The 57671-nt window shown below is 40.2% G+C and carries 49 protein-coding genes and 2 tRNA genes (1 of these 51 running past the window's edge); 19 read left to right on the forward strand and 32 right to left on the reverse strand.

Annotation, left to right across the window (positions count from 1 at the left end):
- Positions 1-86: 86 nt before the first annotated feature.
- From C7Y70_RS05430 to C7Y70_RS05440, 3 genes are all read right to left on the reverse strand, one after another.
- Complete coding sequence (locus tag C7Y70_RS05430; RefSeq protein ID WP_135473676.1) at positions 87-806, reverse strand: Fic family protein; 720 nt, start codon at positions 804-806, stop codon at positions 87-89.
- Positions 807-918: 112 nt separating this feature from the next.
- Positions 919-1401, reverse strand: coding sequence for a molecular chaperone DnaJ (locus C7Y70_RS05435; protein WP_245321371.1), 483 nt, complete (start codon positions 1399-1401; stop codon positions 919-921).
- 36 nt (positions 1402-1437) lie between these two features.
- Positions 1438-1782 (reverse strand): hypothetical protein, encoded by a 345-nt coding sequence (locus C7Y70_RS05440; protein WP_135473677.1) that lies wholly within the window; start codon positions 1780-1782, stop codon positions 1438-1440.
- A gap of 271 nt (positions 1783-2053) precedes the next feature.
- Between C7Y70_RS05440 and C7Y70_RS05445 the strand changes: the two genes are divergently transcribed.
- Positions 2054-2179 (forward strand): phage integrase N-terminal SAM-like domain-containing protein, encoded by a 126-nt coding sequence (locus tag C7Y70_RS05445; RefSeq protein WP_280953823.1) that lies wholly within the window; start codon positions 2054-2056, stop codon positions 2177-2179.
- Between the two features lie 333 nt (positions 2180-2512).
- On the opposite strand, the gene serS is transcribed toward C7Y70_RS05445, so the two are convergent.
- From serS to lrp, 6 genes are all read right to left on the reverse strand, one after another.
- Entirely contained in the window at positions 2513-3811 is a 1299-nt protein-coding gene (gene serS, locus C7Y70_RS05450; RefSeq protein ID WP_135473679.1) for a serine--tRNA ligase, read from the reverse strand.
- 9 nt (positions 3812-3820) lie between these two features.
- Positions 3821-4207 (reverse strand): fluoride efflux transporter CrcB, encoded by a 387-nt coding sequence (gene crcB, locus C7Y70_RS05455; RefSeq protein WP_135473680.1) that lies wholly within the window; start codon positions 4205-4207, stop codon positions 3821-3823.
- On the reverse strand, positions 4194-5537 hold the full coding sequence (locus C7Y70_RS05460) for a replication-associated recombination protein A (RefSeq protein WP_099294099.1): 1344 nt from the start codon (positions 5535-5537) through the stop codon (positions 4194-4196). The genes crcB and C7Y70_RS05460 overlap by 14 nt, the downstream gene beginning before the upstream one ends.
- 5 nt (positions 5538-5542) lie before the next feature.
- The gene (gene lolA / locus C7Y70_RS05465; RefSeq protein ID WP_099294101.1) at positions 5543-6169 is read right to left on the reverse strand and encodes an outer membrane lipoprotein chaperone LolA; all 627 of its coding nucleotides are present in this window, start codon (positions 6167-6169) and stop codon (positions 5543-5545) included.
- Complete coding sequence (locus C7Y70_RS05470) at positions 6170-8650, reverse strand: DNA translocase FtsK 4TM domain-containing protein (protein WP_135473681.1); 2481 nt, start codon at positions 8648-8650, stop codon at positions 6170-6172.
- Positions 8651-8784: 134 nt separating this feature from the next.
- Positions 8785-9264: a leucine-responsive transcriptional regulator Lrp gene (lrp, locus tag C7Y70_RS05475; protein WP_099294105.1), complete on the reverse strand. Its 480-nt coding sequence runs from the start codon at positions 9262-9264 to the stop codon at positions 8785-8787.
- Positions 9265-9405: 141 nt separating this feature from the next.
- Between lrp and ald the strand changes: the two genes are divergently transcribed.
- The gene (gene ald, locus C7Y70_RS05480) at positions 9406-10527 is read left to right on the forward strand and encodes an alanine dehydrogenase (RefSeq protein ID WP_135473682.1); all 1122 of its coding nucleotides are present in this window, start codon (positions 9406-9408) and stop codon (positions 10525-10527) included.
- 100 nt (positions 10528-10627) lie between these two features.
- On the opposite strand, the gene pssA is transcribed toward ald, so the two are convergent.
- Positions 10628-11953 (reverse strand): CDP-diacylglycerol--serine O-phosphatidyltransferase, encoded by a 1326-nt coding sequence (gene pssA, locus C7Y70_RS05485; RefSeq protein WP_135473683.1) that lies wholly within the window; start codon positions 11951-11953, stop codon positions 10628-10630.
- A 288-nt stretch (positions 11954-12241) separates the two neighbouring features.
- Between pssA and trxB the strand changes: the two genes are divergently transcribed.
- From trxB to infA, 5 genes are all read left to right on the forward strand, one after another.
- A complete protein-coding gene (gene trxB, locus C7Y70_RS05490; protein ID WP_087533738.1) occupies positions 12242-13192 on the forward strand; it encodes a thioredoxin-disulfide reductase in 951 nt (316 codons plus the stop codon).
- A 343-nt stretch (positions 13193-13535) separates the two neighbouring features.
- Positions 13536-16349, forward strand: a complete 2814-nt coding sequence (locus tag C7Y70_RS05495) for a bifunctional aconitate hydratase 2/2-methylisocitrate dehydratase (protein ID WP_135473684.1) — start codon at positions 13536-13538, stop codon at positions 16347-16349.
- A gap of 123 nt (positions 16350-16472) precedes the next feature.
- Positions 16473-17189 carry a leucyl/phenylalanyl-tRNA--protein transferase gene (aat, locus tag C7Y70_RS05500; protein ID WP_135473685.1) on the forward strand — a complete coding sequence of 239 codons (717 nt, stop codon included), beginning with the start codon at positions 16473-16475 and terminating at the stop codon, positions 17187-17189.
- Positions 17182-17886 (forward strand): arginyltransferase, encoded by a 705-nt coding sequence (locus C7Y70_RS05505; RefSeq protein ID WP_135473686.1) that lies wholly within the window; start codon positions 17182-17184, stop codon positions 17884-17886. The genes aat and C7Y70_RS05505 overlap by 8 nt, the downstream gene beginning before the upstream one ends.
- Positions 17887-17976: 90 nt before the next feature.
- Positions 17977-18195 carry a translation initiation factor IF-1 gene (infA, locus tag C7Y70_RS05510; protein ID WP_002962494.1) on the forward strand — a complete coding sequence of 73 codons (219 nt, stop codon included), beginning with the start codon at positions 17977-17979 and terminating at the stop codon, positions 18193-18195.
- A gap of 179 nt (positions 18196-18374) precedes the next feature.
- On the opposite strand, the gene clpA is transcribed toward infA, so the two are convergent.
- Both clpA and clpS read right to left on the reverse strand, forming a co-directional pair.
- A complete protein-coding gene (clpA, locus tag C7Y70_RS05515) occupies positions 18375-20639 on the reverse strand; it encodes an ATP-dependent Clp protease ATP-binding subunit ClpA (RefSeq protein WP_099294117.1) in 2265 nt (754 codons plus the stop codon).
- 69 nt (positions 20640-20708) lie between these two features.
- A complete protein-coding gene (gene clpS / locus C7Y70_RS05520; protein ID WP_180270382.1) occupies positions 20709-21017 on the reverse strand; it encodes an ATP-dependent Clp protease adapter ClpS in 309 nt (102 codons plus the stop codon).
- Positions 21018-21226: 209 nt separating this feature from the next.
- Between clpS and cspD the strand changes: the two genes are divergently transcribed.
- Positions 21227-21442: a cold shock domain-containing protein CspD gene (gene cspD / locus C7Y70_RS05525; RefSeq protein WP_099294119.1), complete on the forward strand. Its 216-nt coding sequence runs from the start codon at positions 21227-21229 to the stop codon at positions 21440-21442.
- Positions 21443-21910: 468 nt separating this feature from the next.
- Entirely contained in the window at positions 21911-24133 is a 2223-nt protein-coding gene (locus tag C7Y70_RS05530; protein ID WP_135473687.1) for an NADP-dependent isocitrate dehydrogenase, read from the forward strand.
- Positions 24134-24250: 117 nt separating this feature from the next.
- On the opposite strand, the gene C7Y70_RS05535 is transcribed toward C7Y70_RS05530, so the two are convergent.
- The 3 genes from C7Y70_RS05535 to C7Y70_RS05545 all read right to left on the reverse strand — a co-directional run bounded on the left by C7Y70_RS05535 (position 24251) and on the right by C7Y70_RS05545 (position 27823).
- Complete coding sequence (locus tag C7Y70_RS05535) at positions 24251-25492, reverse strand: amidohydrolase family protein (protein WP_135473688.1); 1242 nt, start codon at positions 25490-25492, stop codon at positions 24251-24253.
- Between the two features lie 12 nt (positions 25493-25504).
- On the reverse strand, positions 25505-26887 hold the full coding sequence (locus C7Y70_RS05540) for an amidohydrolase (RefSeq protein WP_135473718.1): 1383 nt from the start codon (positions 26885-26887) through the stop codon (positions 25505-25507).
- Between the two features lie 150 nt (positions 26888-27037).
- Positions 27038-27823, reverse strand: a complete 786-nt coding sequence (locus tag C7Y70_RS05545; protein WP_135473689.1) for a hypothetical protein — start codon at positions 27821-27823, stop codon at positions 27038-27040.
- Between the two features lie 341 nt (positions 27824-28164).
- Here C7Y70_RS05545 and C7Y70_RS05550 point away from each other — a divergent pair, with 341 nt between their 5' ends.
- Positions 28165-28530 (forward strand): DUF3718 domain-containing protein, encoded by a 366-nt coding sequence (locus tag C7Y70_RS05550; protein WP_135473690.1) that lies wholly within the window; start codon positions 28165-28167, stop codon positions 28528-28530.
- Positions 28531-28591: 61 nt separating this feature from the next.
- Here C7Y70_RS05550 and C7Y70_RS05555 read toward each other — a convergent pair whose 3' ends face one another.
- Complete coding sequence (locus tag C7Y70_RS05555) at positions 28592-29287, reverse strand: DUF445 domain-containing protein (protein WP_135473691.1); 696 nt, start codon at positions 29285-29287, stop codon at positions 28592-28594.
- A 123-nt stretch (positions 29288-29410) separates the two neighbouring features.
- Here C7Y70_RS05555 and C7Y70_RS05560 point away from each other — a divergent pair, with 123 nt between their 5' ends.
- A complete protein-coding gene (locus tag C7Y70_RS05560; RefSeq protein ID WP_135473692.1) occupies positions 29411-30271 on the forward strand; it encodes a fructosamine kinase family protein in 861 nt (286 codons plus the stop codon).
- A 149-nt stretch (positions 30272-30420) separates the two neighbouring features.
- Positions 30421-30624 (forward strand): CPXCG motif-containing cysteine-rich protein, encoded by a 204-nt coding sequence (locus C7Y70_RS05565; protein ID WP_099294145.1) that lies wholly within the window; start codon positions 30421-30423, stop codon positions 30622-30624.
- Here the strand turns inward: C7Y70_RS05565 and C7Y70_RS05570 are convergent.
- On the reverse strand, positions 30621-31247 hold the full coding sequence (locus C7Y70_RS05570; RefSeq protein WP_135473693.1) for a riboflavin synthase subunit alpha: 627 nt from the start codon (positions 31245-31247) through the stop codon (positions 30621-30623). The two genes, C7Y70_RS05565 and C7Y70_RS05570, sit on opposite strands and share 4 nt — an antisense overlap.
- A 146-nt stretch (positions 31248-31393) precedes the next feature.
- On the opposite strand from C7Y70_RS05570, the gene C7Y70_RS05575 reads away from it, so the two are divergent.
- The 5 genes from C7Y70_RS05575 to C7Y70_RS05595 all read left to right on the forward strand — a co-directional run bounded on the left by C7Y70_RS05575 (position 31394) and on the right by C7Y70_RS05595 (position 35525).
- A complete protein-coding gene (locus tag C7Y70_RS05575; protein WP_135473694.1) occupies positions 31394-32746 on the forward strand; it encodes an MATE family efflux transporter in 1353 nt (450 codons plus the stop codon).
- A gap of 70 nt (positions 32747-32816) precedes the next feature.
- On the forward strand, positions 32817-33791 hold the full coding sequence (locus C7Y70_RS05580) for a DUF3080 family protein (protein WP_135473695.1): 975 nt from the start codon (positions 32817-32819) through the stop codon (positions 33789-33791).
- A 118-nt stretch (positions 33792-33909) separates the two neighbouring features.
- Positions 33910-33986 (forward strand) — tRNA-Val (locus tag C7Y70_RS05585).
- Between the two features lie 46 nt (positions 33987-34032).
- A tRNA-Val gene (locus C7Y70_RS05590) sits at positions 34033-34109 on the forward strand.
- 525 nt (positions 34110-34634) lie between these two features.
- Complete coding sequence (locus C7Y70_RS05595) at positions 34635-35525, forward strand: transporter substrate-binding domain-containing protein (RefSeq protein ID WP_245321374.1); 891 nt, start codon at positions 34635-34637, stop codon at positions 35523-35525.
- 34 nt (positions 35526-35559) lie between these two features.
- On the opposite strand, the gene C7Y70_RS05600 is transcribed toward C7Y70_RS05595, so the two are convergent.
- The 8 genes from C7Y70_RS05600 to C7Y70_RS05635 all read right to left on the reverse strand — a co-directional run bounded on the left by C7Y70_RS05600 (position 35560) and on the right by C7Y70_RS05635 (position 48848).
- Positions 35560-37431, reverse strand: a complete 1872-nt coding sequence (locus tag C7Y70_RS05600) for a hypothetical protein (RefSeq protein WP_135473696.1) — start codon at positions 37429-37431, stop codon at positions 35560-35562.
- A gap of 9 nt (positions 37432-37440) precedes the next feature.
- Positions 37441-38532: a hypothetical protein gene (locus C7Y70_RS05605; RefSeq protein ID WP_135473697.1), complete on the reverse strand. Its 1092-nt coding sequence runs from the start codon at positions 38530-38532 to the stop codon at positions 37441-37443.
- Between the two features lie 61 nt (positions 38533-38593).
- Entirely contained in the window at positions 38594-41731 is a 3138-nt protein-coding gene (locus C7Y70_RS05610) for a hypothetical protein (RefSeq protein WP_135473698.1), read from the reverse strand.
- A gap of 398 nt (positions 41732-42129) precedes the next feature.
- Positions 42130-43299 carry a 2-methylaconitate cis-trans isomerase PrpF gene (prpF, locus tag C7Y70_RS05615; RefSeq protein ID WP_135473699.1) on the reverse strand — a complete coding sequence of 390 codons (1170 nt, stop codon included), beginning with the start codon at positions 43297-43299 and terminating at the stop codon, positions 42130-42132.
- 12 nt (positions 43300-43311) lie between these two features.
- Positions 43312-45921, reverse strand: a complete 2610-nt coding sequence (gene acnD, locus C7Y70_RS05620) for a Fe/S-dependent 2-methylisocitrate dehydratase AcnD (RefSeq protein WP_135473700.1) — start codon at positions 45919-45921, stop codon at positions 43312-43314.
- A 94-nt stretch (positions 45922-46015) separates the two neighbouring features.
- A complete protein-coding gene (gene prpC, locus C7Y70_RS05625; RefSeq protein ID WP_135473701.1) occupies positions 46016-47143 on the reverse strand; it encodes a 2-methylcitrate synthase in 1128 nt (375 codons plus the stop codon).
- Positions 47144-47168: 25 nt separating this feature from the next.
- On the reverse strand, positions 47169-48047 hold the full coding sequence (prpB, locus tag C7Y70_RS05630) for a methylisocitrate lyase (protein ID WP_135473702.1): 879 nt from the start codon (positions 48045-48047) through the stop codon (positions 47169-47171).
- A gap of 114 nt (positions 48048-48161) precedes the next feature.
- Positions 48162-48848, reverse strand: coding sequence for a GntR family transcriptional regulator (locus tag C7Y70_RS05635; RefSeq protein WP_135473703.1), 687 nt, complete (start codon positions 48846-48848; stop codon positions 48162-48164).
- A 255-nt stretch (positions 48849-49103) separates the two neighbouring features.
- On the opposite strand from C7Y70_RS05635, the gene rsmF reads away from it, so the two are divergent.
- Together rsmF and C7Y70_RS05645 are read left to right on the forward strand one after the other, a co-directional pair.
- Positions 49104-50540 carry a 16S rRNA (cytosine(1407)-C(5))-methyltransferase RsmF gene (gene rsmF, locus C7Y70_RS05640; RefSeq protein WP_135473704.1) on the forward strand — a complete coding sequence of 479 codons (1437 nt, stop codon included), beginning with the start codon at positions 49104-49106 and terminating at the stop codon, positions 50538-50540.
- A gap of 327 nt (positions 50541-50867) precedes the next feature.
- A complete protein-coding gene (locus tag C7Y70_RS05645; RefSeq protein ID WP_135473705.1) occupies positions 50868-51680 on the forward strand; it encodes a polysaccharide deacetylase family protein in 813 nt (270 codons plus the stop codon).
- Here C7Y70_RS05645 and C7Y70_RS05650 read toward each other — a convergent pair.
- The 7 genes in view from C7Y70_RS05650 to pabC are tightly spaced (at most 33 nt apart) and all read right to left on the reverse strand, a layout consistent with a single transcriptional unit that may run on beyond the window.
- Complete coding sequence (locus C7Y70_RS05650) at positions 51677-53527, reverse strand: metallophosphatase (protein WP_135473706.1); 1851 nt, start codon at positions 53525-53527, stop codon at positions 51677-51679. The genes C7Y70_RS05645 and C7Y70_RS05650 overlap by 4 nt on opposite strands.
- A 6-nt stretch (positions 53528-53533) precedes the next feature.
- Complete coding sequence (locus tag C7Y70_RS05655; protein ID WP_135473707.1) at positions 53534-54313, reverse strand: YchF/TatD family DNA exonuclease; 780 nt, start codon at positions 54311-54313, stop codon at positions 53534-53536.
- Positions 54314-54325: 12 nt separating this feature from the next.
- Entirely contained in the window at positions 54326-54652 is a 327-nt protein-coding gene (locus C7Y70_RS05660; RefSeq protein ID WP_099294174.1) for a PilZ domain-containing protein, read from the reverse strand.
- A gap of 18 nt (positions 54653-54670) precedes the next feature.
- The gene (gene holB, locus C7Y70_RS05665; protein WP_099294176.1) at positions 54671-55558 is read right to left on the reverse strand and encodes a DNA polymerase III subunit delta'; all 888 of its coding nucleotides are present in this window, start codon (positions 55556-55558) and stop codon (positions 54671-54673) included.
- 1 nt (position 55559) lies between these two features.
- Positions 55560-56186 (reverse strand): dTMP kinase, encoded by a 627-nt coding sequence (gene tmk, locus C7Y70_RS05670; RefSeq protein WP_135473708.1) that lies wholly within the window; start codon positions 56184-56186, stop codon positions 55560-55562.
- A 33-nt stretch (positions 56187-56219) separates the two neighbouring features.
- Positions 56220-57215, reverse strand: a complete 996-nt coding sequence (gene mltG / locus C7Y70_RS05675; RefSeq protein WP_135473709.1) for an endolytic transglycosylase MltG — start codon at positions 57213-57215, stop codon at positions 56220-56222.
- Positions 57209-57671: the 3' portion of an aminodeoxychorismate lyase gene (gene pabC / locus C7Y70_RS05680; protein WP_135473710.1), read on the reverse strand. It continues 359 nt past the right edge of the window; 463 of the gene's 822 nt are visible here — the last part of the coding sequence; the start codon falls outside the window, past its right edge; its stop codon occupies positions 57209-57211. Before pabC ends, mltG begins: the two co-directional genes overlap by 7 nt.

Here is a 57671-nt window from a genome sequence, read left to right on the forward strand (position 1 = left end):
TTCATGGAGAAACCTAACGCCGCAATGTGCGGATTTTAAAAGTGGAGGCGAAGCCGGAGCTTTTAAAATTCCGAACCATTGCCTTGTTATGCCTGTTCCTCAGTTCCTGAGATAGACTCAGAAATAAGTTTTTTAAGTGATTTTTCATCACCACATGAAGCTTTATATATAGCCTCATAGTAAAGCTTAGATTCAGGTTCAAACTCGATATTCTTCTCTAACAGAAATGATAGCTGTTCGCTTAATAAGCGACGCCCCAATCTACCATTCCCATCAGTGAAAGGATGTATAATCATAAAATATGTATGGAAGCGTGATGCTAGATCAATTTTTGACCCTCCACCTAACCCCTTTCGTTTAGTGATCCATTTATTCCACATTTTTACACTTCTCTCCAAAGCAACCGAAACCTCCTTTTTGTAAAGAGTTTTGGATCCTTTAGTGAGGCCACTAATTTGACTGCTTACATGAACGGTTCCATATTCCATATGAGGCTGCGTCTCAACAGGCATCAGTATTTCAACATCAGAATCCCGATATACGCCTGACTTAAAGCTTTCTTTACGAAAAATGACTTCATGTGCATGCCTGATTCTTTTCGTCGTGAGCTTTCCGTCTTTCTTTAGTATGTTAGACACATCCAGCTGGTCATTTAGATCAACAAAAGCTTTATCAAACTCCTCAAAGAAAATAGAAGGCCTATTTTCAATATATTTAAGATATAGATGCCTAAAAAATGGAATCGCTATCGCCGTAAGGATAAGACCGCCAATTTTTATTAGGTCGCTAGTGCTCATTATTTCCATTTACTCGACTTCACTTGAGGCATAACGCCCGCAGAAACGGACGGTTTTAAGTTGGTGAAGCGCAGCGAAACCGGCTTAAAACCGTTCCGATTTACTGCGTTTGTTATGCAAATTACTTGGAGTTTACTGCATTCTTAATGTGACTATTTAGCTCAATAAAGTCTTTAACGAGTTTGTCACATTCTACTTTTTCAGCTCCGCATCTAACACTAGTTTCCATATATACCGAACCATCTTTTTCAATCACCTCTCTCTTAACAAAAGAAGGATAGGCTGGATGCTGCTCTGGAGGGAAGCTCCAAATGACCCGAAGTTTATTTGAAGTGGCGACAGTCCAGTCACGTTCCATCCTGATTAGTGTTTCGCCATCAGATTTTAGCTGTGACAAAAGATCTTCAGGGCTTAAACCATCGTTGTTTTTACCTTGGTAGCCCAGATCCCCATCAGCATTTGAAAATGGTACAAAAACAAACATAAGTGTAAGGAACGTTAATATTCTAATTTTCACAGGTGCCTCGATTGATTGCATAACGCCCGCATAAAATGCGGATAATGCTTGGCTAAAATTAGCGAAGAATGAGCGCCAGCCAAGCATTTGACGTCATTTTTGATGCGTTTGTTATATGCACAATTACATATTAGGCTCGCAATATTTAAGCCTTGGTTTCGGGTTAAAGTAAATTAAGAAATTATTAAAGTCATCGACTAAATATACTCTTAACACCTGTTCTCCATCCCAAGCCTGAAAAGTAATGTCAGTAACTTCTTCTTTGTATATATGAAATACTAATTCTGTACCCTGAAATAGTCTTACATTTACTGAGTTATTACCAAACGGTGAATGTGTAAATATTAATTTTTCACCAGTATCATAATCCATCAGGAATGAAAACTGCCCTTCATCATGATCATATTCACTAGAATAACCAAAGCCTCTTTCAAAAAACTCTAGTTCCTCTGGAAATTCATAGGTCAATTTTAACTCCTGACTTCAAGTGCATATAACAACTTATTGAACACCATTTTGGTGGTTTATAACACCCCAAAACGGCGTATATTACATTGCTCCATAATTCCACTAAACTAATCCAATGTAAACAGACTATTACGTATGTTATAAAATTACCGCTGCTAAAATACACCAAAACGACTTTTAATAATGTTATTGGACAAAACACAAACAACTGTCTATACATACAGTGCCATTTAAAAATTAAATATTATTTATGAAATCTCTTTTTTTAAGCATGATTAAGGATCATATGTATAGCAAGCGGTATGCAAAGAGCACTATTGAAGCTTATCTGTTTTGGATAGCTGCCTATACCCGTTTTAATAATATGCAACACCCAAGCACTATGGAAGACACTTAAGTGGAATTATATTTAAACCATTTAGTAAACTCGCAAAATGTAGCGCAAGGCACACAATTTAAAGCATAAGTTTCCTATATAAATTTAAGCACTAAAGCACGCCTACAGATGAGCTTGATCCATCATGGCAAACATAATCTCCATATCAGCGTCGGCAAATCATGGCTAAAGCCGATTCCTACGCGGTGAGTTTCAGACCGAGTTAATCTCACAGCTCGCTAACTTTACTCTTACTAAATTACTAACGACCCCCCCAAAAAAAAAGCCGCTGTTTGTAACAAACAGCGGCTTATCTTAAAGCTTACGACTTACAGCTCTATAGCTTAAATAAACTTATTTAATCACTTCCAGTCCACCCATGTACGGGCGAAGTACTTCTGGAACAACAACTGAACCGTCGGCTTGTTGGTAGTTTTCAAGTATTGCTACTAGCGTACGGCCAACCGCTAAACCTGAGCCATTTAGTGTATGTAATAACTCTGGCTTTTTCTCACCTTCGCGGCGAAAACGTGCTTGCATACGGCGCGCTTGGAAATCATGCATGTTTGAACATGATGAGATTTCGCGGTACGTATCTTGTGCCGGTAACCATACCTCTAAATCGTAGGTTTTTGCTGAACCAAAGCCCATATCACCCATACATAAAATCACTTTACGGTATGGCAGCTCTAACGCTTGTAAGATTTGCTCAGCGTGACCTGTTAGCTCCTCGAGTGCTTGCATTGAATCTTCTGGTTTTACAAGTTGTACAAGCTCTACTTTATCAAACTGATGCTGACGGATAAGGCCTCGGGTATCACGGCCGTAACTGCCCGCTTCACTTCTAAAACACGGCGTGTGAGCAGTTAAACGAATTGGTAAGTCTTTTTCGTCATAGATTTCATCACGGGCACTATTAGTCAGGGGTACTTCTGCTGTAGGAATTAAGCTAAAGCCTTCTTGCTCTTCGCCGTCATCGTTTACTAAACCTTTGGTATGGAATAAGTCTTCAGCGAATTTAGGTAACTGACCTGTGCCGTATAGGCTGTCGCGGTTAACTAAATACGGCACATACAATTCTGTGTAGCCGTTTTTATCCGTGTGGGTGTCTAGCATAAATTGTACTAGCGCACGGTGCATGCGTGCCGTTGCGCCGCGCATAACAGTAAAACGAGAGCCGGTGATTTTAACACCCATTTCAAAATCAAGGCCGTTTAAATCTTGGCCTAAATCAACGTGATCTTTAACTTCGAAATCGTACTTTTTAGGCTCGCCCCATGTTGAAATTTCAACATTTTCAGACTCGTCTGCACCCGCTGGTACTGACTCGTCGGGTAAATTAGGAATAGCTAAAGAAATTTGTTTTAGCTCTTCTAAAATAGCGTCTTGCTCAGCTTTAACGCTATCGAGCTCAGCACCTAGGCTGCTTACTGCATCAAGCAATGGTTGTGCGTCTTCGCCTTTGGCTTTTGCTTGGCCAATCGCTTTGGAGCGGCTGTTACGCTCACTTTGTAGTTCTTGTGTTTTTACTTGCAGTGTTTTGCGTTTTTCTTCAAGTGCGCTGACAGTCGCTGTATCAAGCTCGTAGCCACGTGCTGCTAGGCGCGCTGCTGTTTGTTCGATATCTTGACGTAATAATTTAGAATCTAACATGTTAGTTTTTTAACCTTTTTGCATTACCAGCTGAAGGCCCAGCCAAGCCATAAAAATACACACCGTCACATTTAAGACGATATTGAGGACCATTTTTAAAAAGTGGCCTTGTTGCAAAAGCAACAACGAATCCATTGAGAATGTCGAAAAGGTGGTCAAAGCACCTAAAAAGCCAATTCCGATAAGGGATTTGGCGGGGCTGACGGTGATAATTTCGCGCTCTATCAAACCGTATAATACGCCCATCAACAATGAACCCAGAATATTAACCGCCAACGTGCCAAAAGGGAATCCCCTTCCTAGCAGTTTTAACATGGTTTCGCTAATAAAAAAGCGCAAACAGGCACCAGACGCCCCACCCGCTGCAATCATGAGGTAGAGCTTAAGTGTTGTCATAGCGCTTTATATCACTTTGCTGATCTCGCTCTTTGAGGTAATCAAGCTTTTGCTTAATTTTTTGCTCAAGTCCGCGCTCGGTTGGAAAATAATATTGGGTGTCGGCAATTTGCTCTGGAAAGTATTTCTCTCCGGCAGCAAACGCGCCTTCTTCATTATGCGCATAACGATACTCAGCGCCGTAGCCTAAGTCTTTCATTAAATTAGTAGGTGCATTACGTAAATGCTCAGGCACAGGGTAACTTGGTTCATTTTGCGCATCCGCTTTGGCTTTATTAAACGCCATGTAAACAGCATTACTTTTTGGTGCACTGGCTAAATATATCGTTGCTTGAGCAATTGCTCGTTCGCCTTCGCTTGGCCCGACACGCTGAAAAATATCCCACGCATTGAGGGCCACTTCCATAGCACGTGGATCGGCGTTACCTATGTCTTCTGTCGCGATGGCTAATAAACGTCTTGCCACATAAAGCGGGTCGCCACCACCGGCGAGTATCCTGCAATACCAATACAAAGCGCCATCAGGGGAGCTGCCACGCACTGATTTATGAAACGCCGAGATCAAATCGTAAAACTCATCGCCGCCTTTATCGTATTTGGCTAAATGTGTGGGCAATACTTGGCTCAATACGTGTTCATCCACTAAATATTGGCCGTTGCTCTGTGTAGTTAAATCAATCGCTTGTTCGAGTAAGTTAAGCACTTTACGGGCATCGCCATCACTGGCTTGGCACAGTGCTTTTTTAGCGTTATCGGCCAGGGTAATGGTTTTTGTGCTCAGCTCGTCATCGTTGGCAAGCGCGCGCTCAATAACTAAATGTAAATCGGCTTCTTGTAAGGATTTAAGCACATATACGCGGGCACGAGATAAAATCGCATTATTTAATGCAAACGACGGGTTCTCTGTGGTTGCGCCAACAAATATAAAGGTGCCATCTTCAATATGCGGTAAAAAAGCATCTTGCTGAGATTTATTAAAGCGGTGTACTTCATCAACAAACAACAATGTGCGTTGCCCACGACCTTCAAGGTTATTGCGCGCCTCACTAACTGCATCGCGAATATCTTTAATACCGGCCGTTACCGCCGACATTTGTATCAGCGCGGCATCTGCGTGGTTCGCTATAATTTGTGCAAGGGTGGTTTTACCCACGCCCGGTGGACCCCATAAAATAAGGCTATGGCAGCGCCCTGCTAAGATTGCTTGGTATAATGGTTTGTCTTGGCTTAATAGATGCTGCTGCCCTATATATTGCTCAAGATTTGTTGGCCGCATACGCGCCGCAAGCGGGCGCACATCAGGAGAAAAATTAAAGCCTAAATTACTCACTGTAATTATTCGCCTTGGCTTTGGTCGTCTATTTCAACGTTTTCAGGAATGGTAAATTCAAACGTTTCGTTGGCTAGTTGTTCATTCACTTTGGTATCACTAAAGGTAAAGGTAGATGATTGCCCTGAGCTGTCTTTAACCAGTAGTTTTTCAAGTCCTGTTTGGTCTTGTGCAAATACAATATCGAGCTGTTCAACTTGGCTTTCAATGCCTTTGTTTGGTGTCACGCTAAAGCCTGCTTCAGTTGCTTTAACTTGGTACTTTTGCCATTGTGCTGGGTCTTTTGAAGTTAACAACACAAACGGTGTTGAATCAATCAAGCTGTTTGTGTTCATGATAGTCACTTGCTCAGCAAAGCTGTCGAAGTAATAGGTTTTATCACCATTTGATATAAACAACGTATCGTCTGGGCTGGCTTGTTGCCAGCGGATCATCATAGGTTGTTGTAAGGCAATATTGCCCTTCCCTTGCATGATTGACTCACCTTGGTCGTCATTTACTTGCTGTACAAACTGCGCTTGAAAGCTTTTTAATTCGGCAAGTTTGTCTTGTAGTGCTTGGCTGTCACTGGCAATTGCTGTTGTAGATAAAACACAACTTATCGCAACTGCTAAATATTTAAGTTTCTTCATTTAATTTGCTCCACTATTGGGCACTAAAACATCGCGAGCGCCGTTATGTCCTGGTGCACTCACAATACCCGACGTTTCCATTTGCTCGACTAAACGCGCTGCGCGGTTATACCCTACACGCAACTTACGTTGTACACTCGAAACCGACACTTTGCCGGTTTCAATCACAAATGATACGGCTTCATCATAAAGCGGATCTGATTCTTCATCCGCGTTTTCGCTGGCTTCGCCCGGTAGTAAAATTTCTTCTGTGGCATCGCCGTTAAGTATTTCGTCTACGTAGTTTGGTTTACCACGTTTTTTCCAATCATCAACCACCGCATGTACTTCGTGGTCATCTACAAATGCACCGTGTACACGCACAGGTACGCTGGTGCCTGGCGGTAAGTACAGCATGTCACCCATACCGAGTAGGTTCTCTGCACCTTGTTGGTCTAATATGGTACGCGAGTCAATTTTACTTGATACCTGAAACGCCATACGCGTTGGTATATTCGCTTTTATTAAACCCGTTATTACATCAACCGATGGGCGCTGCGTTGCCAGTACTAAGTGAATACCCGCAGCACGCGCTTTTTGTGCAATACGTGCAATCAGCTCTTCCACTTTTTTACCAACAATCATCATCATGTCGGCAAACTCATCAATCACAACAACGATGCTTGGCAGCTTATCAAGCTCATCGGGGCCTTCTTTCATGCCGTCGGTGTCTTTAAATAATGGGTCAAGAATTGGGTAACCCGCTTCTTTGGCTTCCATTACCTTTTGGTTATAACCTTTTAAATTACGTACACCTAACGCTGACATTAATTTGTAACGACGTTCCATCTCGCCCACACACCACCGTAGCGCATTGGCTGCTTCTTTCATGTCTGTGACAACTTCACACAGTAAATGTGGGATACCTTCGTAGACTGAAAGTTCCAACATTTTCGGGTCAATCATGATCATGCGCACATCATCAGGGCCTGATTTATACAGTAAGCTTAATATCATCACATTAACGCCCACTGACTTACCTGAACCAGTTGTACCCGCTACAAGTAAGTGCGGCATTTTGCCTAGGTCGGCACAAATTGGCTCACCCGCTATGTCTTTACCAAGTACCATAGTTAGCGGTGATGGATTTTGTTCAAATTTAGGGGCGTCAATAACTTCAGATAAACGCACTATTTCACGGTGTTTGTTTGGCAGTTCAATCCCCACGTAGGTTTTACCTGGGATGACTTCAACAACACGCACGCTCACAGCTGATAATGAACGGGCTAAATCTTTAGCAAGGCCGGTGATTTTAGACACCTTAATACCAGGCGCTAAATCAAGCTCAAAACGAGTCACTACAGGGCCTGGGTATACCCCGACTACCGCTGCTTGTACATTAAAATCAAGTAATTTGGTTTCAACTAAACGCGATACAGCTTCAAGCTCTTCAGGCGAAATTGGGTTTTTCGCTTTGTCAGGTCTGTCGAGCAAATCAAGGGTTGGCAACGGCGCACTTGGTGGCTCTTCATCGAGTAATTGTTCAAACTTTTCTTTCGCTGTAGGTGGTGGCTGATACGTGCTTTTTGGCTTAGGCATAGGTCTTGCTGGTGAAACAACCGTTGTAACTGGTTTTTCAGGCTCAGCCACATGGCTTTGATCCAGTGCGTTTAATGCAGCAGCAGTATCCATTGGCTCATCATCTATGGCGCTAAAGTTAATTTCTTGGTCAAGAATATCATCGAGATCATCAAACGCATTATGCTGTGGCTGGCTCTGCATTTGATCTGCTGTAAAACGTTTTGGGGATTGCTCTGTTTTGGGAGCATCATTATATGTAATCGCGTTGGTTTGCGCTTGAGTTTCATCTGCAATTACTTCGTCATCTGCTTCAATGGCTTCACGCTCACGATTTAGCCAACCACTAATTTTAGCCACAATATACTTGTAAATTCGGACCACCCAATCGCCCAAAAAGTCAACGAACTGCACCCAGGATACACCCGTAAGCAATGTTAAACCTGCAAAAAAGAAGCACAATAACAGTATAGATGTACCGGTGAAGTTAAACGCTGGCATCATAGCGCCCGCAATTACATCTCCTACTACCCCACCCGATGAAAAGTTATAGATATCGTCAAAATTTATACTGCTAATTGCTGTGGCAGAGGTAATAAATAAAGCAAAGCCAATCACTCTTAACGCAAGCGTGGTGTAATCAAGCTGAAAAATTTTATGAGGTTGTTTGAACAATAAATAGCCAAATACTTGAATTGCAGCAGGCACTAAATAAGCCAACCAACCAAAGGTGAGTAATAAAATATCAGCTATCCAAGCACCTGCGGCGCCTGTTACATTATTTACTTGATGAAATTCACCTGTTTGCGACCATGAAGGATCCGCAGGATCAAAGCTAATTAATGCACATAATATGAATATTGCAGCAAAGCTGCTGATAATTAGCCCTGTTTCTAATAGCCTTTGTACACCGTTTAGGCGCATAATTCCCTATTCCTCATTTTTCTTATTTCAGTATCTTCATTGCCCAGCAATAGAATACCTTAGCAGGAAATACTTTTTGTTGCACTTTATCATATACACTAACTGCTTAGCCGATTATGAACGGCTTTTTCGATTTAAGCGATATAGGGGCGAATGATGACGCCCTGCTCACCTTTTACTTCTTCCATCACAACATATGTACGACTTTCACTGACATTAGGTAACTTCAAAAGTATATCACCAAGCACGCCACGGTATTCTGACATATCATTAACGCGTGTTTTAAGTAAAAAATCGAAATTACCTGATACCAAATGACATTCTATGATTTCATCGTGCTTTTTAACCGCCGCGCTAAATTCATCAAATACATCTGGCGATGTTTTAGTAATGGTCACTTCAACATACACCGATAACCCCTGTCCTAACTTAGCTGGGTCAACAACTGCTTTATATCCTACAATGTAACCTTCGCGTTCAAGTTTTTTTACGCGTTCTAGGCAGGGCGTGGCACTAAGACCAACTCGTCGGGCCAGTTCAACGTTAGAAATACGTCCATCAAGTTGTAATTCCATTAAAATTTTACGGTCAATTCGGTCTAATAATTCATGCATGGGGCTAACTAGTTTTTTACACTGTTTAAACTTTATATTTAGATTATATCACTAGATTGCACCTTAAAAAAGGTGAGACACACTGGCTTATGATGAATATAATAGTGAAAAATTTTATCCCGTTCCAACAAGGCAAAGATTATGATTATTGGTGTACCTAAAGAAATTAAAAACCATGAATACCGTGTAGGTATGGTTCCTGCGAGTGTTCGTGAATTAGTAAATCACGGCCACCAAGTGATTGTTGAAACTAATGCAGGTATGGGCATTGGTTTTACTAATGAAGACTACACCCTTGCTGGTGCTGAAATTCTACCAACAGCTGCTGATGTTTTCGCTAAAGCAGAAATGATTGTAAAAGTAAAAGAGCCACAAGCTGTTGAACGTGCAATGCTACGTGAAGACCAAATTCTTTTCACTTACCTTCACCTGGCACCGGATCTTCCACAAACTGAAGACCTTGTTAAGAGCAAATCAATCTGTATCGCTTATGAAACAGTCACTGATTCTCGAGGTGGTTTACCACTTCTTGCTCCTATGAGTGAAGTAGCTGGTCGTATGTCTATTCAAGCTGGCGCACAAGCACTTGAAAAATCAAACCACGGCCGCGGTATGTTATTAGGTGGCGTACCGGGTGTTGAGCCAGCTAAAGTTGTTGTTATCGGCGGCGGCATGGTTGGTCGTAGCGCAGCACAAATGGCTGTAGGCCTAGGTGCTGATGTTGTAGTACTTGATCGTAATATCGATGTACTACGTGCACTTGACGCACAGTTTGGTAATAAAGTTAAAGCTATTTACTCAACAGCTGATGCACTTGAAAAACACGTACTAGAAGCAGATCTTGTGATCGGTGGCGTTCTTATCCCAGGTGCAGCTGCACCTAAGCTTGTAACAGCAGAGCACATCAAAGCAATGAAGCCTGGCGCTGCTATTGTTGACGTTGCAATCGACCAAGGTGGTTGTATCGCTACTTCTAAAGCAACTACTCACGCTGATCCTACTTACATCGTTGATGAAGTTGTTCACTACTGTGTTGCTAACATGCCGGGTGCTGTTCCACGTACATCTACATTTGCACTTAACAATGCAACATTGCCTTTCATCATTAACCTTGCAAACAAAGGTTATAAGAAAGCATTGTTAGATGACGCTAACTTCCTTAAAGGTCTTAACGTAATTAAAGGCCAAGTGACTTACAAAGAAGTAGCTGAAGCATTCAACATGGAATATGTTGACCCACGCACTGCGGTAGAAAATGCGTAACTAGTATTTTACCGCTTATACCTGAGTCATTATTAAGGTATAAGCATTAAAAAAGCAGCTAATTTAGCTGCTTTTTTTATACCTCGCTACCTAAGCTAAGTTAGATAAAGCGCTTAATTATAAAGTCGACTTTTACCCGCTTAGCCTGCCCTAATAACTTTTTAACAGGTTGAGGGTAGTCTTCCATCGTTTCTAAATCTTCAGGCCCATTTAAACGACGACAATGTTTAAGTATTTCTGCTTTTTCATTATCAATAGCAGGCATTAAAGATTGCTGTGGGTCTTCTAAGAAAATGCCATTTTCAATATCTAAGCCCCACGCACGTGGGTTTAGGTTATGACCACTTAATAAATGATATTGGCGATCAGCACAAATCCCTTTCAGATGAAATGAGTTACTTTCATGCTTCCATAAATAGACGTTTAAGTTGCCATTTGTAATATGACGCTTCTGAGATTTTAAAAACTTAAGTAAAATAGTCTCATATAAATACGGTAATGCACCAATTTTACTAAAAGGTTCACTAGGGGGCAGATAAAAATCGTTTGCAGTTTTATCGCCCACCACAATTGTTACTTCCTTCCCCTGCTTTAATAAACGCCTTAGCGAACGCATTAATGGAGCAGGAAAATTAAAATATGGGGTATAAAGCACAAGCTCTCGCTCAGCCGTATCAAATAATGCTTTAATTACTCTATTAAGCTCATTGTTACGACGCCCTAGCCCCAAAAATAACCTCACACCCAGTGGTTGATCATTTTCTTTTTCGGCATGTTCATATTGCGTTTGCTTTAATGTACGCATAAGTTGCTTTTGCGCGAGTTTAATATCATTAAATTTAGTCAGTGGTCGCGTGTCAATACGCGGTACGGCTTCTGAACTAAGTAATTCCTGTTCAATAAAATCGACAACGGCATTACATAAAGGAGCTTGCTTCACTAAAAAATAACGATCTAACCTATATCGCTCGCTATGTTGCAAATACACATTATTTAAGCTTGCGCCGCTATAAAGCAATGTATCGTCAATAACAAAGCCTTTTAAGTGCAGCACACCGAACAATTCTTTGGCTTTTACTGGTACACCATAAACTTGCACATTCGATTGATACTTTTGTTGATAATCACAATATAAACTCGCATTCCCGTCAGACTTTGCAGCGCCAATTAATCCGCGTTGGGCACGATGAAAATCCACAAGTACTTTAACTTCTAGATCCGGATTGGCTAATGATGCTTGATGTAAAGCTTCAAGAACCTCGCGTCCTGCTTCATCGTCTTGCAAATAAAGCGCAGTAATATAAATACGTGTTTGTGCGCTCGCGATTAAAGCAAGTAATTGTGTTCGATATTGTTGTGCATTGGTTAAGACGTTAACGTCTTTTGAAGTCAACCCAAATGCGGGTTTTTCCTGCCAAAATAACATAGTTGCCTATTCATTTAGGTCACCCTACTTTAGGGTCACAAATCAAAATTAGCTAAAACATACCAAAAAAAATCAATTTGGTCATGAATTAACGATAGTAGTTAGATTATTAGTGGTTAAATAGTTTATATTTCATACAAAACCGTCATTTTGTACACACCTAGTACACAATATTTGACAGCTGTGTGATTTGCTCAAAAAAATAATCAGCGCTTTTATTTACTTCCCCCTTGTTTCTCTTAAAATCGGGCACATTAATACGCTATAAAAACGTTTAGGATATAAAACATGAGTGAAGCAAAACATTGTAAGTTATTAATTTTAGGCTCTGGCCCTGCAGGCTACACTGCAGCGGTTTATGCAGCACGTGCTAATTTAAACCCTGTACTTATTACAGGTATGCAGCAAGGTGGACAACTTACAACGACAACTGAAGTTGAAAATTGGCCTGGCGATGCTCATGGTTTAACGGGTCCTGCACTTATGGACCGTATGAAAGAGCATGCTGAACGTTTTGAAACTGAAATCGTGTTTGACCACATCAATAAAGTAGATGTGTCAAAACGTCCATTTACCTTAACAGGTGATCAAGGTACATATACCTGTGATGCGCTAATCATCGCAACCGGCGCGTCAGCTAAATACCTAGGTTTAGAGTCTGAAACAAACTTCCAAGGTCGTGGTGTGTCAGCCTGCGCTACTTGTGACGGCTTTTTCTATAAAGGCCAAAAAGTAGCGGTAGTTGGTGGTGGTAATACAGCCGTTGAAGAAGCGCTTTATTTATCAAATATTGCAGATGAAGTTCATGTTATCCACCGTCGTGACAGCTTCCGTAGTGAAAAAATACTAGCGGACCGTCTAGCTGAAAAAGCAGCAAACGGCAATGTGGTTCTGCATTACAACCGCACACTAGACGAAGTACTTGGCGACCAAATGGGCGTAACTGGTATTCGTATTAAAGATGCAAATTCAGATGCCACTGAGGAACTTGATTTAGCAGGTGTATTCATTGCAATCGGTCACAAACCAAATACCGACATGTTTGTTGACCAACTTGAAATGAAAGACGGCTATTTAGTTGTTGAATCAGGCTTAAACGGCAACGCAACTCAAACAAGCGTACCGGGTGTTTTTGCAGCTGGTGATGTGTCTGACCACATTTATCGCCAAGCAATTACCTCTGCTGGTACCGGCTGCATGGCAGCATTAGACGCAGAGCGCTTTTTAGATAATCTTTAATTTAGACTCTAAATTTACTAAAGGCTGATTTTTCAGCCTTTTTTATTTCTAAATAAAATTTTTAATTGCCACATTAATTTCACAATGGATATAGCCCAATATACATATTGTAACTTCGGCCATTCACGAGATTTATAGTGAAGATTCATTTTATATAATATAATTAATGGTGGAAGTGCGGTAGGATCTAAAGCCGTGCAATGATTACCGTCAAAGTAACGCAAGTAAAACGAACTATAATTATAGTTGGGCATAAAAGCTTTGTTCATTTGGGCATTACTCGTAACTGAAAATCAGTTAAAATGCTCAGCTTCATATCAAGTAAATATACCGAGAGTTTTCTATGAGTTTGTATACACAATATATGGAAGAAATCCAAACCCGTAAAACGGAACTTGGATTAAACCCAAAACCAATCGACAGCGCAGATTTATTATCTGAATTAATTGCTCAAATAAAAGATACCAATAATGAGCACCGTAAAGATTCTTTGCATTTCTTTATTTTCAATACATTACCAGGAACAACAAGTGCAGCGGGCGTTAAAGCACAGTTTTTAAAAGAAATCATCCTTGGTGAAGAAGTAGTAAAAGAAATCACTCCAGACTTTGCATTTGAGCTTCTTTCACACATGAAAGGCGGTCCTTCAATTGAAATGCTACTTGATTTAGCATTTGGTGATGACGCTAAAATCGCAGCTCAGGCTGCTGAAGTTCTTAAAACACAAGTATTTTTATACGATGCAGATATGGCGCGTATTAAAGCGGCATACGAAGCAGGCAATGCCATTGCTAAAGAATTATTAGAAAGCTTCGCAAAAGCTGAATTCTTTACAAAATTACCTGATATCGAAGAAAAAATTGAAATTGTTACGTACATCGCTGGTGAAGGTGACATCTCAACAGATTTACTATCTCCTGGTAACCAAGCGCACTCTCGTGCTGACCGTGAATTACATGGTAAATGCATGATCACACCTGAAGCACAACAAGAAATTGTTGAGCTGCAAAAGAAACACCCTAATGCTAAAGTAATGCTGATTGCTGAAAAAGGCACAATGGGTGTTGGTTCATCGCGTATGTCAGGTGTTAATAACGTAGCATTATGGGCTGGTAAACAAGCAAGTCCTTATGTTCCTTTCATCAACATCGCCCCTGTTGTTGCGGGTACTAACGGTATCGCACCCATATTTTTAACCACAGTTGATGTAACCGGTGGTATTGGTCTTGACCTTAAAAACTGGGTTAAAAAAATCGATGCTGATGGTAATACAGTGACTGATGCAAACGGTGATGCTGTTCTTGAAGAAGCATACTCAGTTGCAACAGGGACTGTTTTAACAATCGATACTAAAGAGAAAAAGCTTTATAACGGTGATAAAGAGCTTGTTGATGTATCATCAGCATTTACTCCACAAAAAGTTGAGTTTATGCGAGCGGGTGGTTCTTACGCAGTTGTATTCGGTAAGAAAATCCAAACATTTGCTGCTGAAACACTGGGCATTGATACTCCGCTTGTTTATGCACCTTCAAAAGAAATTTCACATGAAGGCCAAGGTTTAACTGCGGTTGAAAAAATCTTTAACCGTAACGCCGTAGGTGTACTATCAGATACACCTCTTCACGCAGGTTCAAATGTTCGCGTTAAAGTAAACATTGTTGGTTCGCAAGATACAACGGGCCCAATGACATCTCAAGAGCTTGAAGCGATGGCTGCTTCAACGATTTCACCTCTTGTTGATGGTGCATATCAGTCTGGTTGTCATACTGCGTCAGTATGGGATAGCAAAGCGCAAGCAAATATTCCAAAACTAATGGCGTTTATGAATAAGTTTGGTCTTATCACTGCACGTGACCCGAAAGGCGTTTACCATGCAATGACTGACGTTATCCATAAAGTACTAAACGACATTACCATTGACGATCGTGCAATCATCATTGGTGGTGATTCACATACTCGTATGTCAAAAGGTGTTGCGTTTGGTGCCGATTCTGGAACTGTTGCTGTTGCACTTGCAACGGGCGAATCAGCGATGCCAATTCCTGATTCAGTTAAAGTGACCTTTAAAGGCAAAATGGCTAAGCACATGGATTTCCGTGATGTGGTACATGCAACGCAAGCGCAAATGCTGAAGCAATTTGGTGGCGAGAACGTGTTCCAAGGTCGTATCATTGAAGTTCATATTGGTACTTTGATGGCTGACCAAGCGTTTACCTTCACTGACTGGACTGCAGAAATGAAAGCGAAAGCGTCAATCTGTATTTCAAACGACGAAACATTGATCAAGTCAATTGAACTTGCTAAAACACGCATTCAAATCATGATCAATAAAGGCATGGATAACGAAGCACAAACGCTGCAAGGTCTTATCGACTTAGCTGACAAGCGTATTGCGGGCATCCAATCTGGTGAAGAGCCGGCTCTATCTCCAGATGATAACGCTAAATACCACGCTGAAGTTGTGGTTGATTTAGACCAAATCGTTGAGCCAATGATTGCCGATCCAGACGTAAATAACGATGATGTATCTAAGCGTTATACGCACGATGTGATCCGCCCTGTTTCTTTCTACAATGACAAGCCTGTTGATTTAGGCTTTGTTGGTTCGTGCATGGTGCACAAAGGCGATATGAAAATTATTGCTCACATGCTACGTAACCTAGAAAAGAAAAACGGTTCAATTGAATTTAAAGCACCATTAGTTGTTGCGCCACCAACATATAACATTGTTGATGAGCTTAAAGCTGAAGGCGATTGGGATATCCTAGCTAAGTACGCTGGTTTTGAGTTTGACGATGCAAAACCTAAAACAGCGGCACGTACTAAGTATGAGAACATCTTATACCTAGAACGCCCAGGTTGTAACTTATGTATGGGTAACCAAGAGAAAGCAGAACCAGGCGATACCGTTATTGCAACGTCAACACGTCTTTTCCAAGGCCGTGTAGTAGCCGATACATCTGAGAAAAAAGGTGAATCATTGCTAGGTTCTACGCCACTGGTAGTACTTTCTACTGTGCTTGGTCGTTTCCCTACTATGGAAGAGTATCAGTCTTCAGTTGAAGGCATTGATCTAACATCATTCACACCAGTAGAAGAAGCAATGACAACTAAATATGATGCTGCGCAAGCAGTACCAGTTAAAGTTGTTAGCTAATTAGATTGATTAAAGTAAGCGCGTTTTTATAACGCGCTTTTTTTATGTCTAAAATTTGTTGTTTGTGATTTTAAAGCAACAAGTTACAATTTATTTGCTCATGTAATAATTAGAAACGATGATATGACAAAGCAACTCTATCAATTATCCCAAGACCAGTTTAATTTTCCTGATCCTCAGCATGCTCTCGATGATCCAGATGGCCTGCTAGCTGTAGGAGGCTGTTTATCTGTTGCGCGGTTAAAAAACGCTTATAGTCAGGGGATTTTTCCGTGGTTTGGTGACTACGAGCCAATTATGTGGTGGTCGCCGAGTGAGCGTGGCATTATCGAGCTTACTGATTTTCATGTCAGTAAGAGTTTGCGTAAGCATTTACGTAAAAACCCCGTTACGGTAACGGTTAACACCGCTTTTGATGAGGTGATTGAAGCATGCCAACAACAACGGATTGACGTTGAAGGTACGTGGATCACAGATGATATGCTCAATGCCTATAAACAAGCCCATTTAGACTCTCTAGCCCACAGTGTTGAGGTGTGGGATGACGGCAGCCTTGTTGGTGGTTTGTACGGCATAATGCAAACTGGGGTGTTCTGTGGCGAGTCTATGTTCCATCATCAGGCCAATTGTTCAAAGCTTGCAATGTGGGCGCTGGTGAATTGGCTAAAACGCCACGACGCTCATTTCATTGATTGCCAACTGGAAAATCCCTATTTATTGTCTTTAGGTGAAAAAGTTGTACCTAGATCTGATTTTTTAACTAAACTTGAACAAGCAGCAAGTTACAAAATTCCAACTACTATGTGGCAAGCCCAGGAGCTTACGGCAATTTATGACTGAACATCTTCCAGCACGTTTAGGCTTGAGCCAACAATTTGATTGCAGTTATTTAGGCGACCGCCAAGAGCAATTACTGGTTATTTTAGACCCAAGTTGTTACAGCAGTAGTAAATTTGAATCGTTACTTGGTTTAGGCTTTCGCCGCAGTGGTGACCAAATTTACCGCCCTCACTGCCCAGCATGCAGTGCTTGCAAGTCTGTACGTGTTTTAGCTCAGGACTTTTCGCCATCAAAATCGCAAAAACGTAAACTTAATAAAGCAAAAACACACTTTACAATAAAATATTCAGAGCAAGAGCGCCCCGAATATTATCCACTCTATAGCAAATACATCACCGAACGCCACCAGAATGGTTCGATGTTTCCACCTGAACAATCACAGTATCAAAGCTTTTTATTTTGTCATTGGCTGCCCATTACCTTTATTGAGCTTTGGGATGATGAGACACTGGTTGCGGTTGCGGTAACTGACTGTATGAACAAGGCTATATCTGCTATTTATACTTTTTTTGACCCTGACTATGAGCACTTCAGTGTAGGCACTTTAATGATCTTAGAACAAATAAAGTTCGCACAAACGTTTAATAAAGAATATGTCTATTTAGGTTACCAAATAGACGAATGCGCTAAAATGCGATACAAAACACAGTTTTTACCTGCCGAAAATAGAGTTGGAGACATCTGGCTGGCCATTTAATTTACAAAAATAGCCGCTGTAGCTTTACTTATTGGTGTATTTTGGGCAAAATCTGCATCGTTTAACTATTAAAGAGGTGTTACGCTAAACATGGCGAAAGAAGACGTAATCGAAATGCAAGGAACGGTCCTTGATACTTTACCAAATACAATGTTCCGAGTTGAGCTTGAAAATGGTCACGTAGTAGTGGCTCACATTTCAGGTAAAATGCGTAAAAATTATATTCGTATTTTAACCGGCGATAAAGTTACCGTAGAAATGACCCCATACGATTTATCGAAAGGTCGCATCGTATTCCGTGCTCGCTAAGTTAGTGCGTTAACGAAATATCAAGTTTTTAGCTAAGTTGATTAAGTAACTTAGTTACTTGCTACATTAGCTTTAAGCGTTTATTAAATGTAATAGAAAGCAATTCGCTGACTATTACATTTAATAAACAAAAAGCCCAGCATATGCTGGGCTTTTTGTTGTCTGCATAATTGCTGTGATTATGCTGGTGTTAAATCGGTTTCAAAATCAAAACGCAATTTTTTATCTTTCAGTGACACTTTAACAGTGCCCCCTTCAATTAACTCACCAAACAAAATCTCATTAGCCAATGGCTTTTTAAGCTGCTCTTGAATAACACGCCCCATTGGTCGTGCACCCATTGCTTTATCATAACCTTGGTCCGCTAACCATTCACGCGCTTTAGATGTAAGCTCAAGGTTAACCGATTTTTTATCAAGCTGAGCTTGCAGCTCAACAATAAACTTATCGACTACTAATAAGATCACATCACGCTCTAGGTGGTTAAACCAAATAATATTATCTAAGCGGTTTCTAAACTCAGGTGAGAATACTTTGTTGATCTCGCTCATTGCATCATGAGAATGGTCTTGCTCAGTAAAACCAATCGACTTACGCACAGTCTCTTGCACCCCAGCATTTGTTGTCATGACCACCACCACGTTTCTAAAGTCCGCTTTACGGCCATTATTATCAGTTAACGTACCGTGGTCCATTACCTGTAATAAAATGTTGTAGATATCAGAGTGGGCTTTTTCTATTTCATCAAGCAGCACAACTGAATGTGGGTTTTTAATAACCGCTTCAGTGAGCAGGCCACCTTGTTCAAAACCAACATAGCCAGGAGGTGCACCAATTAAACGGCTAACTGCATGACGCTCTACATACTCAGACATATCAAAACGAATAAACTCAACGCCCATGCATTTAGCAAGCTGTTTAGTGACCTCTGTTTTACCTACACCAGTTGGCCCTGCAAACAAGAACGAACCAACCGGTTTGTCTTCATTTGATAAACCTGAGCGGGATAAGCGAATAGCAGAAGTAAGCGCATCAATTGATTGATCTTGACCAAACACCAACATTTTGAGGTTACGATCAAGGTTTTTAAGCGTTTCTTTATCGCTCGATGACACACTTTGCTGCGGAATACGCGCCATTTTGGCGACAATGGATTCTATATCCGCTACACCAATGGTTTTTTTACGTTTAGAACTAGGCTGTAAACGTTGATTCGCACCAGCTTCATCAATCACATCAATGGCTTTATCCGGGAGATGGCGCTCATTAATGTATTTAGCACTAAGCTCAGCCGCCGCTTTTAACGCTTTTTGTGTATAACGAATACCATGATGTTCTTCGTAACGCTCTTTTAAGCCATTGAGAATTTTGGTGGTATCAGCCACGCTTGGCTCAAGGACATCAATCTTTTGGAAACGACGAACAAGAGCACGGTCTTTTTCAAAGATGTTTTTGTATTCGTTATAAGTTGTAGAACCCATACAACGCAGTTTACCACTTGATAATAACGGCTTAAGTAAGTTAGAAGCGTCCATAACGCCACCAGAGGCCGCTCCAGCACCAATTATGGTATGAATCTCATCGATAAATAAAATTGCACCTGGTTGCGCCTGAAGCTCTTTAAGCAAAGCTTTAAAACGCTTTTCAAAGTCGCCACGGTATTTTGTACCGGCAAGTAGCGCGCCCATATCTAACGAATAAACGACTGCATCAGCTATTACGTCGGGTACTTGTTCGTTTACAATGCGATACGCAAGGCCTTCGGCAATGGCGGTTTTACCCACCCCTGCTTCACCAACTAGTAACGGGTTATTCTTTTTACGACGACATAAAACTTGAACTGTACGCTCGACTTCGTTATCTCGACCAACAAGGGGGTCTATGTTTCCTTCCTTTGCTTGGACATTTAAATTAGTGGTGAAGTTATCAAGCTTTGAAGGTTCTTCCCCTTGCACTTCTTGCACTTCTTCGTGAATATCATCTGCCTCTTCACCACCAATGTCATCGTCTGACTTGCCGATACCATGTGAAATAAAATTCACAATATCTAAACGAGAAACATCTGATTTTTTCAGTAAATAAACAGCTTGGCTTTCTTGTTCGGAAAAAATAGCCACGAGCACGTTTACTCCAGTGACTTCGTTTTTTCCCGACGACTGCACATGGAATACTGCACGTTGTAACACTCGCTGAAAACCAAGAGTAGGCTGCGTTTCACGCTCCTCTTCTAAATCGGGAATTACTGGCGTTGTTTCGTCAATAAATTCTGATAGCTCTGTTTTTAGCGCTGCCATATCAATTGAACACGCATTTAGCGCCTCACTTGCAGACGGGTTATCTAGTAGCGCGAGCAAAAGGTGCTCTACGGTCATAAATTCATGACGGCGAGTGCGTGCTTCACGAAATGCCGCATTTAAAGTTAGTTCTAAATCTTTGTTTAGCATTGGCAACCCCTTAATGAGATATTAATTATATACCGTTGTGATGGGTATTTTGTTCACCCTACCTTGGTATTATTCCTGCTCACAACTACATAGCAGTGGATGCTCGTTATCACGTGCATAACGGTTTACTTGTTCAACTTTTGTTTGTGCTACATCTGCAGTGTAAACGCCACAAATTGCACGCCCGTTTTGATGAACTTGAAGCATCACATCTGTTGCTCTATCGCTATCCATATTAAAAAACGTCACAAGTACTTCTATTACGAAGTCCATTGGCGTGTAGTCATCATTATTTAAAATGACTTTATATTTTCGCGGTGGTTGTAGCTTTTGCTTTTCACTATCGCGAACTGTGTCTAAAACACCTGAATCTTTCATGCCACTCATAATTAAATATAGTCTTGTCTTTGGAACTCAAGCAAACTTGAATAAAAAAATAAATAAAATGTTAAAAAATAGTTTAAATCACTTGACTGATAGTATAAATAAACTACAGTCAGGTATAGATTGATTAAACCTTAGTCAGTCTATCAAATTATACGGTTTAGAATAACTAAATTAGTCAACTTATAGAAGGATGTAGAAGTATGGCTTGTGGTAAAGTCAAATGGTTCAATAACGCCAAAGGTTTTGGTTTCATCGTAGAAGACGGCTGCGAGAATGATATTTTCGCTCATTACTCAACGATTGTAATGGACGGATATAAAACACTTAAAGCTGGTCAAGATGTAACATTCGAATTACAGCAAGGTCCTAAGGGCCTGCACGCGACTAATATTGCTCCTAACGAAGAGTTAGCGTAGTTGTTACAGAAGTTCGACACTACAAGCGAGCGTTCTGAAAAGTTCCTCGCTTAACCCCCCTCTTTTTTAATATTCAATTTCGCATTAACCATTATTTTTTAACTAACAAAACGGTTAAAACCCTCTAAAACTCTTGAATTATTGCCCAATCGCCCCAATAGTGTATTTGTTATGATATTTCAGGCAATGTTGGCTCGCCCTTAACGACGAGTACTCTAGCCCTTTTACGCCAATCTTGGTACACTCTGACAGCTTAAAATTTGCATTTATATGCTATTAAAGCTCATAACACTATGCTAATGGCTAATTTATTTATCGCCAATAAAAGCATATAAATACGCATTCACAGTCCGTCAGGTGTGGTTATTGATTTGCAGTATTAACACCTAACAGACTGATCATTGCCAACAGGTGATGATATTCTTGCATTGTTGAATATGGCTTTATGCCTACTATCTAGGAATGATGATGACATCAAAAATTATCTATACTAAAACAGACGAAGCTCCGGCACTCGCAACATACTCTTTACTACCAATTATCCAAGCATACACGAATGCCGCTGGTGTTGAAGTTGAAACACGTGACATCTCACTTGCTGGTCGCGTAATTGCTAACTTCCCTGAGTATTTAACACAAGAGCAGCGCATTGGCGATGCACTTGCTGAGCTTGGTGAGCTTGCTAAGACACCTGAAGCTAACATCATCAAATTACCGAATATCAGTGCATCTGTTCCACAGTTACGTGCTGTTATCAAAGAATTACAAGAAAAAGGGTATGCGCTTCCAGAATACCCAGCTGAACCAAAAACAGACGAAGAAAAAGCAATTCAAGCGACTTACGATAAAATCAAAGGCAGTGCAGTAAACCCTGTATTGCGTGAAGGTAATTCAGATCGTCGTGCACCAGGCTCTGTTAAAGAGTATGCACGTAACAACCCACATTCAATGGGTGCATGGAGCAAAGAGTCTGCTTCTTATGTTGCAAGCATGAGCGAAGGCGATTTCTTTGGTTCTGAGCAATCAGTAACTGTTGATGAAGCAACAGATGTTCGCATTGAGCACGTTGCTAAAAATGGTGATGTGTCTGTACTTAAGGCAAGTACACCACTCCTTGCTGGCGAAGTCATTGATGCTTCTTCTATCAATGCAACTAAATTACAAGCTTTCTTAGAGGCTGAAATTCAAGCTGCAAAAGAAAAAGGCGTATTGTTTTCATTACACATGAAAGCAACCATGATGAAAGTATCTGATCCAATCATCTTTGGTCACGCTGTTAAAGTATTCTACAAAGACGTATTTGCAAAACACGGTGAGTTATTTGAAGAGCTAGGTGTTGATGTAAATAATGGCCTTGGCGATGTGTATTCTAAAATCCAATCTTTAGATGATGCAAAACGCGCTGAAATCGAAGCTGATATTCAAGCTGTATACTCAAACCGCCCTGCTATCGCGATGGTTGATTCAGACCGTGGTATCACTAACTTACACGTTCCAAGTGATGTGATCATCGATGCATCAATGCCAGCAGCTATCCGTTCAAGCGGTCAAATGTGGAATAACGATGGTAAATTACAAGATACCAGTTTTGTAATTCCAGATCGTTGTTATTCAAGTGTTTACCAAGCAACTATCGATTTCTGTAAAGAGCACGGTGCATTCGATCCAACGACTATGGGTAGCGTGCCAAATGTTGGCCTTATGGCGCAAAAAGCAGAAGAGTACGGCTCACACGACAAAACATTCGAAGCTAAAGCTGACGGTGTAATTCGTGTTGTTGATGCTAACGGTAATACGTTACTAGAGCACAGTGTAGAGCAAGGCGATATCTGGCGCATGTGTCAGGTTAAAGATGCACCAATCCAAGATTGGGTAAAACTTGCCGTAAACCGTGCTCGCGCAACAGGTAACCCTGCTATCTTCTGGCTTGATGAAAACCGTGCACATGATGCGCAAATCATCAAAAAAGTAAATGCATATTTACCAAACCACGACACTGATGGTCTTGATATCCAAATTTTAGCACCACTTGAAGCGACTCTGTTTTCACTAGCGCGTATTAAAGAAGGTAAAGACACTATCTCAGTTACGGGTAATGTATTACGTGATTACCTTACTGATTTATTCCCAATTCTTGAGCTTGGAACAAGTGCAAAAATGCTTTCAATCGTTCCACTTATGAATGGCGGTGGTTTATTTGAAACAGGCGCTGGCGGTTCTGCACCTAAGCACGTTCAACAGTTCGAAAAAGAAAATCACTTACGTTGGGATTCTTTAGGTGAATTCTTAGCCTTGTCTGCTTCACTAGAACATTTAGCCGTGAATGCTGGCAACAAGAAAGCACAAGTACTTGCTGATACGTTAGATAAAGCAACAGGTACTTTCCTTGCTGAAAACAAATCGCCTTCACGTAAAGTAAAAGAAATTGATAACCGTGGTTCTCACTTCTTCTTATCTTTATTCTGGGCTCAAGAGCTTGCTAAACAAGATGATGATTCAGAGCTTAAAGCTCAGTTCACTCAAATTGCTAGCGACTTAGAAGCACAAAAAGAGCAGATCGTATCTGAACTTAATGACGTACAAGGTGTATCTATGAACGTAGGTGGTTATTTCCAACCTAACGATTCATCGGCATTTGATGCAATGCGTCCAAGTGCAACATTTAACGATATTCTATCTAAACTAGTTTAATCGTTAAATAGTATAAAAGGCGCTCAATGAGCGCCTTTTTTGTGCCTAAAATAAATCAGGCACTTTGCAATACGCATAAAAAAAGCCGCTAAAGCGGCTTTTTAAACTAACTAAACACTATTTAGTGTATGCGCGTGGCATCTGTGAATCAGTCGTATAACGCTCACGTAGTTTATCTTGACGTGCTTCAGTTGACACTTCTTCACCATTAATAAACATTTTAGTCACGTGACTGTTCAGCTCAAACGGGTCACCATTCCAAATAACTAAATCAGCGGCTTTACCTACAGCAATGCTGCCTGCATTAATACCAAATACATCCGCCACATTAGCGGTAATTGCTTTTAACGCACCTTCTTGAGTCATGCCATATGATACGGCATTACCAGCATCAAAGCGTAACTGATACACGTTATGGCTGCCATCTCCGGCAATCGAAAGTAGTACTTTAACGCCTGCTTTTTCAAGTAAACCTGCATTCGCTAAATGGGCATTTAATGAATCAAAACTACCTGGTAAGTTGTCCATTGAACTCATTATCACAGGGACTTGCGCTTTTGCTAGCTGCTCTTTAACTACAACGGCATCTTGAGCCCCTGCAATCACTAGGTTAAGCGAAAACTGCTCCTTTACTTTTATAAGCTCGATGATGTCTGATGCACGTGATGCACTTACTAATAGTGGCATTTCACCAGCGAGTACTTTAGTTAAAACTTTCTCTTCTGTACTTGGCTTTGCATCATCTTTTTTGTCCTTTTTCTCAGACTTTTGCTGATGTCCACTCAACTTGTCAATTAACGACTTAAGTGACATTGCACGTGAGCCTTTGCGCTGCTCTCCTAAATGAACAACCAATGCAGCTTGTGTTTGTTTAACGCTGTCAAACTCACCACTTAAATCGACTACAGTAGCAAGACCTGCAAAAATGCTGTCACCACCGTGAGGAGTAACTACATCACGCGTAATTCCGCCTTTGCGTGCATATGGGATCAAGCTTGAACGAGGGTTAAACGCAAGGCTTGGATCAAAGTCGATGCCTGCTTTATCATCGCCAGCATCACGAGAACCTGAAACAGCGCCTACTTCAACTAAACCGAGTTGATTCATGCTGCCAATGAAACCAGCTGTGATGATTTGTCCTTTTGCATCAACAATATTATCAGCTTCAACTTTTTCAGGGTTTATTGCTGTAATTTTGCCTTCGTCAAATACAATGCTAGCGCCATTTAATACGCCCTGCTCTGTCGATGTATGCACCGTGGCATTAATAATTGCGAACGATTCAGCATTCGCAGCGGTACTCGCCAATAAACCAGCAGCAACTAGCGAGAGCGAAAATGAGTGTGTTAATTTTGTCATTCTAGTTACTCCTTATTTTTGACCTAACATGAAATCGCTTTGCGCTTGGAACGTGGCATCATCACGGTCATACACTTTGGCACCATCTATAAATACCTGTTCAGCTTTTGCGTAAACACTGAAAGGGCTTTGATTCCAAATAACAACATCACCTTGTTTACCTGCTTCAAGCGAGCCTGTTTTATCATCAATACCGAGCGATTTTGCTGCATTTACAGTGATCCACTTAATTGCATGCGCTTCAGAGATATCAAAACCGTTATCATTTGCGCGGAACATTACTTTGCCCGCTTCTTGGTTAAGGCGTTGAATTGTTGTATCTGAATCAGAGTGAACAACTGCACATGAGTTTTTAACTGCATCAACAATCGCAACGTTTTCTTGAACCATGTCGTAGGCTTCCATTTTAAAGCCCCACCAATCTGGCCACAGTGCAGCGCAAGAACCATTTTCTGCTAGTAAATCAGCAATTTTATATGCTTCAATACCATGATGGAATGTACCTGCGTGGTAACCAAACTCTTTAGATAGGTCGATCATCATGGCCATTTCTTCTGCTTTATAGCAGTGGTTATGGATCATCACTTCGCCTTCTAGTACGCCGCGCAATGTGTCGTATTTAATGTCACGATGTGGTACTTCAGGGTTCTTTCCTGCGGCGTAGTCTGAATCGTATTTATCCCACTCACGCTTGTACTCTGCTGCTCCAATCCACGCAGTACGATATCCCGCCATGTTACCCATACGCGTTGATGGTAATACTCCTTTACGACCATAAACGCGTTTAGGGTTTTCACCACATGCCATCTTTAAGCCATAAGGCGCATCAGGAAATTTCATTCCTTGCATTGTATGCGCGGGTACGTTCTTTAAAGTAACGCCACGACCACCAAATAAATTAGCAGAGCCAGGTAGAATTTGTAACGACGTGATACCGCCTTCACGAGCTCGGTTAAAACCAGGGTCTTGTGGCCATACCGAATGCTCAACCCATACTTCAGCTGTATTAGGGCTGGTCATTTCATTACCATCTTGATGGGACTCAACTGACGGGTTTGGATAAGCGCCCAAATGAGAATGCACATCGATTAAACCAGGAGTTACCCACTTGCCCTGCGCATCAATTGTCACGTCAGCGCTGGCAGATAAATCTTTACCCACTTGTTGTACTTTACCATCCACTAATAGCACGTCAGCTTCATCTAAACGCTCACCTGTACCTGTTAAAACAGTAGCATTGGTAATTAAAGTGCTGGTTGATTTAAGAGCTGTGTAGGTACTCGGGTATGGATTTTTATTTATAGTAACTTTTTCGTCTTGAGGACCGTTATCCTGGCAACCCGCTAAAGCGACACCAAGTGCAACGACCAGCAATGAAGGAGCAAATTTTTGCATCATGTTAGTCTCTGTTGTTTTTTTGTTAATGTATATAAATAAACAGTATAAAGCTAAGAAATAAGCTGGATCTGCATTTATTTAAGATGAATGCCATTCCAATGAGCTCTTAATAAATTCATAGCTTTACTTATTAAAATGACACGCAGATTATTTTTTTACATAGTTAGTATAGAGCTTATCCAACGCAGCTTGCGTTGAAAGGCTCGGGTCCTGATTAATAAAATGCTTTACTGTTCGTGTTACAAAATCTGAATTTTGTTTATGCTGTTTTGCAAACTCTTTAATCAAGCAGTTACCATCTTTTGCCGCCGTGACTTTATCGTGGCGATGACGATATTGACTTAGTGCTTTGTTAAAATCACCTTGATAATCTTCAACCAAAATTTTATAAAACTCACTTCGCTGTACTTTTAAAGTATCAATACAATAATTTAAGGCTTGTTTGAAATCGTAAAAAACAGTCCCCTCTACATCAAACTCTGGCGTTTTTTCGCGTACAGTCACTTTTGCTTCTTCTGTTGCGTAACTAAAACCAACAAATGCCATGCGTTCAGAGGCCTCTTTGCCCAGAGCCATCCCCGCTTTTATACTATGTGCAAATTCATCGCTCATCTCAGAAAGCTCATTTTCATGCCACATATTATATACACGTAGTGGCTTTGCATATTTGCTTGCTAATTTCTTTTTTAATTTAGTAAAACGTTCATCAATGGTAAGTAACCGCTCATTATGTAATAGCGCATGACATTCATAACATGCTGCAATACTTATAAAATCAGCATCTTCTCCTAGATCAATCGTGCTTTGTAACATGTGTATAGGGGGGCAATGATCGCGTTCAGTTGCTTCACAACCACAATAAAAACATTGGTTAAAGTTAGTTTGGTTACATGCATAAGCTTGTTGGTAATATTGAAAAACCTTATTACTCACATCATCTCCATTGGGGAGTTAACTATTTATCGCGAATGATAGCAGCCTGAAAAAATATGTCAGCCATCATAAATAATAAAGTGCATTTACTCTAAAGTAAATGGTGTGTAAAACCAATGAAAACAGTATGAAAATAATACAAAAGCAAACAAAAAAATGAAAAATAATATCCAGAAGATGTTTCAAAATACACATTTAAAAATTAATTAATTCAATTGGTTAATCAAGTATTTCAGGGGTGAAATAGTTACTTACATCTTGTCGATTTTCGTTTACAGCATTCTTTTTAAAATAAGCCAATAATTAAATCGTCAACTAACATCAATACCTGGAGAATGATGATGAACACTTTAACAACTACACTTACTACGACTCTTTTAATCGGCGCGGCAACACTTGCATCTACTACAACTCAGGCGGCAGAATTTATTGCAGCAGATAACACACCTGGTACTCAAGTTTGTATGGCTGTGGTAGCAAATAGACCGATTACACTTTCAACAACGATGCGTGACTTACGTATGAATAAAAATACAGCAGTCAATAAATTACGTTGTAATGATATGCAACTGGCTCAGTTTGCAGGTAAATATGGCTTTAATAAATCAGCTAAATTTTTAAATTTAGACTCTAGTACAAAAACGAGCATTCAAGATTTAGCTAAAGTTAATGATGACACTATTTTGGTTGTTTCGGGCTCTAAATAGTTATGAATAGTGTTATTTATGTTTAAGCAGGCGAGTCGTTGGCCTGCTTAAGTTTTTCTCACTATAAAATGGCAGCAATTAAACCAAATAAACCACCAAAAACTCCACCCCATACAACAAGCCAACCCAAGTGCTCACGTATCATGGTCTGAATAATATCTTTCACCATAGCAGGTGTCAGTTCATCAAGCCTATCATCCACCAGCCCTAACACTGTATTGTACAAAGCATCTGAAGACATCGTTTTTTGAGTGAGCTTTTCATTAACAAGTTGCTTAAACTCTGCAGTTTCGCTCATAGTTATCAAAGACGCTTTCATTTTAACTATAAATGATCCGCGCATAGGTTCAACAGCTTGCGTGCCACCCAACATGGCAAGCATACTGCCAAACTGAGATTGCTCAATTACTTCAAGTAAACTATCAAAAGCAGGGTCTAGATTTACATCTTCAATAACCGGTTTTAAATCTATTTCTGGCTTCTTGCTTTGCAATAAATTGGCTATTTTTTCCTTGGAGAAAAACTCTGTTATAACCAATTCTTTGATGGCTTCTTTAAAGCGTCCAAACTTGACTTGTATAACCCCTGAACCATATAAAAAAGGGACTTTTTCAAACAGCATATGCACAGCAAGCAAATTTGTGAAAGCGCCAGAAAGCGCAAATAAGCCAATTGACAGCACAATAGCTTGATCTAAAAAATAACCAATCAACACCAATATCACTGCCGTTAAATTTGTAAGCATACTTTTGTTCATATTCTCTCCAGGCGCTATAGCGTAGTCACTTAAAACTGGTTTGTGAATTTTACATACAAGAGTTTGTTTATTTAACTACTTTTTGCCATAGTTTAGTTATCTGTATAAAAGTTGAGCATTATTATGTGGAATACCGTTAATGAGCAGATCAGCCAAGCAATGCACTTTGATTTTAAACACACCTACAAACGCCAGCTGCAAAATACAAATGATATTAAGTTGTATGAAATTAGCGACGGGACCCACCAATATTTAGTTAAAGTTGGTCACCATTCATATTTAGAACATTTTGAATGCGAAGCACATAGCTTGAAATTGCTGACTCAAGAAAGCCTATTTATGGTGCCAGACTGTATCACGTTAGGCGCGAATATAGAGTTTTCATTTTTAGTACTTGAATGGCTTACATTTGATCAACAACCACATACCGATTGGCAAACAATGGGCAGTCACTTAGCCAGTCTTCATCACAAGCATCAACAAGCAATGTTTGGCTTTGATCATGATAATTTTTTAGGCTCTACTGTTCAACCTAATCGATGGCATAAAAAATGGGATGTATTTTTTGCAGAAGAGCGCATTGGTTGGCAACTGCAATTGCTCGAAGAAAAAGGCATCAACCTAACTGATAAAGAAAACTTAATTGGATTAGTCAAAGATTTACTGCATAGCCATACAGTCCAGCCATCACTATTACATGGTAACTTTTGGCGCGGCAATATGGGTTTCATAAATACGATACCCAGTATTTTTGACCCCGCAAGTTATTATGGTGATCGGGAAGTAGATATAGCGATGAGTGAATTGTTCGCCCCACTACCCGACGATTTCTATCGAGCATATGATCACCTGTACCCTTTAGCCACAGGCTATGAAAAACGCAAACATATCTATCAATTGTATCCAATACTTAATAATGCAAATATTTTTGCAGGTCACTATCTAACTGAAGCAAAACAACAAATCGAACTGCTTATAAAATAACAGCCATTTTATTGTAAAGGGAATGTCATAAACGGCTAATTGAGACTATATTTAAGATAGGATTTTTAAACAAGACACCACCACAAAAGCACTCCAGACGCGTTATAAAGACAAGAGCTGCTTTTGTTGATTTGAAGGTTGGAGTATTTATGAAAAATCATCTATCACAACGGATTTGTTGCCCGCACTGTGGGCACCATATCCACGTAACCCTTGATGCCAGTGAAGGGGACCAAGATTACTTTGAAGACTGCAGCGCCTGTTGTAACCCTATTCATTTTAATATGCACATAGATCACGCATACAACAAAATAGAGTTACATATTGACAGCGATAACGAGCAAGTATTTTAAATAGCTTGTTTAGCTAAGTAATTTTCAACAGTATTAATAATCGTGTACGTTTGTTGGTCTACTTCTATATTTAGGCGATCTTCAGCTTGGGCGTTACCAAGATTAGTTATTGCGAGGGTTTCGGGAATTAAATGAAGCCAAAAGCCAGTATCGTCTGTTTCTCCAACAGTTAAACTCGCTCCATTAATTGCTACGAACCCTTTATATAAAACGTATTTTTGCCATTCAGATGGTAATGTAAGTTTCATTTTACAATTGTCTTTGGTATGTATTATTTGCTCAATCACGGCGCAGCAGTGTATGTGGCCAGAAATAATATGCCCACCTAATTCTGCACCAAAAGTCATAGAACGTTCAAAATTAACTTCATCACCGTTTTTTAAACTTCCTAAATTTGTTAGTTTTAGTGTTTCATCAATTACATCAAAATAAACATGTGCTAATTGGTTTTCAGCCTGACTAAACTTAACCACAGTTAAACAACAACCATTTATGGCAATGCTTGCACCAATTTCTAGCTTTTCAATATATTGTAAGTCTATTGAGAGTGTTAAGCGCAATACACCTTCACGCTGCTCTGTAGATAAAACGCTTGCTTTGCTTTGTACTATTCCCGTGAACATATGTTTAAATAACCTTATGAGCCTACATTTCTATTGTTTATAGAATAGTTTATCACTTTAGGATCAGTGAATCATCGCTGTTAACTTTTATTCTGCTATAAATCAATTACACTAGCGTTCATTTATTTTTATTTTTTGCGCACTCTATGAATTTTTGTAATTGGGAAGCTAAACGCCTTATTTCACTTGCGATCCCAGTATTTTTAGCTCAAGTAACACTCGTTCTGATGTCTGTGGTTGACACCATTATGGCAGGTCAAGTGAGTCCGACCGATTTAGCAGCCTTATCAATTGCTACAGGTGTTTGGAACCCTGCAATGCTTGCTCTACAAGGTATTCTACTCGCTTTAACGGGGATCATTGCGCAGTTCTCTGGTGCCAACGATAAAGCAAATATCAGCCATTATTTCCAGCAAGGACTTTACCTCGCTATTTTATTAAGTGCTATTGGTTTTTCAATCGCTTTTTTTGCCGATATGATAATTCTAAGACTCAATACTAGCCAAGAAATTGCTGATATGGCTTTTGATTATATTCACTTTGTAAAATGGGGGATTCTCGGTTTTTTAGTATTCAGTGTTTATAGAAATATCACTGAAGGTATGGGAATGACTAAGCCCGCTTTTTACATCAGTCTTATTGGCCTTGCAGTGAATGTACCCGCTAACTATATATTTATATATGGAAAATTAGGTATGCCTGCTTTAGGGGGAGCCGGTTGCGGAGTTGCAACTGCTCTTGTGTTTACAGCCATGGCAATTGTACAAGTAATATACTGCCAGTTTAGTAAAAAGATAGATGCGAAAGCTTTACTCGCTAATTTCAAAGCACCAAAGCCTTCAACAATGTGGGTCATCACTAAAGTGGGTATTCCTATCTCATTGGCCACCTTTTTTGAAGTTACTTTGTTTGCTTGTATACCGCTGTTTATTGCGCATCTTGGCGCCGTGGCTGTCGCCGGACACCAAATAGCAGCAAGTGTAACGACACTGTTATTTATGATGCCACTGAGCTTATCTATTGCCATTAGTATTCGCATAGGAAATTTATATGGTCAACATCACCTTAAGCAACTGAAAGAAGCTGTTTCAACCAGCTACATACTGGCAATAATGATTGCCCTATTACTTGCAACAATCACATTTTTTGGTCGTAACCTGATTAGTCAGCTTTATACGGACGATGCACAGGTAATAGCGTTAGCGACCTCTATTATGGTTTTAGCGTGCATCTATCAGCTTCCAGATGCGTTACAAGTGTCTGCAAACGGCATTTTACGAGGCTTAAAGCATACAACCCCTATTTCGTACATTACGTTTATTTCTTATTGGCTTATTGGGTTTGCTTTAGGTTATGTTTTAGCACGAACAGATTTAATAGTGCCAGCAATGGGGCCTCATGGTTTTTGGATAGGTATTATTGTAGGCTTATCAGTAGCCGCTATACTTTTAATGTTAACAGTAACAAGACGATTTAAACGTGAACCATTCACTTCATAAAAGATTGTACCAGCAATACAAACAGATTTTTTGTGCTACTAAGCTGTTTATATTTATTCTCCTGATACTAATGACGGGTTGCACTGAGCAACCCCGGGATATTCATCTAGAGTATCAAAAGCGCTTATCTCATACTGTAGATAGGCCATTAGTAAAAGCTGAAAAGCTAAGCAATATTCCTCAGACTGTGTTTTCGCTATTAAATGAAGACAAAATAAGTGTTGGTGTTTTGCAACTAGCACAACTCAATAAGTGCGCTTTAAGCACGCTAATCGCAGAACACAATTCTCAGCTTGGAAAACTCGCTACCCCTGCAAGTAGGCTGATTTATCAAATAGAGTTTATTAAAGCTGCACCTGCATGCTTAAAACTACTTGATGAAACATCAAATACATATCAACAAATTAGCGCTGCGTTATTAGATAAAAAAAGTTTATTAGCTCATCATTTCAAACATTTTCTATATAATGATGTGGAACTAAAAAAAACATGGCAGCTTACTCATTATGAATTGGACACCAACTTTAATGGCTTAGTTGAAACAGAGCTTGCGCTTGAGCGTATAGCTACAATTAAGCAGCAAATAGATGTGGGTAACTATCAGAACATAAATACTCAGCACATTTATAAAAGTTTAGAGCAATTAAACCGTTTCAATTTTAATCAGGCATTAATAACAGCGAGTAGAAACCAAACTTATTTAAATGAGTTAGCAACTGATTTTTTAGAAAGTAACATCGAGCTAAACGCACTTTGCGACCCACTTAAAAACAAAAAACAAGCAAAGATAATCAGTAACATATTTAAAAAGTTTTATCTTGAACAGCTACAGCCCTATCAGTCTCAGCTTACAGGAGCGCTTGAGCGATTAATGCCTTACTACCAAACGTTATGGGGCGGTAGCATTGATAATCAAAATGCCTTAAGCAATTTGCTGTTAGATACAAGTACAAATAATTTACTGAACCGATTAAAAAAATCAGCTAAGCACCATGTTGTTTGGTGGCAGGGTTTTTATAAACAGTGTGAAATCAGCCCAATATGAATAAAAAAACGGCAAACAAACCAAAAATGAACAATCGAGCTTGATTCGCCCGTAAACACGCTATATATTAGCTCCCGTTGTTAAGTATTAAGTACTTAACAATACTTAAATTTATGATACGACCGTAGCTCAGTTGGTTAGAGCGCTACCTTGACATGGTAGAGGTCGGTGGTTCGAATCCACTCGGTCGTACCAAATTTATTACTCCCGGTGATAAATCTAATTTAATTATTTATATTGTACGACCGTAGCTCAGTTGGTTAGAGCGCTACCTTGACATGGTAGAGGTCGGTGGTTCGAATCCACTCGGTCGTACCAACTAATTACTCCCATTGATATTTCTAGTTTAATTACACTTATTATAAGCTGTAACTCAGTTGCTTAGAGCGCCACCTACTCTTTATGCCCCGCGCCAACATCGATGGTTCGAATCCACTCGGTCGTACCAACCTATTACTCACATTGATATTTCTAGTTTAAATATACTTATTGTAAGCCCGTAACTCAGTTGCCTAGAGCGCCACCTACTCTTTATGCCCCGCGCCAACATCGATGGTTCGAATCTACTCGGTCGTATCAACTAATTACTCCCATTGATATTTCTAGTTTAATGACACTTGTTATAAGCTGTAACTCAGTTGCCTAGAGCGCCACCTACTCTTTATGCCCCGCGCCAACATCGGTGGTTCTAATATCCTTTGTTGCACTTTAGCTTAAATTATACCTTTGTGTTTCACTCATACTTTTCATACAAAAATAAGCAAACTTACGCGAGAACTTGTTATAAGCCGATTTCAGTCTAAAATTTAAATAGTGAGTTGATAGTTAAAATTAAGGGTTAAAGTGATAAAAAGCTTATGTTGTTTACTTTTATTTTCCAGCTTTACTTATGCATCCCCCCCAGCGATTAGTTTCATACAAGATAATGAGCTCATAACTGTAAAGGGACAACAAACCGATTATGGATATGGATACAATTTAGATGCCGATGAGGTGCTTAGGTTAGTAACCTTGAACTGGCCACCCTATATTGACGAATCTCTGTGTGATTTTGGCTGGGTTTTTCAAGTTACTGTTGAAATCCTTATCTCACAAGGATATGGCGTAGATGTTGAGTTTTACCCTTGGGCACGTGCAGTAAGAGAAGCAGAGTTAGGTAAAGCTGATATTTTATTTCCAGAATATTTTATTGATGACTCAGCTGAATCTGATAACGTACCAAATAAAACACGTAATGAGGTACTGGCTTTATCTGCTCCAATTCCCGGTGGGGATCTATCTCTTATTACGCTAAAAGATAACAACATTCAGTATGATGGCTCTCTCAATTCGATTAAAAACGAAGTCATAGGCGTTGTTAGAGCCTATAAAAACACTATTGAACTGGATAAATTCATTGATAATAATCAAATTGCAACGATTGTCGTAAATAATGAATTTCAACTCGCTAGATTATTATTAAGTAAACGAGTTACCTTGATTGTGGCTGATCTTGACTCACTGCTAGCCAGTGTTGACAAATCACCTATGTCTGCCAATCAAAAACAAATTATTAACAGCTCGTTAGTAGCCTTAAAGCCCAGCTTAGAATACAAATATTTGCATTACTCCGTTAGTAAGAAAAAAGCAAACTGGAGGTCAATATTACAAGCTATAAATTCAAAAATTGAAACTATGAATAAAGAAAGAACATTTGAGCAACAAATAAAAGAATCAAGTAGAAGATGTAAGTAGATCACTTAATAACTTAAGTGATCTACTTTTTATATTAAAATAAAGATTCAAAAGTACCATCAGGGAATAAAATGCCAGGGGCCCCTCTTACTGCAGTAACATCAGCAATTTGCGTGTCACCAAAGTAAAGTCCACCACTAAAATTACGCCCTTTTTGCTTAATATCAAGCCATCGGCCGTGTTGCCCTTTTATAACGGCATTCGTATTTTCACCTACCTGACGAATAGCAATATCTAATGGCTGTTGGTCTAGCGTAACAAATATGTTTGCATTGTTAAGCTCATCCAATTTATTCATATCTCCAGCATAGGCCATTTTAAACCCAGGCGCACCATTTAGAGGCATATCTAACAGTAAAGAAAATGCAATATTTGCCGTCTCTTCGTTTATAAAAGGTGTTTTTTCAATTGCTTGAAAAGTAATTCCTGTCGTTTGAATATCTGAAGAAATTACACCTTCAAAATCAAAACCTGATATGACAGTCAACAATTCCTCAAATGGACTAACAAACCTATCAATATTAGCTGTAAGCTTACCTTGTACTTGGCTCCCCTCTTTCTCAAGCATCATTGTAGTTGCCACTTTTGCAATGCCAGTTACTTCATCTTGATTAAAATTAAAAGGGTCATCCGTTCCATCGAAATCTAAAGTTAACTCAGAAACGTCAACGGTAAGCTCTGTCATGCCTCGGGTCACCTTAGCACTTACTTCACCATTGATTTGATTACCTAATACGCTGCTTATTTGCCACTTTGGAACATTAATATCTATTTGTACTTGGTGATCATCATATTCACCCGATATTTGCCATGTGAAAGGAGACTCTGCATAAATAACATCTAATTTACCAATCTTGTATATGCCAGATTCTGTATTGGAAGCGGGTGAGAAATTTGATAAAACATCAAACATGGCATTCGTAAATGCCAACACTGTTTGTTGCGAATCGTCATTTAGTAATGTCTCAGCCTGCGTTAACTTTTGCGTTAGTTCATCACTATATTTTTGCTCTTGAAGCCTAATTACAGCAAGTGCGTCTCGTACATCATCCAATAACTGGCGTGAGTCCAGCGCAGGTACTGTTTGCTCTGTGTCTTTTATGCCTTCTGCGTTTGCCAGTGAAAAAATGCGTTGCTTTACTTGACCCGCAACCGTTTGTACTAGTTGGTTGCCTTTTACATTCAGTAAGTTTTCAGCTAAATATTGTTGCGCATACCGCTCATAAGCCTCTATGCTCACTTTAAATCCAGTAATTTCCTCAATTTGCGAATTTTCTGAATTGAGTTGTGCTTCAATCTCCTTAGCCTTTTGAAGAACCGCGCCGAATGTTAAGGCGTTTGTCAGTACCTCGGCTTCTAAATTATCATTTAATTGGCTATGTGTAAGATGAAAGAACTCAGTTGCACTCAAACTTGCTAGGGTAAGGTCTAAGTTTTCGGCATTGCTTAGTGCACTTACCGGTGAAAGATAGACATTGTTATTTCCCGGTGCGGCTAAGAATTTAGCAGCATAATCCAAAGGTATATCCATCATTTCTTGATAATCAAGTCGTCGGTTACCATTTTTATCATTTGGATTATCACGACCTGTTCTGCCACACCCATCAAAACTTGGGCACGGAATTGATGTAGAGTCTGAAATAAACTCAACCTGATGAAATTCTAGGCTCGTTAAATCCAGGGTTAGTGAGTTGATATCATCAACCTGCATCGTTGTTACTTGTGCTGTTTGCTCGTTTGTAATTTTTAATGTACCAGCAGGGCTCTGCCAAGGAGCAATATAAAAACTAACCTTAGACGTTGTTTGAGGTAATGAGAGAACATCTGTTGAAGCAGCATCATCAGATGAACTACCACACCCTACGAGCACTGACAGCAAGCACATAGGAATTATTTTTTTTATCATACTCGCCTCTTAAAATGCAAATTTCACATACCAACTTACATTCGCGTAGTATGCTTTGTCGATATCTAGTTGATCTGTTTGTACGGTAAAACCTAAGTAGTCGTTTTCTACTCCCACTAATACCGCTTCACTATTTGTTTCATATCCGGTGTATGCTGACCAATGATCCCAAAAATGAACAGCAGCTTTTAATTGAACAAATGTATCTTTGTCATAACGCTTGAATCTAACTTGCGTAGAATATTTATCATTCAGTCTATAATCGATATACGCTTTGAAACGCGTCGCCATTTCAAAAGTATGTGTTTTCTCATGGCCAAGCTCTGAGGTAGATAAACGAATAGTTGGTTGAGACACGATTCCACCGTCTGCAGTTTCACTAAATGGCACCTCGGTGGTATAGCCATTTACAAATCCACTTTTTTCGTATTCCGTTTCATAGAGTAAATCTTGAATAAGTAAACTAACTGATAAATCTTGATTGATATCCCAACTTGCGGCTAAGTCTAAACTGTAACCCACGCCTGAAGGATTTTCGTCTGGTGTAAAACGTTTGAATAAAATATCTTTGGAAAAGAAGTAATCCACTTCTAAAGCACCTTGAATCTCATCACTGTAAACAGTACCTTGTACATGTGCGTCCTGAAAGTGTGTGCTAGCAAATATTGTCAACTTAGGAGTGATACTAAGTGCATCAGACTCTAAAAATTTAAAATCATAAGAAAAAAATAAACCATTGGTTGTTGACTGTTTGCCATTTAAATCATAAATATAATCTCTTTCTTCAAAAGCCAAATCATTTTTTTCTGTGTGTAAATAGCGCGCAGTATCTGGGTCAAAACTTAATACATAATCGAAACGGCTTTGATAACCTACTTTAAAATTGCCATAGCCTACACCCAACTCAAAAACATTATAAGTAAAGGCACTGTCGCCAGATGTGAGTGGCGCATCAAAATCGTCGATAAATGCTTTAACCGGTTGTGCTTCAGTGTAAACTTCTGAATCTAATGTTGAGAAAAATTGGAAATCATTATTTGCGTGGATGAATGGGGAAGTTAATAATGTTGAAAATCCTAACGCGAGAATTTTTTTTTTCATACTTTTACCACTTGTTATTATTTTAGTTAAGAGGGAGCAAGTCACTCCCTCTTAATTTGTATTACTTAACTTCGTTTAAGAAGCTGATGTCAGTATAATCGATAACCTCGCCATCAATATATGTCACTGATATTCCATTAGTAATTTCTGTAACAGTACCAAACTCCATCATCATTTCATTATAGTTTGAAGTGACTGAGCCTTGGAAAACATCATTACTATCAGACGCCGACATCTCGATTTTGTAATCAATCTCATTATGTAGGTTAATCTCAACACCATACATCTCATCATCTGTTGAATCATCTAACCAAAGCATGGCAGTAAAGTCTAACTCTCCAGCCATACCAGAGGCAGTAAGATTGCCCATATCAGACATATCATCACCACTTAGCGTAATTGTGCCAGCAAAGCCAGTATCACCATCAGTGAATGTAACCTCATTCCAAGACTGTACACTTGCTAAAGTGCTATCGAATATATCATCGAAAGAAACATCTGCACTAAAATCAAAAACAGTACACGTATCACCTGGTTGCATGTTACCTGCTAAGCATTCGGCAGCAACAACAGACAGATTGTCACTGTCATTGCCTAATGTAGCCATGACCGTTCGAAGCACCTCGTCATTATCGTCAAGTACATCAACTTCAAGGTAACCATTATACGCTAGCGCTAAACGAGCAGGAGCTTCTGTTTTGCTTGAGTCAAACAAATATTCGCCTTTTAACTCAACAAACTGTTTACCATCTTCGTGTGACAAGGTTAAGAATAAACGCTCTTCACCTTTATTAGTTTTATTGAAACTGTATGTCCATTCAGGGTAACGAGTAGAAATAACATCTGTAGCCTCATCACCTAAGTCATAAGCCTCATCTAGCACATCATAAACCATTTCACCCACATTAAATGCAGCTTTGCCACCAGTTTTAGTTGCCAGTGAAACATTGCTAATCGAAGCAGTATCTGACTTAACTTGAACTAAAAATTCAAACTTATTGGCAGCCATAGTTGCAGCGTCAAACAACGATTGTGCTTTTGCAAAATCATCAGCAGCTTGAATTATTAATGTCTCTGCTAAAGCAAGTGCAGATGATGAAGACTCAGTAAGTGAGGTTGCTAATTCGACATCAGCATCTTCTTCTGCAACTACAGAAAGCTCTGTAGCAGCTTTATCACCAGCAATAGCTGCCAACTCAAGAGCATCAGCATTGTTAGAAAGCAACTCAGCTGCGGCTAATGCTGTGTTGGCAACCTCGATTGCAGCCATGGCTTCTTCAGCATTACCATAAACTGCTTGATCTACAGCAGCGGATGCCGATGTTGAATCAATCGATGCAGTATCTGCAGCAGACTGAGCAACTGTTAGATTTTCAGACGCAGTCGTTGCGTTAGCAATTGCGATTTCTATACCTAAACCTAGAGCCGCAACAGCCTCATTAGCTCGAGCAACCTGCACTTCTACACCTGAAACAATCGAATTAACCTCAGCTAATCCTACTCTTAAATCAGCTTCTATATTTTGTGCATCTGTTAGAAGCTGCGAGTACGCTGTATTTTTGTCTGCTAATGCCTGCGCTGTTTTTGCAATACCTGATGCTTTAGCAAGCATCGCTTCAACATTAACAACCCACTCATTGTATTTTGGTAAGTTTGCTGAAACCATAAATACCGCATCACTAAATGCTTTAACTTGATCAGACGTTTCTAGCCCTGCATCGCCTAATGCAACAACATCTGCTAACGCTGTTTCAGCAGTCTCAACTTGAGGGGCAACTTCATCAATGAACGCTTGTGTAGAGGTAATTTCAGCAGTTAGCTCTGCAGCTAACATGGCATCAAAGTCTTCGCCTACATCACAATCATCTGTACAGCCAATTTTCTTGAGTGCTTCTTTTACTTCTTTTGCAGTTTCATTCAAATCTTTGTCTAAGCCAGCTTTTTTAGCTTTCGTTTTTATTTCCTCTACAGCTTTAGTTGCATTTTCTTTAAGTTTCGCAATCGCTTCAGGGTCAGTAATCCCCATATTTTCTGCTACTTTAGCAAACGCTTCATCAACACCTTCACCGCTAATGACCGCTGAAAATATTAAGCTAGTATTTTCAACTGATTTTTGTAGTTCAGTTGCAATTTGTTTAATTGCATCATCATCATTATTTGCTACCTTGCCAGTTTTAACAGCAGTCGATAAGCTCGACATTAGCTCGCTCAACGAGCCATTTGTACCTGTACCAGCAAGCGCTTGTAATGAAACTGCAGTTTGGACCAATGCTAATGTACCTGCATCCAAAGTATCCCCATCATTTAGATCGGTAAAATCAACAGCACCACCTGTTGAAATATCACCAATTAGAGAAGATGCTTTTAGTGCAGCGCTCGGGCCAACAATTTGGATCAGAGTTTTCAAGCTTGCTGCCGCAACTTCTTTATCAGAAACGGCTGTGCCATCTGCTGCGTTATCAAGCAATAATTTTGCTGCAACACTTGTGTAGAATGTTGCATTTGCAGCATAAAATCTTGCTGATGCATCATCACCTTCAGCAAAACGAGGGCCAGATGCTTTACTTTCTGCTGAAGCCTCAGGTGCTTTGATAAACTTAACTACTTGAAGAGCTAGGTCATCTTTATACCACTCACCAAAATCGATTGCGGTATCACCATTATTCATCATTGAAGCTTCTTCAGAAGCATCTGGCGCAGTATCATAAGAACCACAACCAGTAAATGAATCACACTTAACAAAGCTATCATCACCTTCTTTTGCCGTTGTTACTGTGATATTCAGAGGTCCAGTAAAAGTATCTTCGATGAACAGTGTGTAACCACCGTTTGCAGAGGTCATGACTTGTTCTGGGTTAGAAGCAACTATTTTTTCTAATGCACTCGCATCAGCATCTGCTTGAGACGTTGTAGACTCAGCCGAGAAGCTTTCATCGGCAGCAGCTAAACGGTAAGCAACGGGCACAGTTTCACCGGCTTCATTAAGCGTACTAACAGTTAGCTGTGCATTTTTTAAAGAACCCTTTACTGCTTTACCTGAAACTTGGGTATTAAAGCTTGTTGTCACTTCAGCATTGTATACAGTTACAGGATCCGGCTTTGTGTATTTATTATCATTATCCGAACCACAACCTGCCAAGCTAAGTGTGAATGCAACAGAAGCCGCAATTGGGGTGTATTTTATTATTCTATTCGCCATGTAAATCTCCTTGAGCGCTTGTTAGCAATTAGCATTACTTAAGCTAAGAATACATTAATACAGCTTAACGTTTAAGTTAATATTTTGTATCAAACTGTACATATTAATGTAATGAGCTGTTTAAAATTTTAGTTTCATAAACTTAACATTAATATATGACAATTTACTGTAAATTGTAATTTTTATTACATTCTTGGGTTAAGTAAATTTAAATACATGTTCATAAATATTAAATTTATATATATCAGTGAGATATAAAATTAAGAGGATGGAAATATCATCATAAACATTTAGAGAAACCACTTATAATAGACTTATAAGTCAAGATTAACCCTTTTCGTTTACATTCATTAACATTTGTAACAAGTGCCCAAGGGATTCTTAGGCACTTTTAGTCATTATTTTATAGGAACGTGAACTACCCCTTGCATGATAATTCTTGCACTTCGACTCATACTGGCTTTGGTAACTTGCCACTTATTATTGACTAACTTAGCCTGTGCGCCGACTTTTAAAGTACCCGATGGATGACCAAAAGTAACTTCGGTTAATGCGCCGCCACCAGCGGCTAAATTAACTAATGTTCCTTCAACTGCCGCAGCAGTACCAATAGCGACAGCGGCAGTGCCCATCATTGCATGATGTAACTTACCCATTGACATAGCACGGACTAACAAATCGATATCACTTGCATTAACCTGCTTACCACTTGAAGATATATAATCATGTGGAGCAGCCACAAATGCCACTTTAGGTGTGTGCTGGCGTGCTTGTGCTTCATTAATATTATTAATTAAGCCCATTTTTACTGCCCCATGGGCACGAATGCTTTCAAGCTTAGTGAGTGCGGCTTCATCAGCGTTTATGTCATCTTGTAGTTCAGTACCTGTATAACCAATATCACTGGCATTTACAAAAATAGTAGGGATACCAGCATTGATCATAGTTGCTTTTAACGTGCCTAAGCCTGGAACTTCTAAATCATCAACTACATTGCCTGTTGGAAATAGCGCACCATCACCATCAGCAGGGTCAATAAATTCAAGCTTTACTTCAGCGGCAGGAAAGGTAACACCATCTAACTCAAAATCACCGGTTTCTTGTACTTCACCATTGATCATGGGTACATGCACTAAAATACTTTTTTTAATGTTAGCCTGCCATACACGCACAATAGCAATGCCATTATCAGGCACTCTACCTTTATCAACTAAACCATTACTGATTGCAAATGCGCCCACTGCAGAGGTTAAATTACCGCAGTTGCCACTCCAATCTACAAAAGGTTTATCAATCGCGACTTGTCCAAATAAGTAATCAACATCGTGATCGTGTTGCTCACTTTTACTTAAGATAACCGTTTTACTCGTGCTTGATGTTGCTCCACCCATGCCATCAGTTTGTTTGCCATAAGGATCAGGGCTACCAATTACACGAAGTAATAACTCATCACGAGCAGACCCCGCCACTTGGGCGGCCTCAGGTAAATCTGTTAAATTAAAAAACACGCCTTTACTGGTGCCACCACGCATGTATGTCGCTGGCACTTTAATTTGTGGTTTAAACATAAATGTGCGTCCTTATGATGCTTGCGTAGCTTCTAAAAAGTCTTGCGCAAAACGTTGTAAAACACCGCCTGCAGCGTAAATAGAGAGCTCTTCTTGCGTATCTAATCGGCACTTCATTGGTACGTTTAATACCTCACCATTTTTACGTGTAATAACCAGTTCCAAAGTTGCTCCTGGTGTTGGCTCACCCTTTACATCGTAGCTTTCGCTTCCATCTAAGTTAAGTGTTTTACGCGTTGTGCCTGGCTTAAACTCAAGCGGCAAAACGCCCATACCAATTAAATTAGTACGATGAATACGTTCAAACCCTTCAGCTGCAATAACCTGAACACCAGCAAGCCTTACGCCTTTTGCTGCCCAATCGCGAGACGAACCTTGCCCATAATCGGCACCGGCAACTATAATAAGCGGTTGTTTGCGCTGCATGTAGGTTTCGATGGCTTCCCACATACGCGTGTTTTCACCTTCTGGCTCTATGCGCGCGTACGATCCTTGCTTCACTTCACCGTTTTCATCCAATACCATTTCATTCAATAATTTAGGATTGGCAAACGTGGCGCGCTGCGCGGTTAAGTGATCGCCTCGGTGCGTTGCGTACGAGTTAAAATCTTCTTCTGGCACATTCATTTTAGTCAAGTATTCACCTGCCGCGCTGCTTGCCATAATCGCATTAGAAGGTGATAAATGATCGGTGGTAATGTTATCGCCAAGTACCGCTAATGCACGCATACCACTCATACTGCGCTCACCTGCCAATGCCCCTTCCCAATAAGGAGGGCGACGAATATAGGTACTTTCAGAGCGCCAATCGTATAATGGGTCGTTATCTTCGCCGTAATCAACGGTTAAGTTAAACATAGGCTCGTATACTTTTCTAAACTGCTCAGGCTTAACGCTTTGCTTGATCACTGCATCTATTTCTTCATCAGATGGCCATAAATCTTTTAAGGTTACATCGTTACCTTGCCGATCTTTACCGAGGATGTCTTTTTCTATATCAAAACGGATGGTACCGGCAATTGCATACGCAACCACAAGCGGTGGAGACGCTAAAAATGCTTGCTTAGCATACGGATGAATACGACCATCAAAGTTACGGTTACCCGAAAGCACCGCTGTTGCGTATAAATCGCGATCAATGACTTCTTGTTGAATTTTAGGGTCTAGTGCACCACTCATACCGTTACAGGTAGTACAGGCAAAACCAACAATACCAAAACCAAGCTGTTCAAGCTCTGGTAATAAGTTTGCATCTTCAAGGTACGATTGCACTGCTTTAGAGCCCGGAGCCAATGAGGTTTTAACCCAAGGTTTACGCATTAAACCTTTTGCATTGGCGTTACGCGCCAATAAACCTGCAGCAATTACATTGCGCGGGTTACTGGTATTAGTACAACTAGTAATAGCGGCAATAATACACGCGCCATCTGGCATTAAGCCCTCTTCGTTTTCAACAACGCCCGAAATACCTTCTTTAGCTAAATCGCTAGTTGATACACGACGATGCGGATTTGAAGGCCCTGCAATGTTGCGCCCTACACTTGATAAATCAAATTTAAGTACACGATCGTAATGCGCTGTTTTTAAGCTGTCGCTCCATAGCCCTGCTGTTTTGGCGTAGTTTTCTACGAGTGCAATTTGCTCTTCATCACGACCTGTTAAGCGTAAGTAATCAATAGTTTTATCGTCAATGTAGAACATAGCGGCGGTTGCGCCAAATTCAGGAGTCATATTCGAAATGGTTGCTCTATCACCAAGAGTTAGTGCATCAGCCCCTTCACCGTAAAATTCGAGGTAAGTCGATACCACACGTTGCTCGCGTAAAAATTCGGTAATAGCCAATACAATATCGGTTGCAGTAATGCCCGGTTGGCGTTTACCGGTAAGCTCTACGCCAACAATATCAGGCAGGCGAATGTACGATGCGCGCCCAAGCATAACACTTTCGGCTTCAAGGCCGCCCACACCAACAGCAATAACACCTAATGCATCAACATGCGGTGTATGGCTGTCGGTACCTACTAGCGTGTCTGGGAATGCAATACCATCACGGTTTTGAATAACCGGCGACATTTTTTCAAGGTTAATTTGATGCATGATGCCATTGCCCGGCGGGATCACATCAATATTTTTAAAAGCAGTTTTAGTCCAGTTTATAAAATGAAAACGATCATCGTTGCGTCTGTCTTCAATAGCGCGGTTTTTCTCAAACGCTTCAGGATCAAAGCCTGCGTGCTCAACAGCTAATGAATGGTCAACAATCAGTTGAGTAGGTACAACCGGATTTACTTTTGCAGGATCGCCGCCTTTCGCAGCAATAGCGTCGCGCAGGCCAGCTAAATCAACTAGAGCGGTTTGCCCTAAAATATCGTGACATACAACGCGTGCCGGATACCACGGAAAGTCTAAATCTTGCTTGCGCTCAATTATTTGGCTAAGTGCATCGGTTAGCATATCGGGTTCACAGCGACGCACTAAGTTTTCGGCAAATACACGCGAACTGTAAGGCAGTGTGGCGTATGCGCCTGGCTTAATGGCATCTACCGCGGCTTGGGTATCGTAGTAATCTACATTTGAGCCTGGTAATGGCTTACGGTATTGGGTGTTATTAATAATGGTCATAATAAATTCGCTAATTTGGTGACGGAGGAGAGTGCGGTAAAAGCGTTATAAACAATAAAAGGTGAGCCGAGTGCTCACCTTAAACGCTAACTAATTAGCCTCTTGATTCAATTGGCGTGTAGCTACGCGCATCTGGCCCTGTGTAATCGGCACTTGGGCGAATAATACGATTATTTGCACGCTGCTCTTTTACGTGAGCTGTCCAACCGGTTACACGGCTCATTACAAAGATAGGCGTGAACAACTTAGTAGGAATACCCATAAAGTGGTACGCCGATGCATGGAAGAAATCGGCATTACAGAATAACTTCTTCTCACGCCACATAACTTCTTCGCAGCGAACAGACACTGGGTAAAGCACATCGTCACCCACTTCTGCGGCTAATTTTTCAGACCATTTTTTAATAATAACATTACGCGGATCTGACTCACGGTAAATAGCGTGGCCAAAGCCCATAATTTTATCTTTACGCTCAAGCATGCCCATAAGCGCGTCTTCAGCTTGATCAGCACTGCTAAAGCTTTCAATCATATCCATTGCGGCTTCGTTTGCACCACCATGCAGTGGGCCACGTAAGGTACCAATTGCACCAGTTACACATGAGTGAATATCAGAAAGCGTTGATGCACATACTCGACCGGTAAAGGTAGAGGCATTAAATTCATGCTCTGCGTACAAAATTAGTGATACATTCATCACTTGTGCAAATAATTCACTTGGCGCTTTATCGTGTAATAGCGTTAAAAAGTGTGCGCCTACTGAATCATCATCAGTTTGGGTTTCAATACGAACACCGTCATGAGTAAAACGATACCAGTAACAAATAATACTTGGGAAAATTGCCACCATGCGGTCAATCGCATCGTTTGCTTCGCTAAAGTCATTTTCCATTTCAAGGTTACCTAGCATAGAACAACCAGTACGCATTACATCCATTGGGTGTGCGTCTTTAGGGATGTTCTCTAGCACTGTTTTTAGTGACTCAGGTAAACCACGTAAGCTCTTAAGTTTAGCTTTGTACTCTGCCAGTTCGCTTGATGTTGGTAGCTCGCCGCGTGAAAGTAAAAACGACACTTCTTCAAACTGCGCTTTTTCAGCCAGTTCGCTAATGTCGTAACCACAGTAAGTTAAACCTGAGCCTGTTTGCCCTACTGTACATAATGCTGTTTGTCCTGCTACTTGGCCACGTAAGCCTGCGCCACCTAATGCTTTATCTACCATGATTTGTCTCCTGTTGAATTTTTTATTATTTGTCAGATTTTGCTGAAAAAAGGTTATCTAGCGTGTTTTCGTACGAGTGATAATCTAAAAAGTCGTAAAGCTCTGCACGCGTTTGCATATTTTCAATTTGGCTTTGTTGCGACCCTTCATTCAAAATAGCCGAGTACACATTAAGAGCCGCTTTGTTCATAGCTCTAAATGCACTTAATGGATAAAGCACCATTTCTACACCCACATCGCTTAACTGCTCTTTGGTATAAATTGGGGTTTGGCCAAACTCGGTAATGTTGGCTAAGATCGGCACGTTAATCGCTTTGCTAAATGCTTGGTAATCAGCAAGGTCATGAACGGCTTCTGCAAAAATCGCATCGGCACCCGCTTCTACACAGGCAGCTGCACGGTCTATTGCTGCATTTAAGCCTTCTTTTTGAAATGCATCAGTACGTGCCATAATGTAAAAATCGCTATCGGTTTTAGCATCAACTGCGGCTTTAATACGATCTACCATTTCAGCTTGAGTAACTATTTCTTTATTAGGACGATGGCCACAACGCTTTTGCGCTACTTGGTCTTCAATATGAAAACCTGCAGCACCCGCTTTGGTCATTTCTTTAACGGTACGGGCAATATTAAACGCCCCGCCCCAACCTGTATCGGCATCAACTAATAATGGTAAATCGCTAGCGCCGGTAATACGACGAATATCTTCAAGAACGTTATCAAGACTCGTCATACCTAAATCTGGCATACCAAATGAGGCATTAGCCACACCTGCACCCGACAAGTAAATAGCCTGATGGCACATTTTTTCAGCCATCATCGCAGTATATGCGTTAATTGTACCTACAACTTGTAACGGGTGATTGTTTGCAATAGCCTGTTTAAATTTTAATCCTGCTGACATTGCTGTCTCCTTTGAACGGTAGCTGCTCGAGGCAGAGTTTATTTTTAAATACTTACTATGACAGTTTGACTGTCTGAATTACTGCGAAGCCTTCTTTTGAGCTGCTTTTAATATCTATATTGATTTGTATCTTTCAAATTTTGCTTGGATATTGGATTGTGATGCGCTGATATGGCGCTTCATTAGCATTTCGGCCAGCTCACCATCATGATTTTCTATGGCGTTAATAATGGCTAAATGTTCGTCAAACGCTTTCGATACCCGTGGCCCAACCATACCCATTTGTACACGGTACATGCGAATTAGTTGGTATAAACCGTTACTTAGTAAATGAATAAGGTGCTCGTTCTTACTTGCTTTGATAATGCGGTAGTGAAAATCTAAATCGCCCGCTTCTTGATAATAAGACTCGCCCTCTTTTACCCGCTGTGTTTGTAAATGCTGGTTGAGTAGTTGTTTTAAGCTTTGCACTTCATCCGCAGCCATATTGTCGGCAGCCAATCTGCACGCTAACCCTTCAAGTGCACTACGAACTTGATATACTTCGATTAAGCGCTCTGCGGTAAGTGCCACTACTCGGCATCCTACATTGGCTTTTCGTTCAATTAGGTAGCAACTCTCAAGGCGGTTCAGTGCTTCCCGAAGCGTTGCACGACTTACACCATAGCGCTTTGCCAACTCAGGCTCTGAAATTTTACTGCCTTGGGCAATACTGCCTTCAACAATCTCTCGGCGCATATCAACAAACACCTGATCCGATGCGGTAGTAATAAGCGTTTTGCTAAAAGCGTCTTGGGTCATTGGGTACTTCTTTAAGATTGTCGACAATTTATGGTTACACTATGGTCTTTATGTGAAATAGTGTCAACCCAAAATTAACAAAAACAGGGCTTAAAACCAATTATTGTCGACATAAATAAAGTAAATACTACTTCAAACACCTAAAGGTTAGATTTTAACCGTTAAGTGTCGACAGGCCTTGAGTCTAAATTTATGTTTATAGGTGTACGGTGAAAATGATAGAATACACCTTTATTTTTCTTCGCGAGCATAGCCTTGAACGCCAACACGTTTATTCCTCAACACTTTATAGATGACGTAGCTAGCTACTTACCTGCGCACCTAACACTAGCTGACTTTATTAACGCGTGTCGTAAACCACTTCGTAAGTCCGTACGTGTTAATACATTAAAAATGTCGGTTGAAGAGTTTAAACTCGCGGCAAAACAAAAAGGCTGGCAATTAACTCAAATTCCTTGGTGTGAAGAGGGTTTTTGGCTAGAGCGCCCAGAAAATGAAGAAAATGCCCTTGCCCTTGGTAATACTGACTTACATTTAAGCGGCGCAATGTATGTACAAGAAGCCAGCTCAATGCTCCCCCCTATGGCACTTAAAGAGTCACTTCTTGATGCCGCCCATGTACTCGACATGGCCTCAGCACCGGGATCAAAAACATCACAATTAGCGGCACTAATGAATAATCAGGGGGTTCTCGTTGCCAATGAGCTATCGTCATCTCGTTTAAAAGTGCTCAGTGCTACGTTAAAGCGTATGGGTGTGGGTAATTGTGCCCTTTCACATTTTGATGGCGTTGTGTTTGGTGATTACATGTTCGAGTGTTTTGACAGCATATTGCTAGATGCGCCATGCTCTGGTGAAGGCACGGTACGTAAAGACGCTGATGCTTTAAAGAATTGGTCAATCGAGTCGAATATTGATATTGCTAAAGTGCAAAAAGCGTTGATAAAGAGTGCTTTTTACGCACTTAAACCTGGCGGCACGCTAGTATATTCTACCTGCACCTTAACCCCGCTTGAAAACCAACAAGTGTGTGATTATCTACTTGAACAATTTCCTGATTCAATTGAAGTTCAAAGCCTAGCCAACTTATTTCCAAACGCAGAGCAAGCAACCACTGAAGAAGGTTATTTGCACGTTTGGCCGCAAACGTTCGACAGCGAAGGTTTTTTTATTGCTAAGTTTAAAAAGGTGGCAAGTGTTGATAACCCGAATCAAAAAATAAAAAAAGGGGCTTTCCCTTTTCAGTCATTTGATAAAAAAGCCAGCCAGAATTTTACCACGGCTATAAAAAAACAGTTTGGTATAAGTTCACTATCTGGGACCTTGATGCAGCGTGATAAAGAGCTTTGGTTATTCCCTGACGGGTTTAACGAAATTGAAAATAAAATCAAATATTCACGCTTAGGAATTCAGTTAGGTATGATCCATAAAAACGGTGTACGGCTAACGCACGAATTTGCCACTGTGTTCGGTGGACATTGTTTTAAAAATACCTATGCCTTATCTGATCAGCAAGCAAACGACTACTTCCGGGGTAAAGATATTCGCTTAGCTGAGGTAACAAACGCCACCGATGAGGTGGTATTAACTTTGTGTGGTTGCCCCATTGGCTTAGGTAAATGGCAAAAAAACAAAATTAAGAACTCACTACCACGAGATTTGGTACAAAATAGTCAACTAATCATTTGGTAGGCATAAGCTGTGAGTAAGTTGATTATAAATTATGCATTAAAATTTAAATTAGCTTATTTTTCAACCAAGTCATTGTTTTTAAAACAGTATAAAAATCCAACAATTATTGGGGGTTTTTACATTTGTTAACTACACTTACTAATACTTTCTACTTCTCCCTTATTGAATAGAAGGTGCTTTTTAAAGTTAGCGCAGGCTCGCCAAGAGCCACCCCTAAGCCCAGAACAATGCGGATTCGTTCTGGGCATTTTTTTGACTTAAATATCCTTAAGTAGTATTTCTTTCACCCAATTAATTTGTTTCCATATAAGAAAAAAGGAAACAACTATGTTTAAAAAGTTACTCTTCATATCCTCTGCACTTTTTTGTGTTAATAGTGTAGCCGCCGCAAATAACTATGTTGGCTTTAAATACCCTAATCAAGCCCAAAACGCGATTAGCATCACGTTTGATGATGCCCGCCACAGCCAAGTTGACACAGGTTTAGCAATTTTAGATGAGCATAATGTAAAAGCCACGTTTTATGTGTCACCTTTTAATGTCAAAGAGCGGCTTAAAAAATGGAAAAAAGCAGTGGCCTCTGAACACGAAATTGCCAACCATACAAGTTCACATTTATGCACAGGTAATTTTGAATGGTTACGACAACAAAACCTTTCCCTTGAACAAACCACATTAAAATGGCTAGCAAAAGACATCCTCGATGCGCAAGTATATATAAAGGCTAATTTAGGGGTTACTCCTCGCGCATTTGCCTACCCCTGCGGTAACACCTTTGTTGGCCGTGGTATAAACACGCAAAGCTATGTTCCGCTGATCGCAAAACACTTTGATACCGGCCGTACTTGGCTAGATGAAACAGCAAACAACCCAAATTTCACCGACTTTGCTCAATTAACGAGTCTGAAAATTGATGGCCTGCGTTTTGATGAAATCATAGCAATGTTAGAGCAACTTCGAGGTAATAACAGCTGGTTGATTTTAGCAGGTCATGAGATAGGTGAAGGCGACCAATACACCACTGATGAAAAAGTACTTGAGCAACTAATTCGCCATATCAAAGACCCTAAGAATGGCTATTGGTTAGGCACAGTGAGCGAAGTTGCTGATTATATTAAACAGCACAGAGATGAGATTTAATGCTCTAAATCGAATTCTGTGATATGGCCATCACCATGAATGAGCTCATATTTATCAAGGTTACCTTGCTCTAAGCTAATTAAGCTTATTGCGGAGTCGCTTACTAAATACTTTTGACCCTCGCCTACTGTTTGGTGTTTATCAACTTCCATTTGCCAACGTTTGGTAAAAAAGTTGAGAGGGCTTTTTGGCGCATATAGAATTGAATCGAGCTTATCGAGAATATTAATTAACTTGCGTGGGAATTCGTTTTTAATACCGCTGGCAGTGAGCTGCCAAATTCGGTTAGGGTGTTTGCCAAAACGCTTTTGCACTGAAAAACAAAATGAGTAATGAACGTCGCCTGATAAAATAAGCGTTTCTTTGGGTGTATCGTCGCGGCGAAAGGTATCCAGCAGCTTCTTCGCCGAGCCTTCATGTGCCATCCAGTTCTCAACATCAACAAGTAAGGGCTGGCCGCAGATATTAAACATTGCTTGAATAGCTTCTATCGATTTAACCCCAAAAACCGGCGCAGGCGACACGATAATCACTTGCTCATGAGTTAATAAGCTGTCTTCAAGCTCAACTAAGCGCTCCCAATCCAATAAGCCTGAAGGCTCATTAAAGTTTTGCTCATTGCGCCAACGATGGGTGCGCGTATCGAGTACCACGACTTTGGGCACGGTATTGAGCTCATAATGCCAATGATTAAACTCTAAAATGGTTTTATCAAAGGCTTTAAATTGCCAGAGCTTATCCTTAGTAAAGCTTTGTTGAAATGATGTAAGAAGGCTCTTAGTTTTATGCCCTGCATCGTTACCAAACCCTTGAAATAGCCAATAACTAATTAAACCATTATTAACAATTCGCCTACTTACTGGGTGCTGGTAGATAACTTGCTCCCACCCTGCGGTTAGGTTCCAATCATCGGTTACATCATGATCATCAAACATCATAAAGCTAGGTATGTTGGCAAATAAAACTTGTGCGTCATTCAAGCCGTCTTTAAAAACTGATAAGGCCGCTTTCTCATTATCGAATATTTGTTGGCACTTCGTTGTGCTAGCTTGATAGTGAATGCTCTCAAAATCAGCTAACTGCCAAACTGACGGACTAAAGTTTAATAAGTAAAGCGCAATAAACTCTTCAAAAAAAACGAGGTGGTTATCTGCTTTTAAACTTGAAAAATGTGGGACATCTTTTTTCAGCCAATACCCTACCCCAATTTTATTGCGTTTCTGCCACGGTACTTTGGGCAAATATAAATGGCGCTGGTATAGCTGTTGATGTAAATCTTCAGGTAACTCTATATCAAGCGGTTGCTCTTTATAAATACCCAACACATCGATTAAGCGCGAGATTGCGATTAGCATGGCGCCGGCCACATCATCGGCATAAACTTGATCCCCCGATAGCAGTAAAATATCGGCGCCTATTTTATTCTCACTACGCTTAGCTTGTACAAAGTCATTAGCTGCAACAAGGCTGTCTTTTGCTGGGTGATGTGGGTTTCTACACGAGCCGTGCAAAATTTGGCTTAGCGTATTGGGAACTGCAAATTCTGGGGTCGCTTTATTGGGGTAGCAAAAAGCGCTGAGATCAATTTCTTTGTCGTTATCAAACAATCGGTAACTAATTAACTCATCAAAAGGAAATTCAATACCGATAGGTTTTATAATAACGAAATGTAAGAATAACTGCTCCCCTAAACGAACAGGCTCATGTTCACAATAGGTATCATAATGAGCAATTTCGATACGACAGTTAATTGGGCGAGAGGTTGCAAATTGAATGCAAACCTCGTTTATATCAGCGCGGCGCACCATTGGCCCCATTAAAAGTAGAGGAAGTGGTGCTTGGCTCATAAAGTGTTAACCCTGCTTTGCTAAATTGAATAAAGAATAGAAGTTGGCTGTGGTCGCAGTTGCGAGCTCTTTATAACTAATTCCTTTAAGTTCACTGATAAAATAAGCCACATCTTGCACATACGCGGGCTGATTAGTTTTACCACGATAAGGCACTGGCGCAAGATAAGGTGAATCTGTTTCGATAAGAAGCCTATCAAGTGGTATTTGTTTAACGACGTCTTTAAGCTCGACAGCATTTTTGAAGGTGACAATGCCGGAAATAGAAATATAAAAACCTAAATCGATGGCTTTTTTGGCCATGTCCCAGTCTTCAGTAAAGCAATGTAAAACACCACCGCATTTTTCAGCGTTGTGCTCACGCATTAAATTAATCGTGTCTTCGCGGGCATCACGGGTGTGAATAATTAGTGGTTTTTGTAATTGATTTGCCACCTCAATATGGCCAACAAAGCTCTCTTGCTGAATTTTATGCGTGTCTTTTGCGTAATAATAGTCAAGCCCAGTTTCGCCAATCGCAACCACTTTGTCATGGCTAGCTAAATCAATTAAGCGCTGCTTATCAAGGGCATCTTTTTGATCAAGTGGGTGTACGCCGCACGAGGCCGATACATCGTTATAATCTTTAATTTTATCAAGCATGCTCGGAAACTGATCTAACGTGACACTCACACATAAAAAGTGCTCTACTTGTTTAGCGCGTGCGCTATCAAGAACTTGGTCTAGGTTTAAATCGAGTTTATCAAAATCAAGTCGGTCTAAATGGCAATGAGAATCTACAATCACGATTACTGCTTACTACATGGTATAAGTTGGATTACCAGAGTTTAACATAGTCCCTAGTAGTTTTTCGATCTTCGCATTAAGGTTAGTTTTATCATCTAAAAAACTAATGCCTATGCCTGGTGGGTTCGAACTTTGTGCGCCTTGTGGTGTGATCCAGGTTACCTTACCTGTTATTACATCATCTTCAAGGGCATCGGGTAATGTTACTTTTAATGCCAATGAGTGGCCCATTTCGTAACGCATATTTGTACGTACAAATAAACCGCCCGTTTTGAGGTATGGCATGTAGCAACGGTATAGCTCATCTAAATCTTCAAAGTCAACAAGTAACTCTTGCATAAAACATCCTAATTATTGTTATCTACGAAGTGAATACGCTAACTTCGAAACAGCTAAAGACAAATTGAGTCCTAACACTTGAGTACAATTTTGATAAAAATCGTTTAAAGAATTTTGCGCCTGTTGATACGCATCAAATTCCATGCCAGCGATTAGCTGCTGCTTTAGTTGCTCTGTCAAAAATAAACAAAAAACTCGAACCAGATCGTTATCTTTACTAATAATATCCACTAACGCACTGAAATTATGACCTTGTTTTAGCTCAGTTGCAAATTTATAGAGTTGGTCAATTGTTTCTAGTTGATCCTTTTGCTGCCATGTTTGCACTAACAAAGGTTGTTGAAAAAACAGGTGAAGCCATGGATAGTCAATAATTTGTAACGATGCTAGCCAATGTTTGGCCTCCTGAGCTTCGCCAACCTGGACATCGATTCTAGTACAGCGACTTAAAATTGTTGCTGGCAGTTGTGATGCTGCATTAGTCGTTAATAATAAAAAACGCTGTGAACTTGGCTCTTCAAGCGTCTTTAATAAGGCATTTGCTGCGGCTGTGGTCATTTTGTGGCAATCTTTTATGATCACCACTTTATTGCCGTTTTGCGCAGCTGAATGACTCATAAAGTGGCTCACCGTACGAATATCATCAACGCCAATACTCTGCCCATCAATTACCACATTAAATTTGTCGGGGTGTGTGCCCGCTTGATTCAACTGACAGCTCTTACATTGCCCACAAGGTTGAACACCGCTTGGGTGTTGGCATAATAATGCATTTGCAAGTTGTTCAACTAAGGCTGTTTTACCAACACCTTGTTGGCCATTAAATAATTGACCATGATGAAACCGCCCAGCAGCAAAGCTGGTACTAAGTTGTTGTTCAATATTGTTGAGCCATGGGTAAGTCATATTAATTATTACTTTGTAAAAACTGCTCTAACACCGCAATGATATCATTATGAACTTGCGCCATTGTTTGATTTGCATTGACCGTTTTAATAGAGTCATCACTATTTGCTAGCGCTAGGTAGCGTGCACGAGTGCGTTCAAAAAAACTCAGTGCTTCTTGCTCAATTCTATCTAGTTCTCCACGGCCTTTTGCTCGCGCTAAACCAATTGACGGCTCAATATCTAAGTAGATTGTTAAATCAGGTTTTAGCCCTTTTAAAACGATATCAGAGAGTGCTTTTAAGGTTGTTTGTTCGATTTCGCGCCCACCACCTTGGTACGCTTGTGATGATAAGTCATGACGGTCGCCAAGCACCCACTGATCATTATCAAGCGCAGGGCGGATAACATTATTAACTAACTGAGAACGTGCGGCATACATGATCAACAATTCAGTTTCGCTGGCTATCGTCTCTTGGTGATTGGCTTTTACCAAACTACGAAGTTGCTCAGCAAGCGGTGTTCCTCCTGGCTCTCGTACATTGACAAAATCAACATTATGCTGGGTTAAAAACTGCTGACAAATTGAAATAGCAGTTGATTTACCCGCTCCTTCTAGCCCTTCGATCACAATAAATTTTGCTGTCATGGTATCTCTTTTAATTATTCAGATTGCAACTGTTCAGTTACTTAACTGTTTTTGGTAACGTAAGTAATCTTGCACAGCTTTATTATGTGCTTTGAGTGTTTTTGAAAATTGATGGCTGCCATCGCCTTTCGCAACAAAATACACATAATCAGACTCAGGTGGGTTTACTGCTGCTAGAATTGCCGCCTTCGAAGGCATCGCAATAGGCGTTGGCGGTAGACCATTTATTCTATAAGTATTATACGGTGTGTAACTAGTTAGGTCTTTGCGTTTTATATCACCATCATACGCAGTACCTAAGCCATAGATTACAGTAGGGTCAGTTTGTAGACGCATTTTTGAGTTAAGACGATTAGTAAAAACAGACGCTATCATAGGTCGCTCACTGGCAAGGCCGGTTTCTTTTTCGATAATTGAGGCCATAATCAACGCCTCGTAAGCAGTATTTATTGGCAAATTTTTAGCACGTTGCTGCCAAGCATCAGTTAAAACCTGTTTCATTAAAATATGTGCACGCTTAAGCAATAAACTTGCACTATCACCAGCATGGTAGTGATATGTATCTGGGTATAACCAGCCTTCCAAATGCTGATCTGATCCTATGATTTGTTGGCTCAAATTATCAAGAGTTAAATCTTGGTTTAATTTAGTGGCATTTTCAATTGCAGCGAGCACATCCCGCAATGTTTGCCCTTCAATAATAGTGAAACTAAAGCTAACTTGTTCACCCTCATTTATGCGACGAATATTATCAATTACACTACCTTGGTTTAGCTCATATAGGCCAGCTTTCAAATCAGTGAGGCTAGGGTCTAACTTTGCCACTATCTGATACTTAAAGCAGCTATCCAGCCATTTTTTTGCCTGCCACTGCTGACATAGCTTATTAAACCCCGTGCCATTTTTTACTTCAAATTGGGTATTCTCAGGAACGGCTAATGTACTATTAATGGTTGCTTGCAACTGTTGATAGCCAACCCCTGTCGTTAACAAGGCTAAAACTATAATACCTATTATCACTTTTAACACGTAAACTCCTTGGCGGTTAAACCATTTAATACGCTTAAACTATTCTTAATATCAAAGTAAGCATCATCAATCGCTTTTACTGGTATAACGCCCATTAGGCTATTGCAGATAAACACTGCATCCATTTGTTTTAATTGTTCTATTGTTAAGTTTTCAAACTCAATGGGTAATTTAGCACATAACGATTGCAGGTAAACTCCTTTAATTCCACACTCGTTTAGCAAAGGGCTAAAGAGTCGTCCGCCTTTAATTGCAAATACGTTGGCAGCCGAAGTTTCTATAACATTATTTCGATAATCAAGAACCAGTACATCATCACTATCCTGTGTTTGCATGGCTTGCTTAATCATGACTTGCTCTAGCCTGTTCAATGTTTTAAGCCCAGCAAGTAATGGTTGAGATGCTAATTTAATGGGGCTAACAGCTAAGCTAAGGCCTTTTGAACTCAGTGCTTCA

This window comes from Pseudoalteromonas sp. KS88 (genome assembly GCF_004766475.1).
Lineage (GTDB): Bacteria > Pseudomonadota > Gammaproteobacteria > Enterobacterales > Alteromonadaceae > Pseudoalteromonas.

Coding starts and splice junctions, on each gene's coding strand:
- C7Y70_RS05430 (WP_135473676.1), bottom strand. CDS start 806: ATGGAAATAATGAGCACTAGCGACCTAATAAAAATTGGCGGTCTTATC.
- C7Y70_RS05435 (WP_245321371.1), bottom strand. CDS start 1,401: ATGCTTGGCTGGCGCTCATTCTTCGCTAATTTTAGCCAAGCATTATCC.
- C7Y70_RS05445 (WP_280953823.1), top strand. CDS start 2,054: ATGATTAAGGATCATATGTATAGCAAGCGGTATGCAAAGAGCACTATT.
- serS (WP_135473679.1), bottom strand. CDS start 3,811: ATGTTAGATTCTAAATTATTACGTCAAGATATCGAACAAACAGCAGCG.
- crcB (WP_135473680.1), bottom strand. CDS start 4,207: ATGACAACACTTAAGCTCTACCTCATGATTGCAGCGGGTGGGGCGTCT.
- lolA (WP_099294101.1), bottom strand. CDS start 6,169: ATGAAGAAACTTAAATATTTAGCAGTTGCGATAAGTTGTGTTTTATCT.
- C7Y70_RS05470 (WP_135473681.1), bottom strand. CDS start 8,650: ATGCGCCTAAACGGTGTACAAAGGCTATTAGAAACAGGGCTAATTATC.
- lrp (WP_099294105.1), bottom strand. CDS start 9,264: ATGCATGAATTATTAGACCGAATTGACCGTAAAATTTTAATGGAATTA.
- ald (WP_135473682.1), top strand. CDS start 9,406: ATGATTATTGGTGTACCTAAAGAAATTAAAAACCATGAATACCGTGTA.
- pssA (WP_135473683.1), bottom strand. CDS start 11,953: ATGTTATTTTGGCAGGAAAAACCCGCATTTGGGTTGACTTCAAAAGAC.
- trxB (WP_087533738.1), top strand. CDS start 12,242: ATGAGTGAAGCAAAACATTGTAAGTTATTAATTTTAGGCTCTGGCCCT.
- C7Y70_RS05495 (WP_135473684.1), top strand. CDS start 13,536: ATGAGTTTGTATACACAATATATGGAAGAAATCCAAACCCGTAAAACG.
- aat (WP_135473685.1), top strand. CDS start 16,473: ATGACAAAGCAACTCTATCAATTATCCCAAGACCAGTTTAATTTTCCT.
- C7Y70_RS05505 (WP_135473686.1), top strand. CDS start 17,182: ATGACTGAACATCTTCCAGCACGTTTAGGCTTGAGCCAACAATTTGAT.
- infA (WP_002962494.1), top strand. CDS start 17,977: ATGGCGAAAGAAGACGTAATCGAAATGCAAGGAACGGTCCTTGATACT.
- clpA (WP_099294117.1), bottom strand. CDS start 20,639: ATGCTAAACAAAGATTTAGAACTAACTTTAAATGCGGCATTTCGTGAA.
- clpS (WP_180270382.1), bottom strand. CDS start 21,017: ATGAAAGATTCAGGTGTTTTAGACACAGTTCGCGATAGTGAAAAGCAA.
- cspD (WP_099294119.1), top strand. CDS start 21,227: ATGGCTTGTGGTAAAGTCAAATGGTTCAATAACGCCAAAGGTTTTGGT.
- C7Y70_RS05530 (WP_135473687.1), top strand. CDS start 21,911: ATGACATCAAAAATTATCTATACTAAAACAGACGAAGCTCCGGCACTC.
- C7Y70_RS05535 (WP_135473688.1), bottom strand. CDS start 25,492: ATGACAAAATTAACACACTCATTTTCGCTCTCGCTAGTTGCTGCTGGT.
- C7Y70_RS05540 (WP_135473718.1), bottom strand. CDS start 26,887: ATGCAAAAATTTGCTCCTTCATTGCTGGTCGTTGCACTTGGTGTCGCT.
- C7Y70_RS05550 (WP_135473690.1), top strand. CDS start 28,165: ATGAACACTTTAACAACTACACTTACTACGACTCTTTTAATCGGCGCG.
- C7Y70_RS05555 (WP_135473691.1), bottom strand. CDS start 29,287: ATGAACAAAAGTATGCTTACAAATTTAACGGCAGTGATATTGGTGTTG.
- C7Y70_RS05560 (WP_135473692.1), top strand. CDS start 29,411: ATGTGGAATACCGTTAATGAGCAGATCAGCCAAGCAATGCACTTTGAT.
- C7Y70_RS05565 (WP_099294145.1), top strand. CDS start 30,421: ATGAAAAATCATCTATCACAACGGATTTGTTGCCCGCACTGTGGGCAC.
- C7Y70_RS05570 (WP_135473693.1), bottom strand. CDS start 31,247: ATGTTCACGGGAATAGTACAAAGCAAAGCAAGCGTTTTATCTACAGAG.
- C7Y70_RS05575 (WP_135473694.1), top strand. CDS start 31,394: ATGAATTTTTGTAATTGGGAAGCTAAACGCCTTATTTCACTTGCGATC.
- C7Y70_RS05580 (WP_135473695.1), top strand. CDS start 32,817: ATGACGGGTTGCACTGAGCAACCCCGGGATATTCATCTAGAGTATCAA.
- C7Y70_RS05600 (WP_135473696.1), bottom strand. CDS start 37,431: ATGATAAAAAAAATAATTCCTATGTGCTTGCTGTCAGTGCTCGTAGGG.
- C7Y70_RS05605 (WP_135473697.1), bottom strand. CDS start 38,532: ATGAAAAAAAAAATTCTCGCGTTAGGATTTTCAACATTATTAACTTCC.
- C7Y70_RS05610 (WP_135473698.1), bottom strand. CDS start 41,731: ATGGCGAATAGAATAATAAAATACACCCCAATTGCGGCTTCTGTTGCA.
- prpF (WP_135473699.1), bottom strand. CDS start 43,299: ATGTTTAAACCACAAATTAAAGTGCCAGCGACATACATGCGTGGTGGC.
- acnD (WP_135473700.1), bottom strand. CDS start 45,921: ATGACCATTATTAATAACACCCAATACCGTAAGCCATTACCAGGCTCA.
- prpC (WP_135473701.1), bottom strand. CDS start 47,143: ATGGTAGATAAAGCATTAGGTGGCGCAGGCTTACGTGGCCAAGTAGCA.
- prpB (WP_135473702.1), bottom strand. CDS start 48,047: ATGTCAGCAGGATTAAAATTTAAACAGGCTATTGCAAACAATCACCCG.
- C7Y70_RS05635 (WP_135473703.1), bottom strand. CDS start 48,848: ATGACCCAAGACGCTTTTAGCAAAACGCTTATTACTACCGCATCGGAT.
- C7Y70_RS05645 (WP_135473705.1), top strand. CDS start 50,868: ATGTTTAAAAAGTTACTCTTCATATCCTCTGCACTTTTTTGTGTTAAT.
- C7Y70_RS05650 (WP_135473706.1), bottom strand. CDS start 53,527: ATGAGCCAAGCACCACTTCCTCTACTTTTAATGGGGCCAATGGTGCGC.
- C7Y70_RS05660 (WP_099294174.1), bottom strand. CDS start 54,652: ATGCAAGAGTTACTTGTTGACTTTGAAGATTTAGATGAGCTATACCGT.
- holB (WP_099294176.1), bottom strand. CDS start 55,558: ATGACTTACCCATGGCTCAACAATATTGAACAACAACTTAGTACCAGC.
- tmk (WP_135473708.1), bottom strand. CDS start 56,186: ATGACAGCAAAATTTATTGTGATCGAAGGGCTAGAAGGAGCGGGTAAA.